Genomic DNA, 57,120 nt, shown 5'->3' with positions numbered 1-57,120 from the left:
AAGGCCCGACCGACCGAGAAGGACGACGTATGAAGGACATATGGCACCCCGCACACCATCGCAGTCGGGGCCCGGGACGCCTGGCGGCCCTGCTGCTGACGCTGGTCGTCATGCTGGGGCTGACCGGCGGCTCGGCACTGGCCTCGCCCAACGGCACGGGGGAAACGTCATCGTCGGCGGTCAGGGTCCCGGCTTCCGCCATGGACGCCGTCGCGGCGATGCAGCCCAGCTGGAACCTGGGCAACACCCTGGACGCCATTCCCGACGAGACGTCCTGGGGCAACCCGCTGACCACCAGAAAGCTGCTCGCCACCGTCCGCGCGCAGGGCTTCCGCAGCGTCCGCATCCCGGTGACCTGGACCGACCACCACTCGGCCACCGCCCCCTACGCCATCGACGCCGCGTACATGAACCGCGTCGAGCAGGTTGTCGACTGGGCGCTCGCCGAAGGCCTGTACGTCGTGATCAACATCCACCACGACTCATGGCAGTGGATCTCGAAGATGTCCACCGATCATGACGAGGTACTGGCCCGCTTCAACTCCCTGTGGACCCAGATAGCCGAGAGATTCCGGGACGCGCCGCGCGCACTGCTCTTCGAGAGCGTCAACGAACCGGTCTTCGACAACGCCACGGACGCCCAGAAGACTCAGCTCCTGAACGAGCTCAACACCTCCTTCCACTCCATCGTCCGCTCCTCCGGCGGCGGGAACACCGACCGTCTGCTCGTCCTGCCCACGGTGGGCTGCACGCCCTCCCGGACCCTCATGGACGACCTGTCCACCACGATCAGCGCACTGCACGACAGCAACCTCGTCGCCACCGTGCACTACTACAGCTGGTACCCGTTCAGCGTGAACATCGCGGGCGGTACCCATTACGACGACAACGCCCAGAAGGACCTCGACGACGCCTTCGCCCGCATGCACGACACCTTCGTCGCCAAGGACATCCCCGTCTACCTCGGCGAGTACGGCCTGCTCAGCTGGCCGGACCACAACCATCCGGACCGCGTCGAGCGCGGCGAGGCGCTGAAGTACTTCGAACACCTCGGATACGAGGCGCGTGTCGCCGGCGTCACCACGGCGCTGTGGGACCCCTTCGCCTACCTGAACCGCGACACCCTGCGATGGCGGGACCCCGCCCTGTTCGCCTGGATCAAGTCCAGCTGGACCACCCGCTCGGGAACCGCCTCCTTCGACAAGATCTTCCTGCCGAAGTCCAGCCCCATCACCGCCCAGTCGCTCACCCTGAACCGGAACGGCACCAGCTTCCGCGGTCTGTGGCACGGCCGCACCAAGCTGGTCGCGGGACGCGACTACACCGTCTCCGGAAACCGGCTCACCCTCACCGCCAAGGCCCTGACCCGGCTCGCCGGCGATCGTGCCTACGGGGTCAACGCCACGCTCCGAGCCCGGTTCTCCCGCGGGCTGCCGTGGCAGATCGACGTGGTCACCCACGATACGCCGGTCCTGACGAACGCCACCGGGACGACGAGCTCGTTCACCATCCCCACCCAGTACCGGGGTGACGTACTGGCGACCATGCACGCCACGTACGCCGACGGCAGCAACGCCGGACAGACCAGCTGGACTCCGTACCAGGAGTTCAACAAGGCCTTCTCACCGGACTACCCCAACGGCAAGATCATCCTGACCCCCGAATTCCTGAACGCACTCCGCGACACCGAGCCGGTGACACTGACCTTCCACTTCTACAGCGGAGCCACCGTCACCTACCACGTCACCAAGTCCGGACCCTCGGCCACCGGCACGGCCTCCTGACCGACCTCTCCTCGCTCCTGACCGCCCGCTCCCCCGGGCGGCCAGGGCACAGCGGTCCGTTCCCCGCGGGCTCACTCCTCCTTCGGCGGAGCCGTGCTCTCCCGGACGGTGAGGGTGGTCACGATCTCCAGCCCCACCTGGGGCACCGCCTCTCCCCGGCCGAGCGCGAGGGCCAGCTCGGTGGCGGCCGTCGCCATCTCGGCCAGCGGCTGATGAACAGTGGTCAGGGGCGGATCCATCCAGGCCACGGCCGGCACGTCGTCGAAACCCACCACGCTCAGGTCATGCGGGATACCCAGGCCCAGCTCCCGCGCGGCCTGATAGACACCGAGCGCCTGCATGTCGTTGGCGGTGAACACGGCGGTGGGACGATCGGGGCGGGACAGCAGCTCCCGCGCCGCCACGTACCCGCGTTCACGCGAGAGCTGCGTCTTCACCACCAGACCGGGGTCCGTCGGCAGGCCCGCCTCCGCGAGGGCGGAGACGTAACCGGAGAGCCGAGCGCGGCAGAAGTCGTGGTCCGGCCCGCTGATCATGGCGATGCGCCGGTGCCCCAACTCGACCAGATGCCGGGTCGCCGCCTGACCACCTCTCCAGTTCGTCGCTCCCACGAACGGCACTCCGTCGGGCAACTCGTCGATCGGGTCGAAGACAACGAAGGGGATGCCCTTGGCGGTCAGTTGCTCCCGCTCCGTCTCAAGGAGCTGGGCCACCGACAGTACGGCCTGCGGTCGCCGCCCCACCGTGTCGCCGATGGTCCTTCCGTCCGCGTCCGGAAGCCCGAACTCCGACACCAGCAACCCGACCCCGTTCCTGCGGGCCACGCGCTCGACTCCGCGGATGATCTCCACGGACCACATGTGCTCCAGCTCGCGGAACACCAGCTCCACCAGATTGCTCCGGCTCTGGGGAGGCTTGCGGTAACCGTACTCAAGGATCAGCTGCTCGACCCGGGCCCGGGTCTCGTCCGACACTCCGGAACGGCCGTTGAGCACTTTCGACACGGTGGGAACCGAGACGCCCGCGGACTCGGCGATGTACGCGATCGTCACCGATGCGGGTCCCGCGCCACGCTCCCTGTGTTCGTCCGCCGAAGGTCTTCCCGATCGGTTGTCCGGCACGGTCGCCTTTCCCCATCCCCTCGACTGCTGCAACCGCCATTCTGACACCTTCGATCAGCCCTGCGTCCTGCCTCGGCTCCCGTTGCGCCCCGGCGCCGTCTCCGGCGTCGAGTTGGCTTCCCGCGCCCGAGGCTCCGCCACTCTGCTTCCCTTCCTGCCCCTCGTCACAAGGACCACCATGGCTCTGTCTGATCAAAATCCTGACGAACTCCTCGCCTACCGGCCGGAGGTGTCCGTGCCGGAGGACTTCGACCCCTTCTGGCAGCGGACCCTGGCCGAAACCCGCGCCCGAGGCGGAGCGGTGAAGGCTGAGCGGGTCACCGACCGGCACCTGCTGAGCACGGTCGAGGTGGACGACGTACGCTTCCCCGGCTGGAACGGCGAACCCGTGGCCGCCTGGCTGCTGCGCCCGCGCGGCGCCGAGGCGCCGCTGCCGGTCGTCGTCACCTACATCGGGTACTCCGGCGGCCGCGGGCTGCCCACCGACCACCTGCTGTGGTCCGCGGCCGGTTACGCCCAGCTCGTCGTCGACAGCCGCGGACAGGGCCACGACACCCCGGACCACAGCGAGGGCGACGGTACGCAATGGGCCGAAGGCTTCATGACCCGCGGCGTCGACTCACCCGACAACTACTACTATCGCCGCCTCATGACGGACTGTGTGCGCGCCGTGGACGCGATCGTCGAACTGCCCGGACTGGATGCCGCGCGGGTCGTCGTGGCGGGCGGCAGCCAGGGGGGAGGCCTGGCTCTCGCGGTTGCCGGACTCGCCCAGGACCGGGTGGCGGCAGTGGTTCCGGACCTTCCGTTTCTGTGCCACTTCCGCCAGGCGGCGCAGATCAGCGGGGAGGGCCCGTACCTGGAACTCACCAGATACCTGCGCTGGCACAGTCCGCACCGCGTCGAGACGACCTTCGCCACACTCGACTACTTCGACGGTGTCCACTTCGCCCGTCGGGCGACGGCCCCGGCACTGTTCAGCGTCGGCCTCATGGATCCGGTCTGCCCGCCCTCCACCGTCTACGCCGCCTTCAACCACTACGCGGGGGCGGACCGGACCATGACCGTCTGGCCCTTCGCCGACCACGGCGGCGGCTTCGGCCGGAACACCGCGGTGCAGCTGAAGTGGCTGCGCCAACGCGGTCTGGCCCCTCAGCAGTAGGCGAAGGAGGCCGGCCTGGCGCAACCCAGCCGTCCCTCTGGTGGCGTGTCAGTGTGGGCCAGGAATCCGGGTCACAGGCGTCAGGCGCTGAAGCGGGTGACCAGGCGGGTGGGCAGGATCAGCGGGGTGGGGTCCTGTCCGTTGATGAGCGCGACGAGCATGCGCGCCATCTCCCGCCCCAAAGCCGCTATGGGCTGACGGACGGTGGTGAGCGGCGGATCGGCGATCTGGGCGACGGCCAGGTCGTCGAAGCCGACCACTGCGACATCGGCGGGAACCAGTCGGCCGGCCTCGCGCAACGTGCGCAGCGCTCCCGCACCCATGTTGTCGTTGGCGGCGAACACCCCGTCCAGGTCGGGGTGGTTCGCCAGCAGTGCGGCCATGGCAGCGGCCCCGCTGGGCTCGGTGAAGTCCCCCTCCTGCGGCGGGAACGGATCGAGGCCGGCGGCCAGCATGGCGTCCCGGTAGCCGCGGTACCGGGCGCGCCCGGCCTCGGTGTCCAGACGCCCGCAGATGGCGGCTACGCGCGTCCGGCCGCGCGAGACCAGGTACTCGGTCGCCTCGCGCGCTCCACCGACGTTGTCGACGTCCACGTACCACCGGGGAGCCGGACCGACCGGGCGTCCGCCGAACACGACGGGCATCACGGCCTCCTCGGCCATACGGGCCAGCGGATCGTTCTCACGCAGCGCCATCAGCATGACGCCGTCGGCGCCCTTGGAGCGAAGGAGCTCCTCCACCCGCTTGCGGCCCCGGTCGGAAGCGGCCAGGCACAGCATCAGATGCAGGTCGGCCTCCTCCAGAGCGGCCGACGCCCCCACGATCACCTGGGCGAAGAACGGATCCGCGAAGATCGACGGATCCTCTCCCGAGACGACCAGGGCGGCCGCTCCTGTCTGGCGGGTGGCCAGAGCGCGGGCGGTCGGATTGGGTACGTAACCGAGTTGCCGGACGGCCCGCTCGACCGCCTCGCGTTTGGCGCGGCTGACGTGCGGTGCGTTGTTGAGGGCGCGGGAGGCCACGGAGCGGGAAACGCCGGCGAGTTCGGTCACCTCGTCGAGCGTCGGCTGCCGACGCGGCGCATCTTCTGCCATGAGCCATGAGCCTTTCCCGCTCGACCGGACGGGAAGCGTCTCACCCCCGCCCATGCCGCCGCCACCCGCCCGGTGGGCGGCACAGGACAGGTACGGAGCCTCAGGGACCGAAGGGAACTGGGAGCGCTTCCAGTTGTGGACTGTAGAGCCTTGTCCTCGCCATGTGAAGAGCGGGTTGTACGTCGACCCTTGACAGCTTCACCAGCTCGCAACACGATACCGACCACACCCTCGAAGGTTCTCGGTGCTGTTGGGACCGCTTCCAGTGGGAGCGCTCCCAATGTTCCGCTGCCGATCTTCGGACGTGTCGTTCCTGCCGGAGAGTCGCCGGCACAAGGGACGTCGTACCACCGCACTTCCTCAGCGCGTCGCACGCTCGGGAGGAGAGCGCGCGACGCATCCCTGTCAGGAAACCGAGGTACAGTCATGCGCCGCAGACTCCGCGTCCTGGTGGCAGCGCTCTTCACGCTGCCGCTTGCACTCGCCGTCGCACCGTCCGCCCACGCGGCCGACCCGACCACCATGACCAGCGGGTTCTACGTGGACCCCGACTCCAGCGCGAAGAGGTGGGTCGCCGCCAACCCCGGCGACGGCCGGGCACCCGCGATCAACGCCTCCCTCGCCAATACCCCGATGGCCCGCTGGTTCGGCTCCTGGAGCGGCACCATCGGCACCGCCACCGGCGCGTACGCGGGCGCCGCGGACTCCAGGGACAAACTGCCCATCCTCGTCGCCTACAACATCTACAACCGCGATTACTGCGGCGGGCACTCCGCGGGCGGAGCCGCTTCCCCGTCCGCCTACGCGACCTGGATCGCCCAGTTCGCCGGCGGGATCGCCAACCGCCCGGCCGTCGTCGTCCTCGAACCGGACTCCCTCGGGGACTACGGTTGCATGACCCAGGCTCAGATCGACGAACGCGAGGGCATGCTCACCGGCGCCCTCACCCAGTTCAGCCGCCAGGCCCCCAACACCTGGGTCTACCTCGACGCCGGCAACCCGGGCTGGGCGAACGCGGCGACCATGGCCCAACGCCTCCACGAAGCCGGCCTCCGCCAGGCCCACGGCTTCTCCCTCAACGTCTCCAACTACTTCACCACGGCCGAGAACACCGCCTACGGCAACGCCGTCAACAGTGAACTCAACGCCCGCTACGGCTACACCAAGCCGTTCGTCGTGGACACCAGCCGCAACGGCAACGGCTCCAACGGCCAGTGGTGCAACCCCTCAGGCCGCCGTATCGGCACCCCCACCCAGCTGGGCGGAGGCGCCGAGATGCTCTTGTGGATCAAGGCTCCGGGCGAGTCCGACGGCAACTGCGGCGTCGGAGGCGGCTCCTCGGCCGGACAGTTCCTCCCCGAGGTCGCCTACAAGATGATCTACGGCTACTGATTCACATCCATCCAGCGACCAGGAGCAGCCATGCCACCACGCAGCCCACGGCGCCGCGCGGCCGCCGTCATCGCGGCACTCACCGCGTGCGCCGCCCTCACCGCGACGCAGGCGCAGGCGCAGGCCACACCCACGCAGGATGTGCTCACCCCGGCCACTAGGTTCTACGTGGACCCGCACAGCAAGGCCGCGAAGCAGGCGCTCGTGGACTTCGGGAACGGTGACATCGAGAACGCCACGAACATGGCCAGGCTCGCGAGTTGGCCGCAGGCCGAGTGGTTCACCGAAGGCACGCCCGACGAGGTGCGCGCCGAGGTGAACAAGCTCGTCCACCGGTCCCGGGCCGTCAACCGGACCCCCGTCCTGGTCGCTTACAACGTCCCGGGCCGGGACTGCACCCAGTACTCCAGCGGCGGAGCCGCATCCTCCGCCGCCTACCGGCAGTGGATCGACGCCTTCGCCGCCGGCATCGGCAACACCAAGGCGGTGGTCGTCGTCGAACCCGACGGCCTGGCCCTCCTTCCCAAGGACTGCGGGCCCACCGAGGACCCGACCGGCGAACTCACAGCCGCCCGCATCGCCGACCTGGAGTACGCCGTCAAGACACTCAAGGCCAGACCGCGTACCGCGGTCTATCTGGACGCGGGGAACGTCCAGTGGCGACCCGTCGGCGATATGGCGCAGCGGCTGCTGGACGCCGGGGTCCGGTACAGCGATGGCTTCGCCCTGAACGTGTCCAACACCCACCCCACCGACCACAACGCCAGGTACGGCACCTGGATATCCAAGTGCATGTGGTTCGCCGACGAGGGACCCGAGCAGGCGCGCGGCCACGCCGACTCGTGCGCCAGCCAGTACTACTCGTCCGCCGCACCCAACGACGGCGCCCCCGGCAACGCCGTCTCCTCCACCGACCCCACCACCTGGCGGTGGACCGACGCCTGGTTCGACCAGAACGTGGGCACCCCACCGGCTCACGAACTGCATCACTTCGTGATCGACACCAGCCGCAACGGTTTGGGCGCCTGGACCCCGGAGCCGGGCAAATACACCGGGGACCCGGAAATCTGGTGCAACGCGCCCGGCCGTGGCCTCGGCCCGCGCCCCACCGCCGCCACCGGCGTCCCGCTCGTCGACGCCTACCTGTGGATAAAGATCCCCGGTGAGTCCGACGGCAGTTGCACACGCAACACCGGCGGCACGATCGACCCCGAGTACGGCATCGTCGACCCGCCCGCCGGCACCTGGTGGCCCGACCAGGCCCACACACTGGCCCGCAACGCGGCACCGCGCCTGACGTTCAACCGCTGAGCTCTGCCGGGCGCCCTGGACGTGTCCAGCCACGAGCTGCCGTTCACCCGTGGCTGGACGCTTCCGGCCGGACGCTCGGGCGTGGTTGCCGTACCGGGTCAAGGGCGGGAGCTTTCCTCCAGCTTCTCGAAGAAGAACTCGTGCTTGAGAAAGGAGACGTCGTACTCGTGGCCGGACTGCGGCGGCAGCAGTTGGGAGGCCTGGAACAGGCGCCATCCGTCGTGCAGCGCGGCAAGCCCGGTGGGGTAGGGCGGCTCGTCGCTGTCACCGGTTGTCGGACGGGTTCGGCCGGTCCCGTCGTATCGGGACCAGCCCACGACATCGGAGTCGAGCGCCGACGTCGCGAGGTACAGGACCAGGATCTGCTGTCTCATGAGTGGCTCCCCAAGGTGGGCCGGTTGCTGACGCGCGTGACCCAGTAATCGATGTCGAACGAGTGGTCGCCGGTCAGGGCCCGCCACAGGAGGACCCGGTTGTAGATCTCCAGTCGGGCGGTGGCCTGCTCGTACCAGGGGAAGTACGTGTTGAGTTCCGCGGTCACGGCCGGGTCGTGCAGGTCGGAGGTGTCCCACAGGCGCACCTGCGGCACGGCCGGATTGAGACGGAGTTTGTACATGTGGCGACGGCGCGCGGTGTCGTTGCGGCGGCCACCGTGCCAGATGCCGTGGTGGACGAGGACGACCGTGCCTGCCGGGCAGGTCAGCCGCGTCTGCCCCCTGAGGTTCTGGACGCGGCCGACGTCCGTCTCGTTGACCCTTCGCAGATGGCTTCCGGGCACGCTGAGCGTGCCGCCCATCTCGGTGGTCACCTCATGCGGGTAGTACATGAGCTGAATGTCGAACGCGTCCGGCCGCACATCGATGATCGCGTCTCCGTGGAGCGGCTGCGCCTGTCCCTCGTGCGGCTCGCGCACATGCACCGCATGATGGTCCACGGTCGGATCAGGGCCGACCAGGCTCTCCACAGCGCCGGCGATGACCGGCAGAGCGAGCAGCTCGTGGACAAAGGTGTTCTGCGCGAACGCCTCGCCCAGCGGAGTGCCGTAGGGCACTTCTGGTATGCCCTCGGTCAAGGTCGCGACGGCCCGTTCATTGATCTCCCGCGGCACCACTGCGTCCAAGCGCAGAAATCCCTGCGCCACGAAGCGCGCCACCTGAACCGATGTCAGGAGTTGCTTGCTGGTTGGCATGCGACGAACGTACGTGCCCCGTCCGGCTGAGTCGTGGGCTGAAATCCTCCACTGCTGGTAAATTTCCGTCCTCGTGAAACTCGTAACACTACGGCTCGAGGAGCCGCCCACCGTGGTCGATGCCGGCGTCGGGGTGCACGGCGTCTCCACCGCGCACGACGTCTTCCGGCTGCCCGATCTGTGGCAGCTGCACCTGTACAACTACGCGGGCGAACTCTCCCTCGGGCAGTCAGTCCACGCCATCCGGCCCGGTCATGTCAGCCTGGTACCGCCGAACACGGAGGTGCACTTTCACTACCGGGGCAGATCGGAGCATTTCTACGTTCATCTACGGCTTCACGATGGCGGAACCGCGCGGGTGGTACCGGTGATGCAGGACGCCGCGGCCGAGAGCACGCGCCTGGCCGATCTGCTCCGACACGCCGTGACGGCCATGCCGACTTCTCCCTCCCGGGCCTCCGCCGAGGTCTGGGCCGCCCTGTGGCGCATTGCCGAGTTGCCGAGGAGCGATGGAGCCGGACGCCACCACCCCTTCGTCGCCGCCGCACAGGCCTACATCGAGGAACATCTGGCCGGCCCGCTGTCCGTACCGGACGTCGCGCGCGCCATCGGAATCTCCCACACGCACCTGACGCGCGTGTTCCGTGCCGAGACCGGCCTCACGGTCGTGTCGTACATCCGGCGCCGGCGCCTTCAACGCGCCCGCCACCTCCTGTTGTCGTCCACGCTGTCCATCACCGCCATCGCCGCGGCCGTGGGCATTGCCGACCTCCAGGCCTTCAACAAGGCCTGCCGCCGCGAGCTCGGAGCGAGCCCTCGTCACATACGGGCGACCGGACACGAGAGAGCCGGCGACGAAGTACTCGCGACCTCCGTCGAATGAGCCACCACCGACGGTGCGCCGGCGTCGAGGCCGCGTTCGCGGACTACTACGCGCTGCGGACCGAGGTCGACCGCGCCTGGGAAGGACGCGGACCGGCCTCGGTCCTGGTGTTCAATCACGGGTGGGGGGAATTGTGGGGGGTGCTACCACGCCCCCATGCTGAGGGCGTGGTCCTCTCCGGCGACGAGATCGATCAGCTCCGCGTCGCCGGAAGGAGTTCTGACTTCGATTCGGACGGTGCGAGTCGGCCTCAGGACCGCCGTCGCCCCGTCGGGCCCCCAGGTCAGTTCGGCCTCGGCGCCGAATCGCGTGCGCACGCCCGTGAGTCGGCCCGCCGGGAGAGCGGGCGGCAGCGCGGGCAGGAGGGCCAGTCGGTGGGGGGTCGACTGGAGCAACATCTCGATCAGTACGGCGGGCAGGGTGTGCGCGGCGTCCGCGTTGTAGACGTGGCGGTTCGGGTAGTGGGCGCTCATCAGGGAGGCGTGGAAGAAGTCGCCGTCCAGGACCTGGCCGAGGGCGTGGGCGACGCGTTCGCCGTCCCGGAGCCGGGCGGCGATGAGCGCGTGGTGGAGGTGGCCGTGCGCGGAGTCGTTCTCGGCGCCGCGCAGCTCGAGGGCGCGGTGGGCGGCGGCCGCGAGGTGGGGGGTGTCGTAGGGGGTGATCTCATCGAGCGGCCAGACGCCGTAGAGGTGGCTGAGGTGACGGTGGTCGTAGGAGTCCAGGAGGCCGGGCCAGGCCCATTCGGCGAGGGCTCCGTCCTCGTTGATCCGATGCGGCGGGAGCCGCTCGGCGAGAGCTTGCCAGCGGTCGGCTTCCGGGGTGTCCGGGTGGTAGTCGGCCGCGGTGAGCAGGGCGTGGCGGGCCGCTGAGAGGTCCATGGCGGCGTTGATCGTGCCCCAGCTCGCGTTGGCGGGGCGGTTCTCGGGTGAGTAGGAGGGAACGACGACGAGGTGGCCGTCGTCATCGGTGCGGGTGAGGAAGTCCTCGTAGAACAGGGCGACTTCGGCGAGGGCGGACGCGGTGCGCGGGTCGCGGGTTCCGTGGGTCTCGTCGTGGTCGACGAGCGGCTTGAGCAGCCAGTCGGCGCCCGCGGTCCACAGGTGCAGGGGGTACTCGCGGTTGAAGTGGTACGAGTGGCCCGACTCGCCGTCGGTGTGGGCGGGGGCGACCACGCCCCGGGCGCCGAAGACCGCGCGGGCGTTGTCGCGCCAGTCGGGGAGCTGGCGGTGAATCAGCGCGGCATGGGCCTCGGTGACCTCGGGGAGGGCGGCGGCCGCGGCGGAGGCGGTCTGGAGGTTGAGGTTGGCGTCGTTGGTGAACGCGCCCGACCAGGCGGTGTTCCAGTCGCCGGTCCACAGGCCGGTCAGACGGGGCGGGAAGAGCCCGCCGGCCGACAGCAGGTGATAGCGGCCGGCCGCGAAGAGGCGCTCCAGCAGGGCAGCGTCGCGCGGTCTCTTCAGCAACTCCGAGCCCGGGAGGGCCCGTGCGGCCGCACCGGCGGCGAGATCGAGGGTGACTCGCCGGTAGGCGGTGCGGTGGAGGGCGACGTGGCGTTCGAGGAGTTCGTCGTACACCGTCGGCAGGTCGCGCAGGGCCCGGCCCTCCGCCGTCACGTCGAGTTCGCCGGTGTGCCGCCGGACCCGGGTGAGGAGAGTTACGGACCGGGCGCCCTCGACGTGCGCGTGAGGCGGGGCGAGGGTCGTCGTGCCGCCGGTGACGACGACCAGGGTGACCCCGGTGAAGGCTCGGTCACTGTCGGGGTAGCGGGCGCGCAGGCTCAGCAGGGCGCCCTCGGGGGTGACGACGGCTCCGTGGCCGACAGCCAGGTGGGCGGGGGCGCCGGGGAGGCGGTGGTCCAGGGAGACGTCGAGGGTGAGGCCGGGCGCCGTGATGTGCTGGACGATCACGTCGTCGGCGCGGGAGACGAAGACCCGGCTTCTCCAGCCGGCGCAGGTCGCCCGTACGACGCCCGTCGTGAAGTCGACGTCGCGGCGGTAGTCGTGGCAGCCGGCGACGGGGCGGGCCAGACGGACCTGGAAGGCGGGGTGGAAGGGCTGCACCCACTGCATCGGACGGCCGTCGGTGAAGCCCTCCGCGGCGGTGCGGTCGCCTGCCAGGAGGCGGTCCCGCAGTGCGGGCAGTTCGGCGGCGAGCCGGGGAGGACGGCGGTGCTCGCCGTCGCCGCCGGGCCGTACCAGGGTGTGCTGCGTGACGACGACCCGCTCGGCGTCCGGTTCCCCGAACACAAGGGCGCCGTGGCGGCCGTTGCCGCTCAGGAAGCCGTCCTCCCAGCGGGCGGCCGGGTGCGGCTCCCAGGTGCCGTGGACGGGCCCGTTGATCGCGGTCATGGCCGGAGCACCGCCACGCCGTAGCGGCCGAGGGTCACCCGGTCGGTGACGGCCTCCCCGGCCAGCAGCTCGTGATGGGTGCCGGGCACCTCCACGGTCACCGGCTCGCGGCCGTGGTTGAGCACGAACAGCACCTCGCCCCGGCGTACGCACTCGACCTGCTCGGGGAGGCCGTCGAGCACCGGCCGGACGCCCGTGCCGGAGGCGATCCGGGCCAGCAGGTCGCGCAGCGCCTCCGGCTCCGGGAGCGTGGAGACGTACCAGGCCCGGCCCTTGCGCAGGACGGCGGGCAGTCCGTCGAGTTCACCGCCTTTGTACGGCACGGTCTCCTCGGCGGTGCCGTCGGCCTCCAGCTCCTCGGACCACAGGGACGCCCGGAAGCCCTCGCAGGTGACGCTCTCCCCGGCGCCCAGCGGCCACCACTCGTGCAGGGTCCGGATGCCGAACAGCTCTCGCAGCCGGGCGTCCATGCCGCCGGGTCGGACCCGGTCGTCCTCGTCGGCGACGCCGGTCTGGAAACCGCACACGAGGGTGCCGCCGCCGCGGACGTAGGCGAGGAGGTTGTCGATCGCCGCGTCGGTGAGCGCGTACAGCTGTGGCACGACAACCACCGGGTACGGCGTCAGGTCGTGCTCGGGGTGGGCGAAGTCGGTGGTGAGGTGGGCCTGCCAGAGGGCTCGGTGCCAGGCGCGCAGGACGTCCGGGTAGTCCGCCTGGGTGGACAGGCGGCCGTCCTGGGCGCCGGCCCACCAGGAGTTCCAGTCGTGCAGGACGGCGATGTCGGCGGTGCCGTGCAGGCCCGAAACGTCCGGGGCGATCCGCGCGAGGTCCGCGCCGAGCTGCTTGACCTCCTGATAGGTCCGGCCGTCCTCCCCGGCATGGCTGACCATGCCGGAGTGGAACTTCTCCGCGCCCTGCCGGGACTGCCGCCACTGGAAGTAGCAGACGGCGTCGGCGCCCCGGGCCACGGCCTGGAGGGACCAGAGCCGGTTGAGGCCACGTGGCTTGGGGTGGTTCACGCCCCGCCAGTTGACGGGCCCGGCCGCCTGTTCCATGAGCATCCACGGTCCGCGTGCCTGGGAGCGGGTCATGTCCTGGACGAGGGCGCCGCTCTGGGCGCCCAGCGGGTCGCGCGGGTCGGGGTAGATGTCGACGGAGACGACATCCTCTTCCTCCGACCAGCGCCAGGCGTCCTGGCCGAACCACAGCGGCATGAAGTTGCTGGTGACCGGCAGGTGCGGGGTGTGGCGGCGGACGATGTCCCGCTCGGCGACGTAGCACTCCAGGAGCATGTCGGAGGTGAAGCGCCTGAAGTCCAGCACCTGACCGGGGTTGCGCATGTAGTGGGGCATACGGGGCGGCAGGATGCCGTCCCAGGTGTCGTAGCCCTGGCTCCAGAAGGCGGTGCCCCAGGCCTCGTTGAGGGCGTCGAGCGAGCCGTACTTCTCGCGCAGCCAGCGGCGGAAGGCGGCCGCGGCCTGGTCGCCGTAGTCGAAGGTGCAGTACTCGTTGTTGATGTGCCACATGATGAGGGCGGGGTGGCCGCCGTAGCGGGCGGCGAGGTCCTCGGTGATGGCGGCGGCGTAGCGCCGGTAGGTGGCGCTGGAGTGCGAGAAGTGCTGCCGACCGCCCCACCACTCGGTGCGGCCGTCCTCGGTGACGGGCAGGGTGTCCGGGTGCAGCCGGCCCATCCAGGGCGGGGGCGAGGAGGTGGGAGTGGCGAGGACGACCCCGATGCCGTTGTCGTGCATCAGGTCCATCAGCGTGTCCAGCCAGCCGAACTCCCGGCCACCGGGCTCCGGTTCCAGCGTCGACCAGGAGAAGACGCCGAGGGTGACCGAGTTGACCCCGGCCGCCTTCATCAGCCGGACGTCCTCGTGCCAGGTCTCCTCGGGCCACTGCTCGGGGTTGTAGTCGCCGCCGAAGAGCAGGCGGCCTCGTGTCGCGTCACTCAGGTCGGGCATCAGGCGGGCTCCCCGTACTGCACGCCGCGCCCGTTGGTGGCGAGGTACACCCGGTTCGGGTGGACCGGGTCGACGGCCATGGCCTCGACGCCGAGGAGGTTCCAGTCGTCCCAGCCGAGGTGGTCGGTCAGCGGGATCCAGTGGTCGGCCCGGTCGTCCCAGCGGTAGGCGCCCCCGATGTCGGTCCGGGCGTAGGCGAGCCCGCGCATCGACGGGTGGAACAACACTCCGGTGACGAACCCGGTGCCGCCCATGACGGCGTTGCGCCACCGGTAGCCGCTCTTCGCGACGGCCGCGGAAGCAGCCGCCTGCGCCTGCCCCGAAGCCGTCGGCAGGGAGACGACCGCGGCGGCGACAGCGGAACCGGCAAGAACGGAACGTCTGCTGAGGCAAAACGTGCTCATGACATACCTCGGTCGTGACGAAGGGGGAAGTTGAGCAAGGGCCAGGGGCTCCGGGACCCTGCGCGACCAGCCACGGCAGAGCCGCGGGCGGCACACGGCGGCCGGACCTACGGAGGGACTCGGAGCCCAGGGGGCTCAGCCCTTGATGGCTCCGGTGAGCATGCCCTTCTTGAAGTGCCGCTGGACGAAGGGGGAGGCGACCGCGACGGGGATCAGCGCGAGGACCATGACGGCCATCTGCAGCCCCAGAGAGGAGAGTTCGCCGGTGCGGACCGCCTGCTGGAGGCCGGTCGGGGCCTGAGTGTTCTTCTGGACCAGCTGGATGAGCACGTTCTGGAGCGGCATCATCTGCTGGTCGGTGAGGTAGATGGAGGCGTTGAACCAGGCGCTCCAGTAGCCGACCGCGTAGAACAGGGAGATGACGGCCAGCACCGCGCGCGACAGCGGCAAGATGATGGTCAGCAGGATGCGCAGGTCACTGGCCCCGTCGATGCGGGCGGACTCGGTGAGCTCGGGGGAGATCCCCATGAAGAAGGCCCGCAGGACGAGGATGTTGAAGACACTGACCGCGCTCGGCAGAACCAGCGACAGATAGGTGTCGGTGAGGCCCAGCGACTGCACCAGAAGGTACGTCGGAATGAGCCCGGCTCCGAAGAACATGGTGGCCATCATGGTCATCAGGAAGAACCGGTGGCCCAGACTGCCCGGCCGGGACAGACCGTAGGCCGCGAACACCGACACCGTCATCGAGAACAGCGTGCCGAAGAGCGTGACGCCCACCGAGACCATGATCGCGCGGCTGACCTGGCCGCCGCCGAGCAGTTCGGTGTAGTTGACGAAGGTGATGCCCTGGGGGATCACGACGAGGCCGCCGACCCGGTCGATCACGGGTTTGGGAGAGAGGCTGGTGACGATCACGATCCACAGCGGACCGAGCACCCCCAGGCAGCAGAGCAAGAGGAAGCCGCCCTTGGCGGTGAGTCCGGCCTTGCTCGGCGGCTCCTCCCACGCGGGGCGGGCGGGAGCCTTCAGGCTGCGGATGAGCTGCGTGTTGAGGCTCACTTCTTGTACACCCCCTGCTCGCCAAGCAGGTGCGCGAACTTGTTCGCGCCCAGGACGAGGCACACTCCGATGACTCCCTTGACGAGGCCGACCGCGGCCGCATAGCTGAAGTCGCCGTTCTGGATACCCATGTTCCACACGTAGGTGTCGAGGACCTCGCTGGCCCCCGCACCGACCGCGTACCGCTGGAGCAGGAACTGCTCGAATCCCACGCTCAGCGCGTCACCCACCCGCAGGACCAGCAACAGGGCGATCACCGGGCGCAGCGCGGGCAGCGTGACATGCCACATGCGTCGCCAGCGCCCCGCGCCGTCCATGGCGGCGGCCTCGTACAGATCGGTGCTGACGGCGGACAGGGCCGCGAGGAAGACGATGATCCCCCAGCCGGCGTCCTTCCACACGGCCTGCCCGATGACCAGATACTTGAAGAGGTCCGCGTTGGTCATCAGGTCGAAGCCGCTCCACCCGTGCTTCTCCAGGGTCTGCGCGATGATGCCCGCGCCACCGAGGATCTGCTGGAACACGGTGATCACGAGGACCCACGAGAAGAAGTGCGGCAGATACATGATCGCCTGCGCCACGGCCCGCACCCGGGGCCGGACCACACTGTTGATGACCAGCGCGAGGACGATGGGGACCGGGAAGAACAGCACCAGTTGGAGCACGAACAGGACGATGGTGTTCTTCGTGGCGCTCCAGAACAGCGGGTCGTCGAACATCCGCGAGAACTGCTCCACGCCCACCCAGGGGCTGTGGAAGATCGCCGTGATGCCGTTGCTGGAGACGTACGGGTCGTAGTCCTGGAAGGCGACGACGTTGCCGAGCAGGGGGATGTAGTTGAAGAGCAGGAGCAGGACGATGACGGGCAAGGTCAGCAGGATGAGCGTGCGGTCGCGGCGCAGCCGGATCCGCCAGGGGATCTTGCCCGCCTTGCTCCTCCTGCGTGGCACCCGCGCCTTCGCCGCCGTGGTGGCGACCGCGGCTGTCGGCTCCTCAACGGCCGCGGGGGGACGAGTCCCGTCGGGCCGGCTCCCGGCCGTGAGCGACATCAGTTGCCGCTGCCGTTCTTGTCGAGAAGCTGCTTGTACCAGTCGCGCAGCTTGTCGCCACCGGAGGACTTCCAGGTGGAGATGGCCTGCTGTACATCGGACAGCTTCTTGTGGCCGCGCACGAAGTCGATCTCCAACTGCTCGAACTGGCTGGAGAGGTTCGCGTAGCGGGTCGGTTCGACGATGTTCATGCCGTAGGTGGACGTCTTCTTCATGAAGGCACCCATCCGCTGCTGCCACTCGACCTGCTTGCGGGCGACATCGGGAAAGTCGGGGTGGGCGAAGTAGGGAGCCGGGGCGGCCAGCATCACCCAGGCGTTGATCACCTCGGAGTTGCCCCGGTCGTTCTTGGCCGGGACACCGTCCTTGACCGTGTAGTGGGTGCCCTCGACGCCGTAGTCGACGAGCATCCGCTCCTTGGTGCCGTAGGGCGCTGCCGCGAAGTTGGCGGCGGCCAGCGCGTTCTCCACGGTCTCCTTCGAGGCGCCCTTGCGGATCAGCGACCAGATGGTGGCGGGCTGGGACGCCCACAGCTTCGGGTTGCCGCCGTCGGCGCCGAAGTAGTCCATTGCCTCCATCTTGAAGTCCGGGTTGGACTGCGCCTGTTCGGCGGTCTTGACGTACCAGGCCGAGGCGTCGCTGTTGAAGACCAGGATCTGTCCGGCGGTGAACCGCTGGCCCGCGTCGCCCGTGCGCGCCTTGTCGTCGGGATGGACCACACCGGCGTCGAACAGCTTGCGGGTCCACTCCAGGGCCTCGAGGTACTCGGGCTGCTCGATGCGGTAGGTCAGCTTGCCGTCGTCCCCGATGTTCCAGCCGAGCGTCCCGGAGGGGCGGACGCCGAAGATGCCCGCCGATATCCAGGACATGTTGTCCCCGCAGGCGTACACCTTGGCCTTGGGGCTGGTGACGTCCTTGGCCCAGCTGAGGAACTCCTCGGGTGACTTGGGTACGGTGTAGCCCTTCTTGTCGAAGATGTCCTTGCGGTAGTAGGGCACGATGAACGTCGCGGCGGCGGAGGGCATCGGGATGCCGCGCAGCGCGCCGCCGAAGATGCTCATCCGCCAGGAGTCGGAGGGGATCGCGGCCAGGTTCGGGTACTTCTTGACCTTGTCGCCCGCCAGATAGGGGCCGAGGTCCATGAACTTCGCGGCCACCGCGTTCGAGATCTTGCCCACCAGCTCCCAGATGGGCACGACCACCATGTCGGGTATGGAGCTGGAGGCGAGGACGGCGCCGAGCTTCTCACCGTAGGTGGTGCCGTCCTGGTTCTGCCAGGTGACCTTGGTGCCCGCCGCCGCGTCGACCGCCTTGTAGTACGCACACCCGGGCTTCGGAGGGGTGCCCCAGAACGGGGACATGATCTTGATGGGAGCGCCGGTGCCGAGCTTGTCCGGGACCGAGGTGGCAAGCGCCGCGATGTCGACCTTGCCGGTGTATCCGGCCGACGCACCGTTCTTTGACGGCAGGTCCGGCTTGGAGACCGTGCTGGCGACGTAGGCGGGGAGCAGCTTGTCCGCTGCCTTGCCCGACGTGGTCCCCTCCCGCGACTTACCGTCCGACCCGCCGCAGGCGGCGAGCAGCGGCATCCCACCGGCCACCGCTGCGGTGGCGACCGCCGTGGACGCGAGAAAGCTTCTCCGGCTGGGTCCCGAGGAGATGGAGGCGGCATTCGACGTCATTGCGTCAACCCTTCATGGCGCACCTGGACACCCGGCGGTGGGCCGTCGGTTGTAGTGTCCCTGGTGGAACTGGCTGAGCTGAAGCAGTCCTCCGACCACTACCGAAAAGCGCCCACCCCACACGTGGGCGGCCCCTTAGTCGAAGCGCTTCGATGTTGCAGCGAGGTTAAGTGAAGGCATGGGGGTACACAAGGGTCGATTCCAAGATTCCTCCGAGGTGTGGAGGATCCGACCGCACTCTTGCGATACCTGAAATCACGGTCAGAACTCGGAGGCCAGCGCGTCTTGACACCCGCCCCCGGGTCGGCTGAGCATCGAAGCGCTTCGAAAGCGCCTCACCGCTCCACCGCAAGGGGACCCCCAAGTGACCGCACACACGCCGCCAACTCCGCCTTTCCGCGATCGGCAACTGCCGTTCGCGAAGCGCATCGACGACCTTTTGTCGCGGCTCACCCTCGACGAGAAGATCGGATGCCTGCACCAGTTCGCGCCCGCCGTGGAGCGGCTCGGCGTCGCCGCGTTCCGCACCGGCCAGGAGGCCCTGCACGGCGTGGCCTGGATGGGTCCGGCCACCGTCTTCCCGCAGGCGGTGGGTCTGGGCGCGACCTGGAACACGGATCTCGTACGACGGGTCGGCGAGGCGGTGTCCAAGGAGGTCCGGGCGATGCGCGCCCGCGACGACCGCGTGGGGTTGAACGTCTGGTCCCCGACCGTGAACCTGCTGCGCCACCCTCTGTGGGGCCGGAACGAGGAGGGCTACTCGGAGGACCCGAAGCTCACCTCGGCCATCGCCACCGCCTACACGCACGGCCTGCGCGGGGAGCACCCGACGTACTGGCGCACCGCGCCCGTCCTCAAGCACTGGCTGGCCCACAACAACGAGACGGGCCGCGACGTCACGTCCTCCTCGGTCCGCCCGCGCGTCCTGCACGAATACGACCTGCGCGCCTTCCGCGAGACGGTCGAGGCGGGCGCCGTGGCCGGTGTGATGCCGGCGTACAACCTGGTCAACGGCCGCCCGAACCATGTCTCGCCATATCTGCGCGAGCATCTGCGCACCTGGACCGACGAGGACCTGCTGGTCTGCTCGGACGCGGGCGCGCCCTCCAATCTGGTCGACTCCGAGCACTACTTCGACACCCACGAGGAGGCGACGGCCGCCGCTCTGCGGGCCGGCGTCGACAGCTTCACCGACCACGGCACCGACAGTTCGCAGATCACCGGACGGGTCCGCGGCGCCCTGGAGCGGGGCCTGCTGACCGAGTCGGACATCGACGCGGCGGTCCGCCGCCAGCTCTCGGTCCGCTTCCGCCTCGGCGAGTTCGACCCGGAGTACGACCCGCACGCGCTCACCACGGACTTCGACACCCCAGCCCACCGCGCCCTCGCCCAGGAGGCCGCCGAGCAGGCGGTCGTGCTGCTCAAGAACGACGGCGGCCTGCTGCCGCTCGCCCCGGACACCCGGCTCGCCGTGGTCGGTCTGCTCGCCGACGAGTGCAAGCTCGACTGGTACAGCGGCACGCTCCTGCACCGCTGCACACCGTTGGCGGGCCTGCGCGAGCGGTTCGGCTCGGAGCGCGTGCGGTTCGCGGAGGGCGTGGACCGGATTCTGCTGAAGACCTCGGCCGGGACCTTCCTGCACGTGCCCGAGGCGGACGCCGAGGACGAGGTTCGCGGCGCCGAAGGCGCCCTCGACCCGGCCCTGCTCGCGGGCCGGACGGACCTGCCCCCGCTCACCACCGACGCGACCGGCACCGAGCTGTCCCTCATCGACTGGGGCGAGGGCGTGCTGACCCTGCGCGCCCCCGACGGCCGCTATCTCTCCGTCGCCGAGGACGGTCATGTCCGAGCCTCCGCGGACCAGCCCGGAGGCTGGGTCGTCCAGGAGACGTTCCGCCTGGAACCGCACGAGAACGGGCACCTTCTTCGGCACATCGGTACGGGTCGCCCCGTCTCCGTCGCCGCCGACGGCCTCAAGGTCGCCGACGGGAACGGGGAGATCTTCGAGGTCGTCGTCGTCGAAAGCGGCGAGGACGCGGTGAGCAGGGTCGCCTCGCAGGCGGACGTGGTCCTGGTGGTCGCAGGTAACGATCCGCACATCAACGGACGCGAGACCGAGGACCGTACGACCCTGGCCCTCCCCGGCCACCAGGAGCGCCTTCTGCGCGCGGCCCGCACGGCCAACCCGAACACGGTGCTGGCACTGGTGTCGGCGTACCCGTACACGGTCGACCATGCGGAGGTGCCGACGCTGCTGTGGACGGCCCACGGCGGCCAGGCGGCCGGCAGCGCCCTGGCCCGGATCCTGGCCGGCGACGTCTCCCCCGCCGGCCGCCTCCCGCAGACCTGGTACGCCGACGACTCCGACCTGCCCGACCTCCTCGACTACGACGTGATCGGCGGCCGCCAGACGTACCTCTACTTCGAGGGCACGCCTCTCTTCCCGTTCGGCCACGGCCTGTCGTACGCGTCCTTCTCCTACGAAGGCCTCACGATTCGCGTCGAGGACGGGACACTGCACGTGTCCTTCAGGGTCGGCAACACCGGTGACGTCACCGCGGACGAGGTCGCCCAGCTCTACACCCGGGCCATGGAGCCGTCGGTGCCGCGGCCCCGCAGGGAACTGGCCGCGCACCAGCGTGTGACGCTCGCGCCCGGCGAGGTCACGGAGATTGCCTTCCGGGTGCCGATGTCGGCGTTCGCGTTCTGGGACGTGGCGCAGGGACGTCAACGGGTGGCACCGGGCCTCCACGAGATCCTCGTCGGAGCGTCCAGCGAGGACATCCGCCTGGTCCAGACCGTCGACCTCGACGGCGAGCCGTCCGTCCCCCGGCCGGTCATGGTGGGCGGCCTGGACGCGGTGGACTTTGACGACCAGAGCGACACGGAGATCGTGGACCGCGCGAAGACGTCCGGTGACTCCGTCGCCCCTGTGGCCGGCGTGGGGGGCGAGCTGGTGTTCCGTGACTGTGATTTCGGAGAGGGGGCTGCCGGAATCGCGGTGGAGGCTGCGGGTGAGGGCACGGTCGAACTCTCGCTGGGTGATGGTCCGGTACTGGCAGTGCTCACGCTGTCCCCGGGTACGGCCGGGCCCTACGACTACTCCACGGTGAGCGTCCCCGTCGTCGTGGCGGCCGGTGTGCACGACGTCCGCCTCGGACTGCGTGGCCCGGTGCGGCTCGCGCGCGTCACCTTCTCCGTCTGAGGTCCGCATCGACCCCATGTGCACAGGAGTCGCTGCACAGGAGTCCGGCACCGGAAGGCTCGGTGCCGGACTCGGCTTCTCCAGAGCTGCGTTCGACCTGGACTTCGTCGCCCAGACCGTTCGGGCGCAGGGACCACCGGCTCTCCGGCGCACACCATCGCGACGATCGACTACGACACCCTGAACCGCGCCCCCAAGGACCGCTACCACTGGTACCGGGGCCTGATCACCGCGCACCGCGCGCGGACGGAGGAACCTGCCCGATGAAGTTCACAGACGGCTACTGGCTGATGCGTCCGGGCTGCACCGCCCGCTATGCCACCGAGGTCGCCGACATCCGCGCCGATGACCACCGGATGACGCTGTACGCCCCCGTTAAACACGTGAGCCGACGCGGGCAGACCCTCAACAGCCCGCTGCTGACGGTGGAGTGCTGGTCCCCGGCCGAGGGAATCATCGGCGTGCGGACCACCCACCATGCCGGATCGGTGCGCCGGGGACCGGAGTTCGCGTTGCCCGGCGCCGGTGCGGACGCAGGCAAGGTACGCCGGGACGGAGCGGTGCTGGAGCTGTCCTCCGGCGAACTGACGCTGCGCGTTGATACGGAACAGCCGTGGCTGCTGGAGTTCACCGCCGGCGGACGTGTGCTGACCTCCGTCGGCGAGCGCGGCACCGGTTTCGTCACCGACGCCGAGGGCCGCCACTACATGCTCGGCCAGCTCTCCTTGGACGTCGGAGAGCTGGTCTACGGCCTGGGGGAGCGTTTCACCCCGTTCGTCAAGAACGGGCAGAGCGTGAACATCTGGCAGGCCGACGGCGGCACCAGCAGCGAACAGGCCTACAAAAACATCCCGTTCCATCTGACCAACCGTGGATACGGCGTCTTCGTGAACCATCCCGGCAAGGTCAGCTACGAGGTCGGCTCCGAGTCGGTCGGCCAGGTCCAGTTCAGCGTCGAGGATCAGTCGCTGGAGTACTTCGTCGTCCACGGCCCGACCCCGAAGCAGGTCCTGGACCGATACACCGCGCTCACCGGCCGCCCGGCCCTGCCGCCTGCCTGGGCACTGGGCCTGTGGCTGACCACGTCCTTCACCACCGACTACGACGAGGCCACGGTCGGCCGCTTCATCGACGGCATGGCCGAGCGCGGCATCCCGCTGAGCGTCTTCCACTTCGACTGCTTCTGGATGCGCGCCTACCAGTGGTGCGACTTCGTATGGGACGCAGAGACCTTCCCCGACCCCGTCGGCATGCTGAGCAGGCTCAAGCAGCAGGGGCTGCGGATCTCCGCCTGGATCAACCCGTACATCGCGCAGAAGTCGGCGATGTTCGAGGAGGGCATGCGCGAGGGCCACCTGGTGCGGCGCCCGGACGGCAGCGTGTGGCAGTGGGACCTGTGGCAGCCCGGCATGGCCCTGGTGGACTTCACCAACCCGGCCGCGCGCGACTGGTACACCGGCAAACTGAAGACGCTGCTCGACCAGGGCGTGGACTGCTTCAAGACCGACTTCGGCGAGCGCATCCCCACCGACGTGGTCTGGCACGACGGCTCCGACCCCGAGCGGATGCACAACTACTACACCCACCTCTACAACCAGGCCGTCTTCGAACTGCTGCGCACCGAGCGAGGCGAGGGCGAGGCGCTGCTGTTCGCCCGATCCGCCACGGCGGGCGGCCAGCAGTACCCCGTCCACTGGGGCGGCGACTGCGAGTCCCACTTCAACGCCATGGCCGAGTCGCTGCGCGGCGGGCTCTCCCTCGGCCTGTCCGGCTTCGGTTTCTGGAGCCATGACATCGGCGGCTTCGAGGGCACCCCGACCCCGGCCGTGTTCAAGCGCTGGGTGCAGTTCGGGCTGCTCTCCTCGCACAGCCGCCTGCACGGCAGCAAGTCGTACCGCGTGCCGTGGGACTACGGCGAGGAGGCCGTCGACGTCACCCGCGAGTTCACCCTGCTCAAGCACCGCCTCGCCCCGTACCTCCAGCGCGCCGCGCAGCAGGCGCACACCACCGGTGTCCCGGTGATGCGCGCCATGGTGCTGGAGTTCCCCGACGACCCGGCCGCCGCCACCCTCGACCGGCAGTACATGCTCGGCGACGACCTGCTCGTCGCCCCGGTCTTCACCGACGACGGCACAGTCGAGTACTACGTGCCGGAAGGCACCTGGACCAATGTGCTGACGGGCGCTCAGGTCACCGGTCCGCGCTGGGCTCGTGAGCAGCACGGCTTCCACACCCTGCCGCTGCTGGCCCGCCCGGACTCGGTCATCGCGCTGGCCGCCGACGACCAGCACCCGGTCTCCGCCTGGGCGGACGGCGTCGAACTGCGGGTGCACGCCTTCGCCGACGGCGCCGAGCGCACCGTGGTGATCGCCAGCACCGACGGCCCCGGTGAGACGGCCCGCTTCCACCTGCGCCGCCGGGGCGGCCACCTGCATGTGACCACCGACAGCCCGCACCCGTGGCAGCTGCGGATCGGCGGCCCGAACGCAACCGTGCACACCCGGCCCGCCGGCACCTCGGAGGCCCACCTGCCGTACCCGGCCTGAACCCGACAGCCAGGCGGGGTCCCTGCAGCTGGGACTGTTCTGATGGCCGAGGCCGTGGTGTCCCGGGTCGCGCCGATGTGCTATCCGCGGGGCGAGTTCCGTATGGGTGTGGGGGGGACCGCAAGGGAGGCTTCGCGGCAGCTACTCGCCGTCGGCGGCGCACTGTCCGGCCGTCGTCACCAGCCGTACCTCGGCGAAGATGTCGCGTCCCGCGGACGGAACCGTGGCGACTCTGATGTTCACGGCCGCTGTGGTCAAGCCGTCCGTGGCGAGCTTCACCGACGGCGAGCCGTCGACGGTGACCGATCCGAGCATGGCGGAGAGGTAGGTGTCGCGGTAGTCGTACGCGGTCGAGCCCGATGGCACCGCGACCGCGCAATCCTCTCCGGCCTGCCCCACCGTCCCTCGGCCAAGCCGCTCCGCTGCGGCCACTCCCCCACCCGATCAACGAACCGGGGAGGACAAGACACTTGGAGGTCCGCCGCCGATACGACTCGGCGGAACCCTCCGCGAGTACCAACATGCAGCGCGACCAGCGCGGACAAGATTCTTGGCAGCCACACCGTGCAGACGGTGAACCCGTTCCGAAACGCTACGGGAGGCCGGGGCCAGGGATTGCGCCAACGACAAGGCAGCGCAAAAATGAGCAGGATATTGCATGACCATGCCAGCACCACGGACGTATCCGCTTTCCTTGATCATGGAAAGGGTGCACATTGTCCTCCTCCGTCAGCCGACGGCGGCTGCTGCAGGCGGCCGGGGCCACGGCCGTGGCCTCCGCCGCTGAATCCGTCGTCGGATCCTCGCCCGCCCGAGCGGCAAGCGCCCCTGTCCGGGCCGGGATCGGGGTGTCCGCCTATCCTTTTGAACTCGGTCAGGTCCGGTTGACCGCGAGCCGATGGCTGGACAACGAGAACCGCACGCGGAACTACCTGCGGTTCGTCGATGCCGACCGGTTGCTGTACAACTTCCGGGCCAACCACCGGTTGCCCACCAATGGTGCCGCCTCCAACGGCGGCTGGGACGGGCCGACGTTCCCCTTCCGCACCCACGTGCAGGGGCACTTCCTCACCGCGTGGGCGCAGGTGTATGCCGCGACGGGGGACACCACCTGCCGGGACAAGGCCGCCTACATGGTGACAGAGTTGGCCAAGTGCCAGGCCAACAATGGCGCCGCGGGGTTCAACGGCGGGTACCTGTCCGGCTTCCCCGAGTCCGACTTCAGCGCTCTCGAGGCCGGAACCCTGTCCAACGGCAATGTGCCGTACTACGTCATCCACAAGATCCTGGCCGGTCTGCTGGATGTGTGGCGCCACATGGGCAGCACGCAAGCCCGTGACGTGCTGTTGAGTCTGGCCGGATGGGTCGACTGGCGGACCGGACGGCTGAGCGGCCAGCAGATGCAGTCCACGCTGGGAACCGAGTTCGGTGGCATGAACGCCGTGCTGTCCGACATCTACCTCCAGACCGGCGACTCGCGATGGCTCACCACCGCGCAACGGTTCGACCACGGCGCGGTGTTCGACCCGCTGGCATCCAATCAGGACCGGCTGAACGGGCTGCACGCCAACACCCAGGTGCCCAAGTGGATCGGCGCCGCCCGGGAATACAAGGCCACCGGCACCACCCGCTACCGGGACATCGCCACCAACGCCTGGAACATCTGCGTCAACGCGCACACCTATGTCATCGGCGGCAACAGCCAGGCGGAACACTTCCGCCCCCCGAACGCCATCGCCGCTTACCTGAACCAGGACACGTGCGAAAGCTGCAACACGTACAACATGCTCACGCTCACCCGGGAGCTGTTCACGCTGGACCCGGACCGGGTCGCGTTGTTCGACTACTACGAACGGGCGTGGCTGAACCAGATGATCGGCCAGCAGAACCCGGCCGACAACCACGGCCACGTCACCTACTTCACCCCGCTCAACCCGGGGGGCCGACGTGGGGTGGGTCCGGCGTGGGGCGGTGGCACCTGGAGCACCGACTACGACAGCTTCTGGTGCTGCCAGGGCACGGGCCTGGAGATGCACACCAAGCTGATGGACTCCGTCTACTTCTACAGCGACACCGCGCTGATCGTGAACCTGTTCGTGCCCTCGGTGCTCAACTGGTCACAGCGGGGGATCACGGTCACCCAGACCACGTCGTACCCCGTCAACGACACCACGACCCTCCAGGTCACCGGCAACGTCAGCGGCACCTGGGCCATGCGCATCCGCATCCCGAGCTGGACCACCGGGGCCACCATCAGCGTCAACGGCACGACGCAGAACATCACCACAACGCCCGGCAGCTACGCCACCTTGACCCGTTCCTGGACCTCCGGCGACACGGTCACCGTCCGCCTCCCCATGCGGATCGTCATGCGGGCGGCCAACGACAACGCGAACGTCGCCGCGGTCACCTACGGCCCGGTGGTGCTGTCCGGCAACTACGGCAACACCTCGCTCAACTCCCTGCCGTCGCTGAACACGTCCTCGATCACACGGACCAGCAGCACCTCGCTCGCCTTCACCGCCACCGCCAACGGCTCCACCGTCAACCTGGGCCCGTTCCACGACGCGCACGGCCACAACTACACCGTCTACTGGAACGCCAACGGCCAGGGCGGAGGCAACAATGCCACCGTCCGCCTTGTCAACGTAAGCAGCGACTTCGTGCTGGGCATCCAGGACATGTCCACGGCCGATGGTGGCCGCGCCCTGCAGTGGCACGATTCGGGTACCGCGGATCACAACTGGGAAATGATCGACGAAGGAAACGCGGTCAGGTTCCGCAATGCCAACAGCGGCAAGGTGCTCGGCGTTCAGGACATGTCCACAGCCGACAACGCTCTTGTTCTGCAGTGGTCGGACAACGGCACCGCCGACCACAGGTGGACACTGCTCGATCAGGGAGACGGGACGTACAAAATCCGTAACGTGCACAGCGGCAAGGTGCTCGGCATTCAGAACAACTCCACCGCCGCCGGCGCGTTCGCGGTCCAGGATTCGGATAACGGTACTGCCGACAACCGGTGGCGAATCGTGAGCAACAGCTACTGAACTTTTCAGCTCGGAGACGTCATCAGGTGTGCCCACCCGTTCTCGGTCAGGTTGATGTCGGGCGCGTAGGCGGGAAGCGGAAGACGAACCTGTGGGCACCGGGAATGACCGGCACCCAGGCCCCGCCACCGCTTCCGGTGCCCAGAGCGCGCGCCCCGTTGCGGCGGTGAAGATCAGGACCGCCATCGCAAGGGCCTGTGCGATGACGAAGGTGGCCATCGACCGCATGCGCCCGAAACGCCGTGCGGCCGCGGGGCCGACCACCGCGCCGACGAGGGCCAAGCCACGGTTCGCCGTGCCCGCGAAGTCGCCGGAGACGTCGGCCGCGCCATGCTCCAGCAGTGATGTGGTGCCGGCAGGGGGGCAACGGTCGGGGCGAACCCGTGCTCGTCGCCGTCCGCCGCCAGATCGCGGGGGATGCCCGCGCAGGTGCCCAGATTGGAGCCACGCAGGAGGGTGAGCGCGGTGCCGGTGGCCCGCTGGATGGCGGGCCGCTCCTCGCTGACCGGAGCGCTGTTCCCGACGGCGATGGGCAAGTGCCGCTCGGCACTGATCCGGCCGTCGGGTGCCCTGCCAGACTGCGACTGGTCGTAACAGAAAGCCGTGTGGGTGCCGGGAATCATGTCACCCGGGCTGACCTTGTCGGGCTCGAGCCGATTACCGGACAGATCCATTAACACCGCACATACCCGTCCCGGATCGCTTGCCGGTCACCTGACGATGCAGGTCATGGCCGCCCACAACAGGGGCGAGTGCTCGATCCGGTTGCCGGTGCGCCAGCGGTCCAGCTGCTCCCGCTGCCAGACGCCGAGCCGGTGGACGGGGTCGCGGTGCTCGTGGGCGGCGTCGACGGCGATGATCGCCTCCGACAGCGGGCGTACGGACTCGGCCAGGCCGGCCAGCCGATGGAACGCGAAGCTGGTCGGCAGCGCCCAGCGGGTAGCGGTGACCAGCTCCGCACCGTTATGGATCATCGCCGTCGCCAGGCCGAACGACTCGGCGAACCGCAGATCGCCGCCGCTCTCGCAGGCGATCAGTGCAACGCGCGGCGGCGCGGGCCAGATCCGCACCCCCGGCGCCCCGTCCGCCCGCAGGGGGAGAGTGCCCAGAAGGAGGTCCTTGGCCGACAGCGGCCGATGGGTGCGGACCACCTCGGCCAGGCCGACGGTCCGTGGACCGCAGCACAGATGGAGAGTTATGTCCTCGCTCTGCCCGCCCTCGACCGGCGCACCGCTCACGTGCCCGACGTACATCAGCCTGCGCGGCCCCTTGCGCAGCACGTCACTCAGCCAGTCCCGGTCCAGGTCGGTGCGGCGGAATGCCTCCGTCGGGGTGGCGAGGCGCGGCTCGACGGCGCCTGCGTCGAGACGGCTCTGGACGAGCGACAGCAGCTCCGGGTCCGAGCCGGGCGGTCCCAGAACCGAACCGAGCGGGGAGTCGGCCCGGAATCCGGGCACCCGGGGGTCGAGGATGAGAACGACGGCGTCCGCGTCGGCATCCGGCGCCGAACGCGCGGCGGGACCTGGCGGACGCAACGACACCGGCGTGGTGGTCACGACGTCCGCGAGTTCGATGAGCCGGACGTCGTCGTCGACGGCGAGCAGTTCCCAGGGGACCTGAGCGACCCGGGGCGACGGCTGGATCCGGATCAGCGGGCGGGCGCCGTCCGCCGACACGTGGCGTATCTGCGCCGTCAGCCCCACCGGCCACAGCGCCTCGGCCAGCACGCGCGCGAGGCGGTGCTCGGTCCGGTGATCGGCCATCGCTCCCGAGCGGAACGCGCGCCGCATCCCCTCGCCCGCGCCCGGCAGCGCGGCGGCCAGCGCACGGACCGCCTGGTCGACCTCGTCACTGGGCGCGTGCCCGGTGCCGAACCCCCGGGCCCCGCTCGTCCACGTCCACGTCATGAACAGGTCGCCGGCGTCAGCCAGCCGGACCTGGACCACCGGGCGGATTGTCAGGTCCTCGGCGACCAGAACGGCACCTCTTCCTCGCTCACGATCCGTCGGTGATAGCGGAATTCGGCCGCCGCGATGTACTCCTGCAGCGCGGTGCGGCCGGATTCCGGCGGCATCCGCACCTTGGGCGGCGGCGCGACGCGCAGGCCGACGGAGGCGGCGGCCTCCGCCGCCACACTCCCGAGCATCATCGGGCCGCCGATGTGCCCGTACGCCTTCATGGCCGCGCTCGGGAAGACCGTCGCCGTGTCCTCGGAAGACCCGGAGGCCACCGGGGACAGGGCACGCGGCGCCGACGGCGGCGTACGGTTCAGCGCCAGCGAGGCGCCTGCGCAGCGATGTTCCACCAGTTCGAAGAGCAGTCCCTGATCCTGACGGCGTACGGCGAGGCGGAAGACCAGCCGCATGGCGTCATCCGCCAGTTCCAGCCACTGGCTGCGCGCGTGGGCGGTGACGAAATCGTAGCGTGCCGCTTCCAGGGCCAGTGCGGCGGGCAGAGCGAGGGAGATCGCGGTACTGATGGACGCCTTCTCGTGGTCTCCGTGGTTCATCCGGTTCAGGTTGTCCTCAAGGGTCTCCGCGAGCATCAGGTCCACCTGTGCGCACCGCTCGTACACCCCCCGCGCCTGGTACACATCGCGCGCTCCCTGGGCCAGGCGCTGCATCTCGGTGATGTCGCCACGGTGGTAGGCCTGTTGGGCGGCGAGCAGCACGGTGTCGGCGGCGGCGATCTCGGCACCGAGCCGCTCGAAGCGGGCCAGGCTCGATGTCATCAGGTCGTCCGCGCCGGTGGCCTCGCCACGCAGGCCGGCGAGAAAGGCACGGGCCTGTTCGCAGACCGCCAGGTCGCCGAACTGCCGCTGTCGTTCGAAGATCGCGGACGCCTCGTCGTACAGCCGCTCCGCGCGGTCGAGGTCACCCCGGCGCATCGCGGCGTATGCCCGGTGTGCGATCAACTGCTGCTGTTCACCGACATCGCCCGTAGCCCGGAAGCTGTCCTCCGCGCGGGCGAAGTAGTCCTCGGCGAGGTCGAACCGTCCGGTCGAGGCGCAGATGAGCCCGAGGCTGGTCAGCAGCCGCGGCGCGGTCGCCACAACGGTCGCGGGCGTGGTGGGCAGCATCGCCGAGGCCTGTTCTTCGGCCGCGCCCCACTCTCCCCGTTCCATCAGCAGATGCACCCGGCTCAGGCCGAGTTCGGCGGTGCGCATGCCCTCGGGATCGTCGAACTCAGGCAGCCGGGCCGCCGCCTCGTCGAGACATGCCAGCGACTCGTCCAGACGCCCGGTCCTGCGCAGCAGGTCGGCCTTGCCGAGCAGCGTCTTCAGCAGGACTTCCAGCCACAGTTGCCGACCGAGCGGTCCCATCGGCACGGACTCGATGCCGCGCAGCAGGCCGAGGGCCCGCTCGATGACGGCTGCCGCCCCGGCCAGGTCCGTGGCGGTGAGCTGGACCGTCCCGATGTTGGACAGCAGGTGCGCCCGCAGGAATCGCACGTCGGGAGAGTCCTCGATGGACTCGGCCGCGGTGAGCAACTCCTCGTAGACGGTGCGCGCGGCGGCAAGATCCGGGGTCAGCTGATGGCGCTCGGCCAGGGCGAGGCCGCTGTCGAACGGCTCTCCGTACAGCGGAACCACTGCCTCCTCGTCCGGCATCCGCTAGAAATCCTCACCGGTGGAAGCGGCGGCGATCTCGGCAAGGAACGGCCCCGCGAACGCATCATGCGGCAGAGGCTGTGCCACGGCCGCCAGCCGCCGCCGGACCAGGTCACGGATCGCGTCGCGGTCGGCGCGGCCTTCGACTTCATCAAAGGCGCCGGGGCCCGGGTCGAAGCCGGGCAGCAGGACGCCGACCTCGATACGCGGCGGCATCGCCGCAGCCGGTAGGTCCAGGTCCGCCCGGCCGGTCCACATGTCGTCCCGTCGGGCGAGGGGCACCCGGTTCGCCTGGCCACCGTCCACGCGGACCTCCGCGACGAGGGGCACACCGGCGGCGGGTGCCGCGACGTCCGCGACGACCTCGACCTCGATCTGCCGTCGCGCGCCGAGCGCGCGAGCGGTCCAGGACACCGCGTTCTCGGCCGCGTCGACGAAGCCGGGCGGGTAGCGGCGCCAGTCGTTGGTCCCCGAGCCCCGCGCAATCACCCGGCCGCCCGCGACGATCGGATCGCCCGCCGCGAGGGCGTAGTCGCCGTGCCGTGTGAACAGCGCGCCGAGGTCGACCGGCGTGCCGACCGGACGGCGCTCGTCCAGGGACGACCGGAGGCGACGCAGAGCCTGCCCGTCCAGCCCGGCGCTGTCCGCCGCTTCGTCGATCAGCCGCAGCACGCTCTCCAGGTGGCGCGCCGTATCCGCCGGCTGCGGTGCCGCGCGCCACCACTGGATCAGCGGGTCGAGCGCCGCCTGATGCTCCTGGATCAGTTCGGCCACGCAGTCATCGGGTTGATCGCCGAAGTCGTCGAACAGCTGCTGGCACCGGTGGGTGAGCGCGGCCAGCTCCAGGCCGAGCACGTCCGGTTGGAGCGCCGGGATCCCGTCCATGTGCGACGCCGGCCACCACCGGAACGCCCAGTGCCCGAAGCCGAGCCGGGCGACGCTGCTCGCGAGAGCGGTCATGTCCGCCCTCACCCGTACGCCGACCGGCTCCCCCGCCGCGCAGGCATGCACGGCGGCAGCGGTGCGCTCGCCGTAGACCGCCCACAGCCACTGCTGCGCCCGCCCCGCGTCATGGACCTCCGCCACCGGCAAGCTCGGATCCCCGAGGACGGGCCAGGCCAGAACCGCGCCCGCGACGTCGAGAACGGCCCGGGTGAAAGCGGGGCCGACGGGGTCGGCGGCAACCCGGATCATGCCGTCCTGGGCCCGCGTGACATGGACGTCCATATCGGCCTCCGCCATCACGCGTTCCTCGGCTCGGCCGCTTCCGCGGCGGCCGTCGACAGTGTGCGAAGTGCCGACCGGACCCTGGCGCGGTGGTCCATCATCACTGAGCGGGCGACCCCGTCGAGCACTGCCCAGGCCGACGCGATGTCGTCCAACGGTGCCTCGCGGACATCCCGCCCGTGCAGCCGCACCCAGAGCCGCCGCATGTAGGCGGTCCATGGCGTGCGGAGGTCTTGGGCGAGTGCGTCCAGCACTCCGCCGTCAGGGTCGGGACGGGGAGAAACGGTCATTCTGCGGGCGCGAAGTACCGAAGCCTCCCGTTGCCAGCGGCTGTTGACGGCGTGGTGCGCCGCTGTCCGCCCCAGCATGGATACACCGCTGCCCAGCGGGTCGAGCCCGACCGCGAGCCGGCCGCCGAGGACCACGGCGACGCGCAGGCTCTCGTCGTACAGGCCGAGCGGAGCGCAACTACGGCCGATCTCCCGCCGGACGAGCTCTGGCACCGTCGGCAGTTCCTCGCGCCGGGCCGACGACTGCAGCACGGCGAAGAGCCGCTCGAAGAGCGTGCGGTCGAGCGGCGCAGGAAGCGTGGCGGTCGAGGCGCCCCGGCCGACCTCCGGACGCGGCGGCACCTGCCGCGCGGTCAGCCCCAGATGCGTCGGCAGATCGTCGCGTCCCCAGACACCGCTCGCGTGCGCCCACAGGGCCTGGCCGAGCAGGCTTCCGTATCCCTCCTTGACCATGGACGTGTATTCCGGGGAATTCCTCGCCGGACCCGGCGCGCCACAGGCTTCCAGGACCTCGGCCGCTGACGCGGCTGCCGCAGCCGCGTCAGCGGCCGGGTCCTGCCGGCGGTTCTCCCACGCGGTGGCCAACTCCCCGTCGAGCCGGGAGCGCCGGTCGGCGTCCGCCAGGTGATCCTTCAGCGCTTCCACCGTGCGTCCGCCGGCCGCGCCCGCGACGTCCGCAAGTACGGCCCTGGCCACCGCGTCCGCACCGGCCGAGGGCGCTCCGTGTTCGGTGGCCAGCTCGAAGCAGCGCTGGAAGTAAAGATCCTGGGGGTTGCCCGCCACGATGCCCAGAGCCCGGCGGGTCTTCTTGAGCAGCGTGAACCACTGTGCCGTCGCCTCAAGGCGCGCACCCGACTCCCGGATCAGCGCGTCGAGACGCGCGGCCTCCCGCGATGTGAGGAAATCGGCCGCGAGTTCCGGACGCAGCCCCGGCCTGACGATCAGCGGCAGCACGATCAGCTTGACCGTCCGGGTCAACGGCGCGCCACCGGGGCCGCTCAGCGATTCCAGCCCCGGCCCAAGGGCGCGCCAGGCACTGTCGATGACCATGGCGCGCGGACGGCGCTCGCCGGTCGGCTGGCTCGGGGACGGCATGACACGAGATTACGTCGTCCGGGAACGGGCGGGAAAACCTGGGATCGGTAGGCGCCACCCGGCCGCCTACCGTCCACACCGTCAGGCAGGGCCGACGGCGAGGAGGGGATCCATGGCCAAGACGATCAACCGGGCGATACTGCCCGCGGGACTGTCCGGCGCACTCGGCTGGTACGCCTCGGCTTCACCCAACCGCTGCCGGGCACGCCAGTCCGTGGCTGGACAACATCGGTCCGCACTGTGGACGGTGAGACCTTCGACTCGGTCGCCAAGCAACTGGTCCGCCTTACCGAACTGGCCGCCGCCGTACCCGGTGCCGTTCTGCCGGTGCGGTACCGGACCGGGCGCACCGGACAGGTCGAACTCGACCTCGGCACCGACCGGGACGTGTTTGTCGGCCGTGCACGACGAGGTCCGGGCCCGGCGGGGGCTCAGCAACCGTCGCGATCTCGACATCGCCGCCCCCGGCCTGCGGGCCGCAGCCGCAATCGCCTCCGTCCGCCCGACCGGACGGATCGCCGACGGCAACCCCGAACTGCCGGTCTCGCTCCTCATCAGCCGCACCCGCGGATCGTTGTACGAGGCGTACGAGGTAGCCGTCCAACGGCTCTTCCCCGCCCGCCTGATCGGCTGCCTCCAGGCCAGCCGCGTCGTCGCCGTCTCGTACCTGCCGGACGCCGGGAACAAGGTCGTCCTCCGGCTGCCCGCCAACCCCTGCACCTGAATCACGCCGGACATCAACAGAAGGGAAAACCGTCATGGGAATCTTCAGGAAGCGTCGCAAGAGCCGCGAAGAGCGGGCCGCCGAGATCGTCGGCAAGGTGGCCGACGGCAAAGGTTTCTACGGCCGCACCACGCGCGCGTTCCTCGGCGGCGAGGACTTCGCCAGGGTCCAGCAGTCGATCGGCGCGTACAGCTCGGGCCTCACCGTCCAGCAGTTGCTCGCCATGGGGGCACCGACCATATCCGCCGTCGTGGTATCGATCAGCGACACCGGCAAACTGGTCAACTTCGACCCGATCGTCGACCTGGTCCTCCAGCCGTCCGGAACCACCGACCGGATCGCCCTCCAAAGCATCGTCTCCAAACTGCGGATCCCCCGCACTGGCGACGAGGTGCTGCTGCTCTCCGACCCCGCCCGGCCCGGCGACTACCTCTACGCCGGGGACGGCGTGACACCGTGACGACACCATTACACGAAGCGCCGGCCACCGATTCCGTGCTGCTCACCTTCGACGGCCGGGTGCTGGAGGTGTTCGGCCTCACCGGCACCCACCGCTACCACATCTGGCAGGAACCTCATCTGGAGTTCAGCCACGGCCGACACCCCTGGCTGACGATCGTCCTGGGGCAGGGCGGATGCCACTCCTTTGGCTACGACCCGCACCGGCTCGACGGCCTGCGGGCCCTCGCGGACCGGCTGGCGCGAAGCCGGCCTGAAAGATAGGGATTCGGATGGACGGTCATGAGGTCCTGGGTCTGTGGTGGGTGGTGCCCGCAGGGCTGGCGTTGCTCGGGTACGGGCTCTCGCTCGCCGGGCTGACCCGGGCCCAGCGGGCGGTATGGGTGACGGCGCGGATCGTGCGGGTGGAGCGGCCGGCCCACGGCGACTCCAAGAGGCCCGGGATACCGGTGACGGTCGCTTTCCAGGACCCAGCCACCGGGCAGGAGTTCACCCTGCCGAACGCGGGCAAGCACGGTGACGCGGTCCGCGAAGCCTGGGTGGGCCGGGAGCTTGAGGTGCGCTACCCGCCCGGGCAGCCGCACCGGTTCCGCATCGTGATGGACACCGTGGGCGAGAAGAGCGGACGGAGCGGCCCGAACTGCGCGGTCTTCCTGCTGCTCGTCGGGCTGGTGATCCATGCGACCGTTGCCTGGGGCTACCCGTGGGCGCTGCTCGGCTTCGGCAGCCTGCTGACCGCCCTCGCGGCGGTCAGCCCCGACATCCGCCTGGCTCGCGCCCGCGACGCCCTGCTGGCCTCGGCCCTCGCCGTCCCGGCGCGTGTCGTGGCCGTCACCAAGGACGTCTACACCGACGGGGAGGGCGACGACATCGTCAACCACGCTCCCGTCGTCGCCTTCACCACCCACGAGGGCACCTACGTCACCGCCCTGTGCCTCGACGGCATCGCCGACCCGGGTCTGTCCCTCGACCGCGACCTCACCATCCACTATGCCCCCGCCGACCCGGCTGTCTTCACGCCCGACCTCGCAGCCGACCGCCGCTCCGGCGAGAAGAGCATCGCCTTTATCATCATCCTGCTGCTCACCGGAATAGCGGCGGTCGTGACCGGCGCGGTTACGCTGTGACACCCGGGGGGATGCCGGGGAGACGGTGAGGTTGATCCCCGGGGGTGGACACCGCGTTTCATGCGGTGAGTTGCGGCTTACGTGATGTGATCAGTTGCTGCTCGAAGTCGATTGGTAGAGGTAGCCGAGGGAGGTAGTGACGGCCACGCCCTGCACCAGCGCCGCGCGGGCCCCTGAGCGACTCTGTCGCCCGATTCATGGTGAGGCCCGATTCGATCAGCGCCTGTGGAACTCTGTTGGTCGATGTGATGGTTCGCCTGGAATGACCTTCGGGTGCGGTGGACACTGCTCGTTGTCGGGTCTGTTTCCTGGGGGCGAGGGGGGGGATCATGTCGATGCGTCCGTTGCCTGCGCCTGCGGTGCCTGAGTCCACGGCGAGGGTCGCCCGTGCTGCGTTCCCGCGCGGCTGTCTGGCCATGCGGATCAGGGACGAGTTCGGGGCGGTGTTTGAAAGCGATCGGTTCGTGGCGGCGTTCGCACACCGGGGCGGTCCGTCCGTGTCTCCGGGGATGCTGGCGCTGGTCAGCGTGTTGCAGTACGCAGAGCGGCTGACCGACCGGCAGGCCGCTGATGCGGTACGCGGCCGGATCGACTGGAAATACGCCCTCGGCCTCCAACTGACCGATCCTGGCTTCGATTTCTCGGTGCTCAGCGAGTTCCGCGACCGGCTGATCGCCCACGGCCTGGAACAGCAGATCCTGGACGCCATCCTCGCGCAGTGCAACGAGCGGGGCCTGCTGCGGGCAGGCGGCCGGGCCCATCGTTTGCGTCACTTTAAGGCTCTCCCTGCCCTGAAGCGCCGCCCAGCGCGCTACAGCGCCGTAGCCGTAGCCGTCAAGTGCCATGCCGGAGCGCATCATGCGATCCCAGCTGATGGTCGTTGCGCCCATACAGTGTGGCAAGGCCGATCAAGTGAACGTCATCACGGCGAGCGGCCATCTCGCGGAGCGGCGGGGTGAAGCCGTGCTGGGAGAACAAGGCCAGGGCGGCATCGGCACTGTCATGGCCTTGAGAATCCAGAACGGTGCGGATGCGCTCCAGGCGTTCCAGGTCTTCCACACCACGGCGTCGGACGGTCGCCTTGGCCTCGCCGAGCAGGGAGATGCGCGCCTTTGGGGTGCGCGGCTTGTCGCCAGGGGTGAGGGCGACGACATCGAGTTCATGCTTGGCGCGTCCCTGGGTGTCGTGGATGTCGGTGGTGCCGACCGCTCCGGCGGTGATGCCGGCTTCGTCGGCGGCGTAGAGCCGCACCCAGTCCCGGGCGAGTTCTTCGAAGTGGGGGCCGAGGATTTGGGAGGCGAAGGTGGGGGCAGCCGCTTGCCACACCTGCTGGCCTTCGCGGCGCTCGAGCAGGTCGGGGTAGGGGACGGTGATCAGCTGGTTGAAGCGGATGATCGGGTCGGCCACGGTGATGGTGGGCTTGCGCTGGCGCAGCAGGTCGTCCTCGCGGCGCAGGTAACCGGATGAGAGGAGGACGTCGAGGATGTGGGCGAGGGCGGTGCGTTCACGTCCGATGAGTCCGCCGATCTTGCTGGGAGTGGTGGCTCCGGCCGCGACGGCGGAGAGGACCTCGTAGTAGACGACGCGGTTGGTGATCCGCGGGTCCTCGCGGAGCAGGTACTCCGTCTCGTTGCGGGTGAACAGGCCGAGGTCGATGTCGAACAGGTTGTCCACGACCCAGTCGCCGAAACCGTCGACACCGGTCGGCGGATCGTCTTGAACCAACTGCCGGTAGCCCGGGGCCCCGCCGAGGACCGCGTGCAGTTGGAAGGCCAGCTGCGGGTCGTCAATGCCCCACAGCGCGGCGGCCTGCCGGTAGCTGAAGGGGCCCAGCCGCATGTCCAGTACGGCACGGCCGCGCAGCGGTTTGGTGCCCGAGAGCAGCTCGTGCATCACCGACATCGCCGACCCGCACAGAATGAGGCGTCCACCGGGGGCCCTGTCGGACTGCGAGCTGTCGTACAGGTGCTGGAGCAGCGAGGGCAGCTGCGGGCTGTGGGTGAGCAGGTACGGGAATTCATCGATCACGAGCAGCGGGGCGCCGCCGGCTTCGGCGCGCCGGGCCACCACCTGAAGCGCTGTGGTGAGGATCTGCTCCCAGTCATCGAGTCGGACGGCGCCCTCGGGCAGGCCGGCGTGCCGCGCGATGGCGGCGCAGAAGCGGTGCTGCGCCGCGCGCGTTCCCTCTTCCTGGACCGCCGTGATGTACAGGCCACCCGCCACATCACACAGGGCACGCAGCAGGAAGGACTTGCCGTGACGGCGGCGCCCGGAGACCAGCCCGATGCGCAGCGGCTGCCCTCCCCTCTCAAGGAAACGCACCAGCGCCGCCCACTGCGCGTCGCGGTCGAGCACATGCCCTGGTTTCTCCATGCTCGACTCCAGATAGGCCTACACGAACCCTACGGAATCAGTATAGCCCGACTTATACAAAACTCGATGAGGCGTGGCTATACCCGCCCGGACGCCGCTGCACCTGCACTTTGCCCTTGCCGGAAACCTCATCCGTGCAGGTCACGCCGTATTCCGGTACTCGTGGAGGATGCCGCCGCGAGTCGGCCTGCGTGGTCACCGTGAGCTCCGTGCCAGGGCGTGGCGCGCGATGCTCGCGGCGAACAGCGGTGTTTCCCGCCGGTTGTGATCACCGGAGGCGGCCTGCCGTGCGGCCGCGGCCTCCTCGAAGGTGCCACCGTTCTTCTCGTTGAACTCTATGAACTCCTGGGTGGGGTGGCTGGTGACCTGGTTGGTGTAGGTGACGGTGCCGTCGCCGTTGTCCTTGGCCGACAGATCCCAGATCACCTGGACCGTCGTCCAGCCATGCGGGGTGAGCACATCGGAGAGCGACACCATGTGGCAGTGATGCTTCTCGGCGATCTCGGCGACGTAGTGCTGGATCACCAGCCCGGTGCCGATCATCTCCACGTTGATCGACATCGGCCGGCCGTCGTCGGTGGTGGTGTATCCGGCCGCCTTGTGGTCGGGCGGAGCGCAGCGCTGGTATTCCTTGTCCGGAAGGTTCAGCAGCCAGTCGGCGATGTCGATCGCGTCCCAGGGCGCGTCGAGCGGCGCGTGTTCCGTAGAGGTGGAAAGGACCAGATCGGACAGGACCTTCTTTGAATCACTCATTGCTTGCTTCCTTCAGCGAGGGCCACGGCTGGAGCCGGGCCGGCTTGTACAGGGGAAGGCCCACCGGACACTGCCGGTTCGACCGCCCTCGGTAATCCGTCGACCGCCTTGTGGCCTTCGACGGGGTCAGGGCGAGGAGGTGGTGCGGGCCAGCCGTCGCCGCGGGTTCCAGCACCGGGATCACCGGCGCCACGGCGTCGGATACAGCATCTGCTCGCCTTCTCCGGATGCCATCACCCTAGACCGGTGGACCGGAGGCGCATGCCCGCCAGTGCACCGCCGATGTGCACACAGTGCATTGAGCACCGCGCATCCGAAGTTGCAGGTCACGAGTCTGCTGTGCAGGGCGGACGGGGTACTCGCGCCGGTCGTCGGCGGGCGTCCACGGTGAAGACCGTGGCGACGCTCACTCCGGCCGCGATCGACATCCATGTCACGTGCCTGCTGCTGAGTCCGGCCCGGTCAGAGGTGTCCGCAGTCTTCGGACCAACCCCGTCAAGGCGCTTCGACGCCTGTTGCACATCTGTCATGCCTCTACAGTGGAGATAAGTGGCATCGAGGTCAAAGACCAATTTTTGATGCCAGCAATAAATGAGGTTAATGATCGTGGAATTGAGGACCTTGCGGTTCTTCGTTGCCGTGGCTGAGGAGCAGAGCTTCACCCGCGCCGCCGAGCGGCTGTCGGTCGCACAGCCCGCCGTCAGTCACCAGATCCGCTCCCTGGAGAAGGAACTCGGCGAAGCGCTCTTCGAACGCAACGCACGCAGCGTGCGCCTGACCGAGGCGGGCCGGGTACTGCTTCCGATGGCCAGCCAGACTCTCGCCGACGCCGACAGGGTGACCGCCGAGTTCGCCTCCCGCACCGCGCTGGTCACCGGCACGCTGGTCCTGGGCACCGTGGACGGGGTCGAGCACACCCGCCTGCCCGCGCTCCTGGGCGCCTTCCACCGCCAGTACCCAGGCGTCGCCGTACAGCTCGTCGACGGGCGCAGCGCCGAGCTCATCTCGCGCGTCGAGAACGGCGAGCTGGATGCCGCCGTGGTGGCCCTTCCAGAGCGGTCTCTGCCCGAAGGCTTGCGCAGCGTGGTCATGCTCGAAGACGAGATCGTGGCCGTCGTCTCGGCGGACTCCCCGCTGGCAGGTCGGAAAAGCATCCCCATCGAGCTGCTGTCCGGGAAGACCTTGATCAGTTACGGCCAGGACAGCGGACTGCGGCCATGGCTGCAGTCCGCGTTCGATGCCGCCGGCATCGACTTCACCACCCGGTACGCGACCAACGACGGGGCCCTCCACGTCGCCCTGGTGGAGGCGGGTGTCGGCGTCTCGCTGTCGGTGGGTACTGACCGGGCCCTCGCCGGTAATCCCCGAGTCAGTGCCGTCCCGGTCAGTCCCTCCCTCACTTACCGCAAGGCGCTGATCTGGCGGGGCACACCGCAGGCCACCCGGCCGCTGCGGGCCCTCCTCGCCCTTGGTCCCGCAGCGTCCTGACGCTGATGCCCCATCGACGCAGGACGCGACGCAGATGGTGCCAGCCCAGCAGAGCACATAGGTGAAGTCCGCCACCCACGGCCGGTCCGGACCCGCCGCATGGAAGTCGCGGTTACCAGGTCGCCCGCGCGTCGGCCGTCCTTGCCGGGCACGGTGGTGCGGACCTCGGCTCAGCGTCGCGCACCGACCGGGCCGCAGGCGGACGGCGCTTGGCCGCGTAATAGGCCGAAGGGGCGATGGCCAGGGTGCGGCAAATCGGTCCGACACCGAACCGGTCGCGGTGGGCGTCGATGAAGCGGATCAGCGCGGCGGTCGGGGGTCGAGTTCCGCTGCGAAAAAAGCAGCCGCAGCCTTGATGATCTCGTTCACCCGCCGCAACTCGGCGTTCCGCTCCTCCAGTTGCCGGATTCGCTCGGACTCATCACGGCGGCGTCGGGGACGTCGTCTTCGATGAGCCAGGTTTTGTGGGAGTGCCGCAGGCCGTGGAAGGTCAGCCCTTGTTTGATCGGCGTCCATCCCGCTGCGCCGTGCACCGTCGCAGTCACACGGAGTCCCGCCAACTCACACGCTCAGCCTCACGAGGTCACCTTGGTGTCGATCTCGGCGATGAGGGCCTCGATGCGGGTCTTGATCTCGTCGCGGATCGGGCGCACGGCTTCGACGCCCTTGCCGGCCGGGTCTTCGAGCGCCCAGTCGAGGTACTTCTTGCCGGGGAAGATCGGGCAGGCGTCGCCGCAGCCCATGGTGATGACGTAGTCGGACGCCTGCACGGCCTCGGTGGTCAGGATCTTCGGCTTCTGGTCGGTGATGTCGATGCCGACCTCCTTCATCGCCTCGACGGCGGCTGGGTTGACCTGGTCGGCCGGGACGGAGCCGGCGGAGCGGACCTCGACCCGGTCGCCCGCGAGGTGGGAGAGGAATCCGGCGGCCATCTGCGAACGGCCGGCGTTGTGGACGCAGACGAACAGCACGGAGGCGAGCGGAGCGGAGGACATGCGTTCTTCCTTCACGAGGTGGGGTCGTGCGGGGGTCAGGTGCTCGGCAGGCCGGCGAGCAGGTCGGTGATGCGGGTGTTGATCTCGTTGCGGATGGCTCGTACGACCTCGAGCGGAGCACCGTCGGGGTCCGGGACGGGCCAGTCCAGGTACTGGCGGCCGGGCATGACGGGGCAGGCGTCGCCGCAGCCCATGGTGATGACGATGTCGGCGGCCTGGACGAGCTCGTCGGTCAGCGGCTTGGGGAATGCGGCGGCCACATCGGCGCCCGCCTCGGTCAGGGCCTGCGCGATGTACGGCTCGATCTCGGGCCCTGGGTGGGTGCCAGCGGAGGAGACCGTGACCCGGCCGCCCGCCCGGTGCTCCAGCAGTGCGGCGGCGATCTGGGAGCGGCCGGCGTTGTGGCTGCACACGAACAGCACCCTCGGCAGCCCAGAGCCCGGCGCGCTCTGGATGTGGGTGAGGGCGTCGAGGCGCTCGGCGGTCAGACGCTCGGCCAGCACGACCAGGTGTGTGGTGACGGAGGCGGCCTCGGCCAGGCGCCAGTAGGAGTCGGCGAGCAGGCCCTGCACGGTCTCGGCCGAGAATCGACCGGCATGCCGGGTGGCGAGCCGGGCGGCGCCGGCGGCCAGGCGCTCGTCGGGTAGGACGGGTGGTGAAGACGGGGCGGACATGGGAAGACCCTTCCGACGGGCCTACAGGTCAGCCCAGACTGGTATCAGTCCGAGGTGATGTGACAATATCAGCCCATGCTGACGTCAGTCGACACTGAACTGATCCGGGTGCTGGCCGACCCGCTCAGGCTCCAGATCGTGACCCTGCTGGCCCGCGAGACGCTGTGCACCACGCACCTGGTGGAGGAGACGGGCGCGAAGCAGACGAACCTGTCCAACCATCTGAAGGTGCTGCGGCAGGCCGGTGTGGTGGAGACCGAGCCGTGCGGCCGGTTCACCTATTACCGGCTCAAGCCCGAGGTCATCGAGACGCTCGCCGGGCAGTTCACCGACCTCGCCGAAACCGCCCGCGCCAACGCCGACACCAAGAGGGCCTGCCCGTGACCCGCACCGAAGCCCCTGCGCCCACCACCGAGGAAGCCTCGGTCGTCGCCAGGCTCTCCACCCTCGACCGCTACCTGGCTGTGTGGATCCTGGCCGCCATGGCCGTCGGCCTCGGGCTTGGCCGGCTGATCCCCGGCCTGAACGACGCCCTGGCGAAGGTCGAGATCGGCGGCGTCTCCCTGCCGATCTCCCTCGGCCTGCTGATCATGATGTACCCGGTGCTGGCCAAGGTCCGCTACGACAAGCTCGACGCCGTCACCGGCGACAAGAGGCTGATGGTCTCCTCGCTGGCCATCAACTGGATCGTCGGCCCGGCCATCATGTTCGCCCTGGCGTGGAGCTTCCTGCCGGACCTGCCCGAGTACCGCACTGGACTGATCATCGTCGGCCTGGCCCGCTGCATCGCCATGGTCATCATCTGGAACGACCTCGCCTGCGGTGACCGCGAGGCCGCCGCCGTCCTCGTGGCGCTGAACTCGGTGTTCCAGGTCCTCGCGTTCGGCCTGCTCGGCTGGTTCTACCTCGACCTGCTGCCCGGCTGGCTCGGCCTCGGTGACGGCGAGAGGCTCGACATCTCCATGTGGAAAATCGCCCTGAACGTCGTCATCTTCCTCGGCATCCCACTGCTCGCCGGGTTCCTCACCCGCCGCGTAGGCGAGCAGAAACTGGGCCGCGAGGCGTACGAGCAGCGCTTCCTGCCGAAGATCGGGCCGTGGGCGCTGTACGGGCTGCTGTTCACGATCGTCATCCTCTTCGCGCTGCAGGGGAAGACGATTACCTCCCAGCCGCTGGACGTGGCCCGGATTGCGCTGCCGCTGCTCGTCTACTTCGCCCTCATGTGGTTCGGCACCTTCGCCCTCGGTAAGGCGATCGGCCTGGCCTACGACCGCACCGCGACCCTCGCGTTCACCGCGGCCGGCAACAACTTCGAGCTCGCGATCGCGGTCGCGATCGCCACCTTCGGCGTCACCTCCGGCCAGGCCCTGTCCGGCGTCGTCGGCCCGCTCATCGAGGTCCCCGTCCTTGTCGCGCTGGTCTACGTCTCTCTGGCCTGGCGGCGGAAGTTCGCCGCCGCGCAGCCGGGTTCATGACCCAGAGCGTGGATGTGGTGGTGGTCGGCGGCGGCCAAGCGGGGCTCGCCGCCGGCTACCACCTGCGCCGCCAGGGCCTCGACTTCACCGTCCTCGACGCCGGGACGGCGCCGGGTGGGGCCTGGCAGCACATGTGGGAGTCACTGCACCTGTTCTCCCCGGCCGCCTACTCCTCTCTCCCCGGGCGGCTCATGCCCGCCCAGCCCGGCCAGACCTATCCCGATGCCAGGCATGTGGTGGACTACCTCGCCGACTACGAGAAGCGCTACGGCCTGCCCGTTCAGCACGGCATCCGTGTCGACGCCGTACGCCGCGACGGTGACCGGCTCCGGGTCGAGGCTGACTGCGGCGCCTGGCGGGCACGGGCGGTGGTCAGTGCGACCGGCACTTGGTCGCGGCCCTTCATCCCCGCCGTCCCCGGCCGTGGCATCTTCGCCGGGCGGCAGATACACACCGTGAACTACCGCCATCCGGCCGACTTCCCCGGGCAGCGCGTCATCGTGGTCGGCGGCGGGAACTCCGGCGCGCAGATCGCCGCCGACCTCGCCCTGGACGGCGACGTCGAGGTGGCGTGGGTGACGCGGCGCCCGCCGCGCTTCCTGGCCGACGACATCGACGGCCGCGTCCTGTTCGACGTCGCCACCGCCCGCCGCCGCGCCCTCGACGCAGGCCGCAGCGACACCGGCGGGGTCGCCTCACTCGGCGACATCGTCGCCGTGCCGCCCGTACGCGCCGCCCGCGACGCCGGGCTCCTGACGGCGAAGCCGATGTTCTCCCGGCTCACCGCTGACGGCGCCCGGTGGGCCGACGGCAGCCGCGTCGGGGCGGACACGATCCTCTGGTGCACCGGCTTCCGTCCGGCCCTGGCCCACCTCGCCCCGCTGAACCTGCGCGGCCCGCGCGGGCACATCGCCACCGACGGCACGCGCACCCTCGACGAGCCACGCCTGCACCTGCTCGGCTACGGCGACTGGACCGGCCCCGCCTCCGCCACCCTCATCGGCGTCGGCCGTCCGGCCCGAGACGCGGCCCGGGAGATCGCGGGCCTGCTGTGACGCCACACCATCGGTGAGGGAAGCGGTGGAGCAGCGCGGACTACGTGATGGCGGGGCTACGGCGCTCGACGAGGACGACGTCGCGCCAGACGCCGTGGTGGCAACCGATCCTCTCCCGGGTCCCGATGACGCGGAATCCCACGCGCTGGTGAACGGCGAGGCTGGCGGTGTTCTCCGGGAAGATCCCGGACTGGATGGTCCAGATCCCGGCCTGCTCGGTGGAGTCGATCAGCGCCTTGAGCAGGGCGGAGGCGATGCCGCGGCCCCGGGCTGAGGGGTGGACGTAGACGGAGTGCTCCACCACGCCCGCATACGCGCACCGGTCGGAGACCTTGGTCGCGGCGACCCAGCCGAGCACCACTCCGGCCTCGTCCAGCGCGGCGAAGCGGTGCTCGGCCAGCTTCGCGGTGTCGAACGCCTCCCAGGTCGGCGCGCTGGTCTCGAAGGTGGCGTTGCCCTCGTCGATGCCCGCCTGGTAGATCGCGATGACCTGCTCGGAGTGCTCCGCTGCCAGCGGCACGATCACCGCGCTCAACGCTTCGCTCCTCAACTGCGGCCCCTTTTTCTACGTTCTCCGTCAGGCTGCGGCCGGCAGTGCCAGCAGCTTGCCCATCGCCGCGAGCACGGACGGCTCGACCCGGTAGTAGACCCAGGTGCCGCGCCGCTCGGAGGTGAGCAGCCCGGCCTCCTTGAGCTTCTTCAGGTGGTGGGAGACGGTGGGCTGGGAGACGCCGACATCGGAGATGTCGCACACGCACGCCTCGCCGCCCTCGTGCGAGGCCACGGCGGAGAACAGCCGCAGCCGGACCGGGTCGCCGAGCGCCTTGAACATGCGCGCGGCCGTCTCGGCCTCGGCTGCGGTCATCGGGCGCTCGGTCAGCGGCGGGCAGCACGGCGCCACGGCCTTGCCGTCGGCGGGCTCGAGCAGCGGCAGCACCTTCGCATTCGACATGCGTCTATGTTGACATACATCTAACCAGCCGGCAGAGGGCTGTCACGGGTGCGCGAGGTAGGCGGCCAGGCGCCGGGCGACGCGGGCCGCGTCCCGGCCAACCCCCCGCAGCGAGTTCGACGACAGGCTGCGCTGCCACTCCAGCCCGACGAACGCCAGACCCGGCACACCCGTGGCGATGCCCTCGCGGTGGCACGGATGCCCCGCGGCGTCGAAGGCGCCGTCGAGGCCGGCGAGGTAGGGCAGGTCCGGACGGTAGCCGGTGGCCAGCAAGATCGTGTCCACTCCTTCCCGCGTCCCGTCCGGCCACAGGAGCTTCGCGCCGTCGACGGCCGTGAACAGCGGCCGCCGGTCAGGTGTTCCGGCGCTGAGCGCGGCGCGGTAGCGGCCATCGTCGATAACCAGCTGTGTCGGTGGCGTGCGCACCAGCCGGCCCAGCGGCGCGGTGTCCACTGCGGTGTGCTTCAGCCAGAAGTGCAGGTCGCTGCCAAGGATGCGCTGGCGGGCGAACTTGACCGGGTTCCGGCTCGCGAGCGTGACCGTTGCGGAGCGGGCGAGTTCGGCAGCGATCTGCACCGCGGAATTGCCCGCCCCGACGACCACGATGCGCTGCCCGGCGAACGGCTTGGGATTGCGGTAGTCCGCCGTGTGCAGCAGCGTGCCGGAAAAGCCGTCCAGACCGGGCATTGCCGGGCGGTGCGGCCGCCCGAAGGTGCCGGATGCCGCGACCACGGCGCGCGCCGAGAGCCGGCCGCCCCCGTGAAGCTCCACCTCGTACTCCGCCCCGGCCCCGCCCTGGCGTACGGCTGTGACCCGCTGCCCGGTACGGATCCCGGCACCCAGCCAGTCGGCGTAGGCGGTGAGGTAGGCGACGACCTCGTCGCGGTGCGGATAGCGGTCCGGGTCGGCGCCAGGGAACGGCATACCGGGCAGGGAGCTGTACCGGGCGGGCGAGAAGAGGGCGAGGCTGTCGTAGTAGCGCGGCCATGATCCGGCCGCCTTCTCGGATGCCTCCAGGACGACCGGCCGCAGACCCTGCTCCAGCAACGCATGGGCTGTGGCCAGCCCGGACTGCCCCGCCCCGATGACGACCACGTCGGCGTGCTCCATGAACGGACCCCCGCTGAATTCGATAAATGTCTATGTTGACGCTTATCAATACAGGTGCCATGCTGGCGGCGCAAGCCATCGACGGATGTCGAAACACGCAAGGAGTCGCCGTGAACGCCACCGAGCTGCCCGTCGTCGTAGTCGGAGCCGGACCCACCGGTCTGGCCGCCGCCGCCCACCTCATCGGCCGGGGCATTGAGCCCCTGGTGCTCGAGACCGGGCCGACCGCCGGTGCCGCGGTGCGCGCTTGGTCGCACGTGCGTCTGTTCTCCACCTGGGGTGAAGTCGTCGACCCGGCCGCCGAAAAGCTCCTCGCCCCGGCCGGCTGGACGCGGCCCGACCCGGCCACCTACCCCTCCGGCGCGGACTGGGCCGAGCTCTACCTCCAACCACTGGCCGACGTCCTCGGCGACCGCGTACACCTCGGTGCCCGGGTGACCGGCGTCTCGCGCACCGGCCGGGACCGGATCGTGGACGCCGACCGGGACAAGCAGCCGTTCGTCGTCCACGTCACCCACGCCGACGGGCGCGAGGAGCGGATCTCCGCCCTCGCGGTCATCGACGCTTCCGGCACCTGGAGCACGCCCAGCCCGGCCGGCGGCAGCGGCCTGCCCGCCCTCGGCGAGAAGGCGGCCGCCGACCGGATCACCTATCGCGTCCCGGACCTTAAGGACTCTGCCGTCCGGGCCCGGTACGCGGGCAAGCGCACGGCCGTGATCGGGTCCGGCGCCTCCGCCTTCACCGCGCTCGCCTACCTGGCCGACCTCGCCAAGAGCGGCGACGGCGCCGGGACGAAGGCGGTGTGGATCCTGCGCCGGGGCATCTCCGGCTCCACCTTCGGCGGCGGCACCGCCGACCAACTGCCCGCCCGCGGCGCCCTCGGCCTGGCCGCGAAGGCCGCCGTCGACGACGGCTACGCGGACGCGGTCACCGGGTTCCGCACCGAGGCGATCGAGCGTGACGCCGACGGCCGCCTGGTCCTGGTCGCCGAGGACGGCCGCCGCCTCGACGCGGTCGACGAGATGATCGTGCTGACCGGCTTCCGCCCAGACCTGTCTTTCCTCGACGAGCTCCGCCTCGGCCTCGACGAACGCCTCCAGTCCCCGGTCGCCCTGGCCCCGCTTATCGACCCCAACCAGCACTCCTGCGGCACCGTCTACCCGCACGGCCACCGCGAGCTCGCCCACCCCGAACAGGGCATCTACCTGGTCGGCATGAAGTCCTACGGCCGGGCCCCGACCTTCCTGGCCATGACCGGATACGAGCAGGTCCGCTCCGTCACCGCCGCGATCGCCGGCGACCTCGAGGCCGCCGACCGCGTCGAACTCACCCTGGCCGAGACCGGCGTGTGCGGAGGCGCAGGTCTGTTCGACGACCCCGACGCCGCCCAGGGCAGCGAGGACGGCGGCTGCTGCAGTGCCCCGGCCACCCTCCAGATCGGCATCGGTGCCCCGGCTGCCTCCGGCGGCTGCTGAACGCCAACCCCGCACACAAGGAGGTCCGTCATGTCCCGCGTACAACTCGCGCTCCGCGTCCCCGACCTGGACGCATCCATCGCCTTCTACAGCAAACTGTTCGGCACCGAGCCGGCGAAGCTCCGCGACGGCTACGCCAACTTCGCCATCGCAGAGCCCCCTCTCAAGCTCGTCCTGGTCGAGGGCGCGGCAGATGAGGCAACGCGCATGGACCACCTCGGCGTCGAGGTCGACAGCACCGAGGACGTCCACGCCGCCACCACCCGCCTGAGCCAGGCCGGACTGACCACCGACGTGGAAAACAACACCACCTGCTGCTATGCCCTTCAGGACAAGGTCTGGGTCCATGGCCCCGGCCAAGAGCCCTGGGAGGTCTATGTCGTCAAGGCCGACGCCGAGACTCTGGCCAAGCAGCGGAACAGCACCTGCTGTGCCGGCCCGGCCGAAGCGGCCAAGAAGGAACCGGCCGTCTCGGGCGGCTGCTGCGTGTGGGGCTCGGAAAGTCGTCGCCGCAGGTGACGTCAGGTATTCGGTCTCGGCTGGCAGCATGTCCGCGTGACCGTCTCACTGGTGTACAAGATCGCCCGCAAGCTGCTGTCCATACCCTCGGGTACTGCTGCGCAGCCAGGCCACGAAGGACGCGGAGTTGCTCGTGTTGCGGCACGAGAACGCGGTGTTGCGTCGTCAGATCAGCGGCCGGGTGCGGTATGAGCCCGTTGATCGGTTCTGGCTGGCTGCGCTGTCGGGCCTGATACCCCGCTACCGGTGGCGTGAGGTCTTCCCGGTCACGCCCGGCACCCTGCTGGCCTGGCATCGCAGGTTCATCGCGGCGAAATGGGACTACAGCGCGCAGCGCGCCCGGACCGGGCGACCACCGACCAGGGCGGCGCTCAGGGAACTGATTCTGCGGCTCGCCCGGGAAACGCGGGGTGGGGCCACGGGCGGATCCAGGGCGAGTTGATTGGCCTCGGGCATCCGATCGCCGCATCCACCGTATGGGAGATTCTGAACGCTGCGGGCATCGATCCGGCCCCACGCCGCGCCGGCCCGACCTGGCGCGAGTTCCTCACGAACCAGGCCGAGGGCATCATCGCGGCAGACTTCTTCCATCTCGACACCGTGCTCGGACGCCGACTGTACGCGCCGGCCTTCCTCGAACACGGCACCCGGCGCGTCCACTTCTCAGGCGTCACGGCCCATCCCACCCAGGAATGGGCCGTACAGCAGGCCCGGAACACAGCCGCCGACCTCGGCATGCGGACGGACTCCCTGCGGTTCCTGCTACGTGACCGCGACGGCAAGTACGGACAGTCCTTCGACGCCGTCTTCGAGGCCGATGGCATGGAGGTGATCAAGAGCGCGCCACGAACACCGAGAATGATCGCCCACTGTGAACGGGTGATCGGCAGCATCCGGCGCGAAACCCTCGACCACATCCTTCCTGACCGCCTGCCAACGGCACTACAACGCACACCGCCCTCATCGAAGCGGAGGCCAGCCAGCTCCTGACGCTCACCAGCAGCCCACCACCGTGCACAACCCCGACGCGCACAAACTCCTACGTACACTCGGCCATGAGCCTTCTCCGATGACCGTGTGTCCAGGAGGCCGACAGGCGCACACGCCCCGCGACCGTCGGCTCCCGACACAGTGACGCCGCCGGTGCCAGGACGCTCAGCGGACATGGACCGGCAGTCGCTTGATGCCGTGGACGAACTGGTGCGGGAGCCATTCGGGCTCTCCCACCTCCATGTCGGGTACGCGGGTGAGCAGTTCGCGAAAGAGGGCCCTCAGCTGAGTCTTGGCGACCGTGTGTCCCAGGCAGTAGTGGACACCGCCGCCGCCGAATCCGACATGCGGGTTCGGCGACCGGGAGAGATCGAGAACCCCGGGCCTGTCGAAGACGGACTCGTCGCGGTTGCCCGAGCAGTAGAAGAGCCCCACCTTCTCGCCGGCCTGGATGGCGGTACCGCGGATCTCGGTGTCGGCCTTGGCCACGCGCGCGAAGTTCATGACCGGCGAGGCGTAGCGCACGAACTCCTCGACTGCGGTGCCGATGCGCGCGGGCCAGTCCGCCATGAGCCACCGCTTCTGCCCGGGGTTCCTGGAGAGGGCCAGCAGGGTGTGCGAAGTAGTCTGCTTCGTGGTGTCGTTGCCCGCGGTGGACAGCAGGACCATGAAGGCGCCGATCTGCTCGTCGGTCAGCCGTCGGCCGTCGACCTCGGCCTGGACGAGCTTGGTCATCAGATCGTCCCTGGGCCGGCGCCGTCGGTCCTGGGCGATCTCGATCGCCGCCTCGCGCAGCACCTGGACCTGACGCCGCACCAGGGCCGCGCCGTCCACGCCGGCGGCCAGATCCTCCTCGGTGGGACCCGCGAACAACACCTCGGCCGCCCGGGTGACCGCCTCGCGGTCCTGCGGGGCGATGCCGATCATGTCGGAGACGGTGCGCATGGGCAGCACGGCCGAGCAGGACGAGACGAAGTCGATCTCGCCCGCGCCAACCAGCCCGTCCACGATGTCCCGCGCATCCGCCTCGATCTGCGCCTGAATGCGCGCGATCTGCTTAGGCGTGAAGGCCGCACTGATCAGACGCCGGAACGCCATGTGGTCGGGCGGGTCCATGACGAGGAAGAAGGAGGTCTCCTGCTGGACCTCCTTGGGCAGGGGGGTGACACTGACCCCCTCGGCCGAGGAGAAGCCCTCGTGGTTCCGGCTGACGGCCACGATGTCCTCGTGGCGGGTCACGGCCCAGAAGCCCTTCTCGGCACCGGGTATCCCGCCGCCCATCGGTTCGTGCCAGGTGACTCCGCCCTCGGCCCGCAACCGCGCGAAGGTCAGCTCGCGCTCGTCGAAGGTCTTGCCCCAGAACTCCGGGCTGGAGATGTCGAGCTCGTGATGGGGCCGTGCGGGCTTGGGCCGGCTTTCAACTTGCGTCACGTCTTTCTCCACAATGTCAGGACGCGGTGGGGGGAACAGGCTGCGGCTCGTAGCTGAAGCGGGTGAGGAACGCGTCCGTACCGAGTGCCTCGACGCCGATCACACGCCCGGTGAAGCCTCCGGCGACCTCGGTCGAGACATAGCGTCCGTCGACCGTGGCGAGGGTGTGGAACCCGGTGTCGGTCAGGTAGCCCAGGTGGATCTCGTCAGGTCCCTTGGCGAAGCTGTACTGCTCGGTGTGGGCGGCCACGCGGAGGGCGAGCGGGCGGTCCGCCGCGATGCCGTCGGCGGTGGCCAGGACCTGGTCGAGCGGTCCGATGACCGCGCGGGCACAGAGGGTGCCGCCTTGGCGCTCCACTGCGACCCAGTGTGCGTCGTCGATGCGTACGACGAGGGCCACGTCCCCCTCCGGCAGGATCGCGGACGCGGTCCAGGAGGCGTCGCGGGCCCGGACGGCCAGGAGCCGTTCGGCGTCACGCGCGGCAGGCCGGCGGCCGGCCGACAGGCACAGGCCCCCGCCCGGGCGGGGAGTCGCGAAGGAACGGGGGTCGACGCCGGGTGCGATCCAGCGCGGGTGCAGCCGCGGTGAGCCGAAGTCGTCGGTGAAAGCGGTCGGCGCCTCCGGGACGGCGTACCGGTCCTCGACGATCACAGGCCAGCCGTCCACCCAGTCCACGCCGGTCAGGAATGTCTCGCGACCGTTGACGTGGGACTCGGGGAAGGATCCGCGCGGCCGCACGCCCAGGTGCACCATCGCCCAGGATCCGTCGGGCAGCTCGACCAGGTCGCCGTGCCCGGTGTTCTGCACTGGGTGGGCGATGCTGCGATGCGAGAGGACCGGGTTCGCCGGATGCGGCTCCCAGGGACCGGATGGTGCGGTGGACCGTGCGACACACACACCGTGCCCCGGGCCCGTGCCACCCTCGGCGACCAGGAGGTACCAGTAAGCGCCACGCCGGATCAGATGGGGACCCTCCGTGTGCGCCATGCCGGTGCCGCGCCAGATGACACGCGGTCCGGACAGCACCTTACCCGTGGCCGGATCGACGGTGGCCTGGGCGACGCCCTGCGGGCCCGACCAGGTCAAGTAGCACGCACCGTCCTCGTCCCAGGCCAGGTCCGGGTCGATGCCGATCGCGCCGGAGGTGTGGACGGGGTCGCTCCACTCGCCCCCGGGGTCGTTCGCGCGAACGATGAGATGTCCCTTCATCACCTCGTCCCGGTTCGTGGTCACCACCCAGAACTGGCCGTCGTGGTGCCGGAGGGTGGGCGCGTAGATGCCCGCACTGGCTCCCTCCCGACCCAGGCGCAGGCTCAACTGGCTCGGCCTGTCGAGGACGTTGCCGATCTGCTCCCACCGCACGAGGTCCCGGCTGTGGAAGATCGGAACTCCCGGGAAGTACTCGAAGGAGGAGGTCACCAGGTAGTAGTCCTCGCCGACCCGACAGATGGACGGGTCCGGGTGGAACCCGGGGATGATCGGGTTGAGGTTGCCGGTCATGTCGATCTTTCGTTCCTCACGCGTGTGGGCGGGGACCTGTGCGAAGATCCGGGATCACCCTAGCCGCCAATTTCTGTAGATCAAAGATTTTCAACAAAAGACAGGCGCTCGATCATCCTGAGCCAGGCCGCAGCGGGTCGGTCCGGCCGCCGACAGCGCCCCCTCGACACGACCCGGTGCGCGGAGCCCGGACTCACACCCGGTTGGCCGCCTCATCGACGGATGTCGCCACGACACAGGAGAGTGCGTCGCTCGCGAGCCCGGCCCGGCCGGTGACCTCGCCCGGCTCGATGCCACGGCCGCCGTCGGCCAGGGCGTAGTACAGCCGCTCGACCGGCGCTTCCAGCACGAGGCTCTCGGCCTCCCCTGCGGCGAGATCGACGCACCGGAACGCGATCAGCTGCCGAACGGGGCGGACCACGGAGGCGAACTCGCCGTGGACGTAGAGCCGCACCACCGTCTCACCGCCCGTACGACAGTCCGTGGCCGAAGACGTAGAGCGGACCCTGGACGTCGAGGCCGCGGTAGCCATGACGGGTGCCACCTGGGTATTCGTGGCCGCTGCCGTGGTGGCGGCCGCGGCAGAGCGGGATCCGGCCCAGGTGGCGCGGGAAGGCGCCGGGCAGCTTGCCGCCGGGGTTGATCAGGCCGAACAGGGTCTGCGCGATGGCGCAGCCCGCCCCCTCGGCTCACACTCGGGCGCCGAAGCGGGTAGCCGAACCTTTCGGGGGCATGCTCGAACCGTCACGCACAAAGCCTCGCTGTCGCGCTTCCGGCCGCGTCGCTCCACATGGAGGCGGCATGCCGATGACACAAATCTATCACTCCAAAAAATTAGCGGCTAGAGTGCTGCCGTGTGAGCCGACGACCCAGGCACCAGCACACGAATCGGCAGTTCAGGAACACCACATGAAGCACCGTTCCGCTTCCCGCCCCTCCTGCTGCGCACCACCAGGCAGACGGCAGGGTCACACGGCGCCCCTGCCCGCCACAAGCCCTCTCGGCGCCCTGGACGGTATGGTCCTCATCCCCGCAGGCGAGTTCCTCATGGGCACCGAGGACAGGGAGAGCATCCCGTCCGATGGCGAGGGACCGGTCCGCAGGGTGCGTCTGAGCGCCTTCCACATCGATGCGCACGCTGTCAGCAACGACAGGTTCGGCGAGTTCGTCGACGCCACGGGCTACATCACCGAAGCCCAGCACATCGGCTGGTCCTACGTGTTCGCGGGATTCCTGCCCGGCGCTCTGCGGCGCGGGGCCCCGCGACCGCCCCGTACGCCCTGGTGGTGCGGCGTCACCGGCGCCCGCTGGGACCAGCCCGAGGGCCCCGGCAGCACGATCGACGGGCGCGGCGACCACCCGGTGGTGCACGTCTCGTGGAATGACGCCATCGCGTACGCGGCGTGGGCGGGCAAGCGCCTGCCCACCGAGGCCGAGTGGGAGTACGCCGCGCGTGGCGGCCTGGAGCAGAAGCGGTATCCCTGGGGGGATGCGCTCGATCCCGCCGGCGAGTACCGCTGCAACATCTGGCGCGGCACCTTCCCCGGCAAGAACACCGCAGCCGACGGCTACCGGGGCACCGCTCCCGTCGACGCGTTCAAGCCCAACGGTTACGGCCTCTTCAACACCTCCGGCAACGTGTGGGAGTGGTGCGCGGACTGGTGGACCGCCGAACACGAGCCGCCCGGCCCTCCGCTGGTCGATCCCCGCGGCCCAGCGCGCGGCACGGACAAAGTCATCCGCGGTGGCTCGTACATGTGCCACGTCTCCTACTGCAACCGCTATCGCGTGGCCTCCCGCACCGCCAACACACCCGACGCGGCGAGCGGCCACGCCGGGTTCCGCTGCGCCCGGGACCTCGATCCCGACGGCGCGGCGCGCATCAGCCGATAGAGGGGATCCGGCCGCGGAGCGCGATCTGAGAGTGTCCGTGCGCGATGGCAAAGCACTCGCAGCGTAGAAGAAGAGGGCGCCCGTCTTCTTCAGCACGGAGGAGATCGAAGGGAATCCTTTCGCCCGACAGGCGGCGCCCACCCGTCAGCCGGTGTGCCTCAGCAACTTCCGACCGCGCCGACGCCAGGAATGTAAGATGTTCATCGAACACTCATCTGGCCACAGGGCACCTTCCGGGTGCCCAGTGCGTACGGACAGCGAGGAGCGGGGTATGCCGAACCAGGCCGCAGGTGGAAGTCACCGGTCGGCACCGGTCCACACACACCCCGACGAGGTCTCCCTCCTCACCGCACTCTCCGCAGTCGCCGATCCCGTACGGATCGCGTTGATACGGGAGTTGGCCGACTCGCCGGAATGGACGCGCAGTTGCGGCAGCTTCGACGTACCGGTCGGCAAGGCCGCGAAGAGCCACCACTTCGCGGTCCTGCGCGGCGCCGGACTGGTCGAGCAACGGGACGAGGGGCCCAAGCGGGTCAACCGGCTGCGGCGCGAGGAGTTCGACGCCCGTTTCCCCGGCCTGCTGGACCTGGTCCTGCGTGGCGGCACCGTCGAGGACGAGGACGACCGCGAGGGCGCCGACTGAGGGATCCCCTCAACAGACCGGCCTGCCGTCCGAACGACGAGACTACGGCGCCGATCTCGAACACTTCCTGCTGCACTTGGTGTGCGACCTCAATCGTCGGGTCCAGTCGCCCCTGCTTCCGCGAGTAGCCGACGATGACCGACTCCGCCGTGATGACGTCCCCTGGCTTCACGCTGACGGCGGCGTACGTCACCGAGACTCCGCCGTTGGGTGCTCTCTTCAGGTCGGGGCACTCCGCCCTCGCCCCGCCCCAGAGCAGGTCCTGGACAGCGAGGACGGGCCGACGTGGAGTCGTGTCATGTCCCGAGGTGGCGGTGATGATGGTGAACAGGGCGAACAGAGGCGCGCAGGTCGGTGAGACTCGGGAGGCTTTGCTGGTCACGGCGGAGCGACTGTTCGCCGAACGGGGTGTGCACGTGGTCTCCAACCGGCAGATCAGCGCGGCCGCCGGGCAGGGCAACAATGCCGCGGTCACCTGCGACTCCCTCATCCCGATGCTGATCGGGCGCGTCCTGCAGGGCCTGTCGGCCGGTGTCATCCCGCTCGGCATCAGCATCATGCGTGACGAGATGCCCGCCGAAAAGCTCGGCTCCGCCACCGCCATGATGAGCGCCTCGCTCGGCATCGGCTCCGCACTGGGCCTCCCGATCGCCGCGGTCATCGCCGACAACTTCGACTGGCACATCCTGTTCTGGGGCTCCGGCATCATCGGTGCCGCCGCCACCGCGCTCATCCTCAAGCTGATCCCCGAGTCGAAGGTGCGCACCGGCGGCCGCTTCGACCTGGTCGGCGCCCTCGGCCTGTCCGCCGCCCTCGTCTGCCTGCTGCTCGGCCTGTCCAAGGGCGCGGACTGGGCTGGAGCAGCGCGACCACGCTCGGCCTCTTCGCGGCCGGCATCGCGGGCCTCGCCGCCTGGGGCTTCTTCGAGGTGCGCGCCAAGGAGCCGCTGATCAAGCTGCAGACCATCGCCCGCCCGCAGGTGCTGTTCACCAACCTCGCCGGGATGATGTTCGGCTTCTCTCTCTTCTCGCTGCAGATGCTCGTGCCGCAGATCGTCCAGCTGCCCGACCAGACCGGTTACGGCCTGGGCGGCTCGCTGCTGACCGTCGGCTTCGTGCTCGCGCCGCAGGGCCTGGTCGTCATGTTCGCCGCACCGGTGTCCGCGAAGATCTCCAAGGCCCGGGGCCCGAAGACCACACTGATGATCGGCGCCGTCGTCGTCGCCGCCGGCTACGCGCTGAACCTGCTGCTGATGAGCGAGGTCTGGCACCTGATCCTGGTCTCCTGCGTCATCGGCGCCGGCGTCGGACTCGCCTACGGCGCCCTGCCGATGCTCATCATGGGCGCGGTGGCACCCGCCGAGACCGCGGCCACCAACAGCGTCAACACCCTGATGCGCGCCGTCGGTACGTCCGTCGCCAGCGCGCTGGCCGGTGTGATCGTCGCGCAGATGACCACCGACTTCGGCGGCCACGCCCTGCCCTCGGAGAACGCCTTCGAGGTGATCGTGGCCATCGGCTGCGGAGCTGCTCTGGCCTCGCTCGCTCTGGCCTCCTTCCTGCCGGGCCAACGGCCATCCTCCGCGACCGCCGGGCAGCCGACGGCCGGCGAGGCCACTGCTCCCGCGGAGGCCTCCGGCACCCGGGCGTAGCCTCACATTCCCCCTCGGCGCATCTCACCGGACTCCGAGATGCCCCGAGGGGGCTCCTCGCACGCCCACCCGCCACAGGCACCCCGGGCCCACCCCGCCCCCGACAGGGTGGGCCCGCACGAACTCGCGCGAAAATCGCACGTTCAAAGATTTTCGCTGCGCAGACCCTTGTCGGGCAGATGCCCACCCGCCTAGGCTCAGGGTCGAAACCTGGCTGAAACGTTTCATTAACATGTGTGAGCGATGCACTTCCCCATGGAGTCCCGATGAGCTCTCTCTCCCGCAGACAGTTCTGTGCAGGCACCACGGCGGTGGCTCTGGCGCCCAGCGTGGTGTCCACGGCCGGAACCGCTGTCGCCGCTCC

Annotated in this window: 49 protein-coding genes, 4 pseudogenes and 1 other annotated feature (1 of these 54 only partly in view); of the genes and pseudogenes, 26 read left to right on the top strand and 27 right to left on the bottom strand. The window is 69.6% G+C overall.

Translation table 11 applies throughout. The features are described 5' to 3' along the window. Positions 1-29 precede the first annotated feature (29 nt). Complete coding sequence (locus tag ACH4U7_RS35530) at positions 30-1,784, top strand: cellulase family glycosylhydrolase (protein ID WP_398531896.1); 1,755 nt, start codon at positions 30-32, stop codon at positions 1,782-1,784. A 71-nt stretch (positions 1,785-1,855) separates the two neighbouring features. Here the strand turns inward: ACH4U7_RS35530 and ACH4U7_RS35525 are convergent, their stop codons facing one another. Then, positions 1,856-2,836 (bottom strand): LacI family DNA-binding transcriptional regulator, encoded by a 981-nt coding sequence (locus ACH4U7_RS35525; RefSeq protein WP_398531895.1) that lies wholly within the window; start codon positions 2,834-2,836, stop codon positions 1,856-1,858. A 247-nt stretch (positions 2,837-3,083) separates the two neighbouring features. Between ACH4U7_RS35525 and ACH4U7_RS35520 the strand changes: the two genes are divergently transcribed. Further along, positions 3,084-4,067, top strand: a complete 984-nt coding sequence (locus ACH4U7_RS35520; RefSeq protein ID WP_398531894.1) for an acetylxylan esterase — start codon at positions 3,084-3,086, stop codon at positions 4,065-4,067. An 80-nt stretch (positions 4,068-4,147) separates the two neighbouring features. On the opposite strand, the gene ACH4U7_RS35515 is transcribed toward ACH4U7_RS35520, so the two are convergent. After that, positions 4,148-5,161: a LacI family DNA-binding transcriptional regulator gene (locus ACH4U7_RS35515; protein WP_398531893.1), complete on the bottom strand. Its 1,014-nt coding sequence runs from the start codon at positions 5,159-5,161 to the stop codon at positions 4,148-4,150. Between the two features lie 426 nt (positions 5,162-5,587). Between ACH4U7_RS35515 and ACH4U7_RS35510 the strand changes: the two genes are divergently transcribed. Both ACH4U7_RS35510 and ACH4U7_RS35505 read left to right on the top strand, forming a co-directional pair. Beyond that, a complete protein-coding gene (locus ACH4U7_RS35510) occupies positions 5,588-6,553 on the top strand; it encodes a glycoside hydrolase family 6 protein (protein ID WP_398531892.1) in 966 nt (321 codons plus the stop codon). A 30-nt stretch (positions 6,554-6,583) separates the two neighbouring features. Continuing rightward, entirely contained in the window at positions 6,584-7,864 is a 1,281-nt protein-coding gene (locus ACH4U7_RS35505; RefSeq protein WP_398531891.1) for a glycoside hydrolase family 6 protein, read from the top strand. Positions 7,865-7,962: 98 nt separating this feature from the next. Here the strand turns inward: ACH4U7_RS35505 and ACH4U7_RS35500 are convergent, their stop codons facing one another. Both ACH4U7_RS35500 and ACH4U7_RS35495 read right to left on the bottom strand, forming a co-directional pair. Continuing rightward, complete coding sequence (locus tag ACH4U7_RS35500) at positions 7,963-8,238, bottom strand: hypothetical protein (RefSeq protein ID WP_398531890.1); 276 nt, start codon at positions 8,236-8,238, stop codon at positions 7,963-7,965. Then, on the bottom strand, positions 8,235-9,053 hold the full coding sequence (locus ACH4U7_RS35495) for a phytanoyl-CoA dioxygenase family protein (RefSeq protein WP_398531889.1): 819 nt from the start codon (positions 9,051-9,053) through the stop codon (positions 8,235-8,237). Before ACH4U7_RS35495 ends, ACH4U7_RS35500 begins: the two co-directional genes overlap by 4 nt. A 112-nt stretch (positions 9,054-9,165) precedes the next feature. On the opposite strand from ACH4U7_RS35495, the gene ACH4U7_RS35490 reads away from it, so the two are divergent. After that, a complete protein-coding gene (locus tag ACH4U7_RS35490) occupies positions 9,166-9,936 on the top strand; it encodes a helix-turn-helix domain-containing protein (protein WP_398531888.1) in 771 nt (256 codons plus the stop codon). A gap of 143 nt (positions 9,937-10,079) precedes the next feature. Here ACH4U7_RS35490 and ACH4U7_RS35485 read toward each other — a convergent pair whose 3' ends face one another. The 6 genes and pseudogenes from ACH4U7_RS35485 to ACH4U7_RS35460 form a co-directional block, all read right to left on the bottom strand. Next, positions 10,080-12,284 carry a glycosyl hydrolase family 95 catalytic domain-containing protein gene (locus tag ACH4U7_RS35485; RefSeq protein ID WP_398531887.1) on the bottom strand — a complete coding sequence of 735 codons (2,205 nt, stop codon included), beginning with the start codon at positions 12,282-12,284 and terminating at the stop codon, positions 10,080-10,082. Continuing rightward, positions 12,281-14,248, bottom strand: a complete 1,968-nt coding sequence (locus ACH4U7_RS35480) for a beta-galactosidase (RefSeq protein ID WP_398531886.1) — start codon at positions 14,246-14,248, stop codon at positions 12,281-12,283. Before ACH4U7_RS35480 ends, ACH4U7_RS35485 begins: the two co-directional genes overlap by 4 nt. A 38-nt stretch (positions 14,249-14,286) precedes the next feature. Beyond that, positions 14,287-14,652: pseudogene (locus ACH4U7_RS35475) on the bottom strand (twin-arginine translocation signal domain-containing protein); the annotation flags it as partial. Positions 14,653-14,787: 135 nt separating this feature from the next. Continuing rightward, positions 14,788-15,714 carry a carbohydrate ABC transporter permease gene (locus ACH4U7_RS35470; protein WP_398531885.1) on the bottom strand — a complete coding sequence of 309 codons (927 nt, stop codon included), beginning with the start codon at positions 15,712-15,714 and terminating at the stop codon, positions 14,788-14,790. Next, complete coding sequence (locus tag ACH4U7_RS35465) at positions 15,711-16,763, bottom strand: ABC transporter permease (protein ID WP_398531884.1); 1,053 nt, start codon at positions 16,761-16,763, stop codon at positions 15,711-15,713. Before ACH4U7_RS35465 ends, ACH4U7_RS35470 begins: the two co-directional genes overlap by 4 nt. Next, positions 16,763-18,445, bottom strand: a complete 1,683-nt coding sequence (locus ACH4U7_RS35460) for an extracellular solute-binding protein (protein WP_398531883.1) — start codon at positions 18,443-18,445, stop codon at positions 16,763-16,765. The genes ACH4U7_RS35465 and ACH4U7_RS35460 overlap by 1 nt, the downstream gene beginning before the upstream one ends. 364 nt (positions 18,446-18,809) lie before the next feature. Here ACH4U7_RS35460 and ACH4U7_RS35455 point away from each other — a divergent pair, with 364 nt between their 5' ends. Continuing rightward, entirely contained in the window at positions 18,810-21,650 is a 2,841-nt protein-coding gene (locus ACH4U7_RS35455; RefSeq protein ID WP_398531882.1) for a glycoside hydrolase family 3 C-terminal domain-containing protein, read from the top strand. Positions 21,651-21,913: 263 nt separating this feature from the next. After that, positions 21,914-24,196, top strand: a complete 2,283-nt coding sequence (gene yicI, locus ACH4U7_RS35450; RefSeq protein ID WP_398531881.1) for an alpha-xylosidase — start codon at positions 21,914-21,916, stop codon at positions 24,194-24,196. Positions 24,197-24,337: 141 nt separating this feature from the next. Here yicI and ACH4U7_RS35445 read toward each other — a convergent pair whose 3' ends face one another. Next, positions 24,338-24,562, bottom strand: coding sequence for a hypothetical protein (locus ACH4U7_RS35445; protein WP_398531880.1), 225 nt, complete (start codon positions 24,560-24,562; stop codon positions 24,338-24,340). A 350-nt stretch (positions 24,563-24,912) separates the two neighbouring features. Here ACH4U7_RS35445 and ACH4U7_RS35440 point away from each other — a divergent pair, with 350 nt between their 5' ends. Together ACH4U7_RS35440 and ACH4U7_RS35435 are read left to right on the top strand one after the other, a co-directional pair. Beyond that, on the top strand, positions 24,913-27,246 hold the full coding sequence (locus ACH4U7_RS35440; RefSeq protein WP_398531879.1) for a beta-L-arabinofuranosidase domain-containing protein: 2,334 nt from the start codon (positions 24,913-24,915) through the stop codon (positions 27,244-27,246). 438 nt (positions 27,247-27,684) lie between these two features. Continuing rightward, positions 27,685-27,840, top strand: coding sequence for a hypothetical protein (locus tag ACH4U7_RS35435; protein ID WP_398531878.1), 156 nt, complete (start codon positions 27,685-27,687; stop codon positions 27,838-27,840). Positions 27,841-27,956: 116 nt separating this feature from the next. Here ACH4U7_RS35435 and ACH4U7_RS35430 read toward each other — a convergent pair whose 3' ends face one another. Genes ACH4U7_RS35430 through ACH4U7_RS35415 form a run of 4 tightly spaced genes read right to left on the bottom strand, consistent with a single transcriptional unit; the run spans position 27,957 to position 33,468 of the window. Continuing rightward, positions 27,957-29,192 carry a CHAT domain-containing protein gene (locus ACH4U7_RS35430; RefSeq protein ID WP_398531877.1) on the bottom strand — a complete coding sequence of 412 codons (1,236 nt, stop codon included), beginning with the start codon at positions 29,190-29,192 and terminating at the stop codon, positions 27,957-27,959. 11 nt (positions 29,193-29,203) lie between these two features. Further along, the gene (locus tag ACH4U7_RS35425) at positions 29,204-30,856 is read right to left on the bottom strand and encodes a hypothetical protein (protein WP_398531876.1); all 1,653 of its coding nucleotides are present in this window, start codon (positions 30,854-30,856) and stop codon (positions 29,204-29,206) included. Between the two features lie 3 nt (positions 30,857-30,859). Beyond that, complete coding sequence (locus ACH4U7_RS35420) at positions 30,860-32,098, bottom strand: hypothetical protein (protein ID WP_398531875.1); 1,239 nt, start codon at positions 32,096-32,098, stop codon at positions 30,860-30,862. After that, on the bottom strand, positions 32,098-33,468 hold the full coding sequence (locus ACH4U7_RS35415) for a hypothetical protein (RefSeq protein ID WP_398531874.1): 1,371 nt from the start codon (positions 33,466-33,468) through the stop codon (positions 32,098-32,100). Before ACH4U7_RS35415 ends, ACH4U7_RS35420 begins: the two co-directional genes overlap by 1 nt. A 400-nt stretch (positions 33,469-33,868) precedes the next feature. On the opposite strand from ACH4U7_RS35415, the gene ACH4U7_RS35410 reads away from it, so the two are divergent. The 5 genes and pseudogenes from ACH4U7_RS35410 to ACH4U7_RS35390 form a co-directional block, all read left to right on the top strand. Further along, the gene (locus ACH4U7_RS35410; protein WP_398531873.1) at positions 33,869-34,192 is read left to right on the top strand and encodes a hypothetical protein; all 324 of its coding nucleotides are present in this window, start codon (positions 33,869-33,871) and stop codon (positions 34,190-34,192) included. A 34-nt stretch (positions 34,193-34,226) separates the two neighbouring features. After that, the gene (locus ACH4U7_RS35405; RefSeq protein WP_398531872.1) at positions 34,227-34,652 is read left to right on the top strand and encodes a hypothetical protein; all 426 of its coding nucleotides are present in this window, start codon (positions 34,227-34,229) and stop codon (positions 34,650-34,652) included. After that, positions 34,649-34,915 (top strand): hypothetical protein, encoded by a 267-nt coding sequence (locus ACH4U7_RS35400; RefSeq protein WP_398531871.1) that lies wholly within the window; start codon positions 34,649-34,651, stop codon positions 34,913-34,915. Before ACH4U7_RS35405 ends, ACH4U7_RS35400 begins: the two co-directional genes overlap by 4 nt. Positions 34,916-34,923: 8 nt before the next feature. Continuing rightward, positions 34,924-35,778: a DUF3592 domain-containing protein gene (locus tag ACH4U7_RS35395; protein ID WP_398531870.1), complete on the top strand. Its 855-nt coding sequence runs from the start codon at positions 34,924-34,926 to the stop codon at positions 35,776-35,778. A 329-nt stretch (positions 35,779-36,107) separates the two neighbouring features. Then, positions 36,108-36,473: pseudogene (locus tag ACH4U7_RS35390) on the top strand (transposase); the annotation flags it as partial. A 139-nt stretch (positions 36,474-36,612) separates the two neighbouring features. On the opposite strand, the gene ACH4U7_RS35385 reads toward ACH4U7_RS35390, so the two are convergent. Together ACH4U7_RS35385 and ACH4U7_RS35380 are read right to left on the bottom strand one after the other, a co-directional pair. Continuing rightward, entirely contained in the window at positions 36,613-38,151 is a 1,539-nt protein-coding gene (locus ACH4U7_RS35385) for an ATP-binding protein (RefSeq protein ID WP_398531869.1), read from the bottom strand. 195 nt (positions 38,152-38,346) lie between these two features. Next, the gene (locus ACH4U7_RS35380; RefSeq protein ID WP_398531868.1) at positions 38,347-38,904 is read right to left on the bottom strand and encodes a hypothetical protein; all 558 of its coding nucleotides are present in this window, start codon (positions 38,902-38,904) and stop codon (positions 38,347-38,349) included. A 606-nt stretch (positions 38,905-39,510) separates the two neighbouring features. Here ACH4U7_RS35380 and ACH4U7_RS35375 point away from each other — a divergent pair. Next, positions 39,511-40,392, top strand: a complete 882-nt coding sequence (locus ACH4U7_RS35375) for a LysR family transcriptional regulator (protein ID WP_398531867.1) — start codon at positions 39,511-39,513, stop codon at positions 40,390-40,392. A gap of 190 nt (positions 40,393-40,582) precedes the next feature. Here ACH4U7_RS35375 and ACH4U7_RS35370 read toward each other — a convergent pair. The 3 genes and pseudogenes from ACH4U7_RS35370 to ACH4U7_RS35360 form a co-directional block, all read right to left on the bottom strand. Continuing rightward, positions 40,583-40,785 (bottom strand): annotated as a pseudogene (locus tag ACH4U7_RS35370) (IS3 family transposase); the annotation flags it as partial. Beyond that, positions 40,622-40,735: a sequence feature (AL1L pseudoknot), on the bottom strand. Its footprint overlaps the pseudogene before it by 114 nt. A 182-nt stretch (positions 40,786-40,967) precedes the next feature. Then, positions 40,968-41,387 (bottom strand): arsenate reductase ArsC, encoded by a 420-nt coding sequence (locus tag ACH4U7_RS35365; protein WP_398531866.1) that lies wholly within the window; start codon positions 41,385-41,387, stop codon positions 40,968-40,970. Between the two features lie 35 nt (positions 41,388-41,422). After that, positions 41,423-42,061: an arsenate reductase ArsC gene (locus ACH4U7_RS35360; protein WP_398531865.1), complete on the bottom strand. Its 639-nt coding sequence runs from the start codon at positions 42,059-42,061 to the stop codon at positions 41,423-41,425. 75 nt (positions 42,062-42,136) lie between these two features. Between ACH4U7_RS35360 and ACH4U7_RS35355 the strand changes: the two genes are divergently transcribed. The 3 genes from ACH4U7_RS35355 to ACH4U7_RS35345 are packed head-to-tail and all read left to right on the top strand — an operon-like array spanning position 42,137 to position 44,591. Next, on the top strand, positions 42,137-42,445 hold the full coding sequence (locus tag ACH4U7_RS35355; RefSeq protein ID WP_398531864.1) for an ArsR/SmtB family transcription factor: 309 nt from the start codon (positions 42,137-42,139) through the stop codon (positions 42,443-42,445). After that, the gene (arsB, locus tag ACH4U7_RS35350) at positions 42,442-43,536 is read left to right on the top strand and encodes an ACR3 family arsenite efflux transporter (RefSeq protein WP_398531863.1); all 1,095 of its coding nucleotides are present in this window, start codon (positions 42,442-42,444) and stop codon (positions 43,534-43,536) included. The genes ACH4U7_RS35355 and arsB overlap by 4 nt, the downstream gene beginning before the upstream one ends. Beyond that, positions 43,533-44,591 carry an ArsO family NAD(P)H-dependent flavin-containing monooxygenase gene (locus tag ACH4U7_RS35345; protein ID WP_398531862.1) on the top strand — a complete coding sequence of 353 codons (1,059 nt, stop codon included), beginning with the start codon at positions 43,533-43,535 and terminating at the stop codon, positions 44,589-44,591. Before arsB ends, ACH4U7_RS35345 begins: the two co-directional genes overlap by 4 nt. 40 nt (positions 44,592-44,631) lie before the next feature. Here the strand turns inward: ACH4U7_RS35345 and ACH4U7_RS35340 are convergent, their stop codons facing one another. Genes ACH4U7_RS35340 through ACH4U7_RS35330 form a run of 3 tightly spaced genes read right to left on the bottom strand, consistent with a single transcriptional unit; the run spans position 44,632 to position 46,653 of the window. After that, positions 44,632-45,117, bottom strand: a complete 486-nt coding sequence (locus tag ACH4U7_RS35340) for a GNAT family N-acetyltransferase (RefSeq protein WP_398531920.1) — start codon at positions 45,115-45,117, stop codon at positions 44,632-44,634. A 51-nt stretch (positions 45,118-45,168) separates the two neighbouring features. Next, positions 45,169-45,543: an ArsR/SmtB family transcription factor gene (locus ACH4U7_RS35335; RefSeq protein WP_398531861.1), complete on the bottom strand. Its 375-nt coding sequence runs from the start codon at positions 45,541-45,543 to the stop codon at positions 45,169-45,171. A 42-nt stretch (positions 45,544-45,585) separates the two neighbouring features. Then, positions 45,586-46,653 carry a flavin-containing monooxygenase gene (locus ACH4U7_RS35330; RefSeq protein ID WP_398531860.1) on the bottom strand — a complete coding sequence of 356 codons (1,068 nt, stop codon included), beginning with the start codon at positions 46,651-46,653 and terminating at the stop codon, positions 45,586-45,588. 59 nt (positions 46,654-46,712) lie between these two features. Between ACH4U7_RS35330 and ACH4U7_RS35325 the strand changes: the two genes are divergently transcribed. The 4 genes from ACH4U7_RS35325 (at position 46,713) to ACH4U7_RS35310 (ending at position 49,637) form a co-directional block, all read left to right on the top strand. Then, a complete protein-coding gene (locus ACH4U7_RS35325) occupies positions 46,713-48,128 on the top strand; it encodes an NAD(P)-binding domain-containing protein (protein ID WP_398531859.1) in 1,416 nt (471 codons plus the stop codon). 30 nt (positions 48,129-48,158) lie between these two features. Next, complete coding sequence (locus ACH4U7_RS35320; RefSeq protein ID WP_398531858.1) at positions 48,159-48,647, top strand: ArsI/CadI family heavy metal resistance metalloenzyme; 489 nt, start codon at positions 48,159-48,161, stop codon at positions 48,645-48,647. Positions 48,648-48,780: 133 nt separating this feature from the next. Next, entirely contained in the window at positions 48,781-49,089 is a 309-nt protein-coding gene (locus ACH4U7_RS35315) for a hypothetical protein (protein ID WP_398531857.1), read from the top strand. Continuing rightward, the gene (locus tag ACH4U7_RS35310) at positions 49,086-49,637 is read left to right on the top strand and encodes a hypothetical protein (protein ID WP_398531856.1); all 552 of its coding nucleotides are present in this window, start codon (positions 49,086-49,088) and stop codon (positions 49,635-49,637) included. The genes ACH4U7_RS35315 and ACH4U7_RS35310 overlap by 4 nt, the downstream gene beginning before the upstream one ends. A gap of 165 nt (positions 49,638-49,802) precedes the next feature. On the opposite strand, the gene ACH4U7_RS35305 is transcribed toward ACH4U7_RS35310, so the two are convergent. From ACH4U7_RS35305 to ACH4U7_RS35290, 4 genes are all read right to left on the bottom strand, one after another. Then, positions 49,803-51,068 (bottom strand): cytochrome P450, encoded by a 1,266-nt coding sequence (locus ACH4U7_RS35305; protein ID WP_398531855.1) that lies wholly within the window; start codon positions 51,066-51,068, stop codon positions 49,803-49,805. A gap of 16 nt (positions 51,069-51,084) precedes the next feature. Next, a complete protein-coding gene (locus ACH4U7_RS35300; RefSeq protein ID WP_398531854.1) occupies positions 51,085-52,569 on the bottom strand; it encodes a family 43 glycosylhydrolase in 1,485 nt (494 codons plus the stop codon). Positions 52,570-52,762: 193 nt separating this feature from the next. Further along, complete coding sequence (locus ACH4U7_RS35295; RefSeq protein WP_398531853.1) at positions 52,763-53,101, bottom strand: fibronectin type III-like domain-contianing protein; 339 nt, start codon at positions 53,099-53,101, stop codon at positions 52,763-52,765. Beyond that, on the bottom strand, positions 53,031-53,195 hold the full coding sequence (locus ACH4U7_RS35290) for a hypothetical protein (RefSeq protein ID WP_398531919.1): 165 nt from the start codon (positions 53,193-53,195) through the stop codon (positions 53,031-53,033). Before ACH4U7_RS35290 ends, ACH4U7_RS35295 begins: the two co-directional genes overlap by 71 nt. Before the next feature lie 283 nt (positions 53,196-53,478). Between ACH4U7_RS35290 and ACH4U7_RS35285 the strand changes: the two genes are divergently transcribed. The 4 genes and pseudogenes from ACH4U7_RS35285 to ACH4U7_RS35270 all read left to right on the top strand — a co-directional run. After that, the gene (locus tag ACH4U7_RS35285; protein WP_398531852.1) at positions 53,479-54,462 is read left to right on the top strand and encodes a formylglycine-generating enzyme family protein; all 984 of its coding nucleotides are present in this window, start codon (positions 53,479-53,481) and stop codon (positions 54,460-54,462) included. Positions 54,463-54,733: 271 nt separating this feature from the next. Beyond that, positions 54,734-55,105 (top strand): ArsR/SmtB family transcription factor, encoded by a 372-nt coding sequence (locus tag ACH4U7_RS35280; RefSeq protein ID WP_398531851.1) that lies wholly within the window; start codon positions 54,734-54,736, stop codon positions 55,103-55,105. 152 nt (positions 55,106-55,257) lie between these two features. Next, positions 55,258-56,756 (top strand): annotated as a pseudogene (locus ACH4U7_RS35275) (MFS transporter). A gap of 266 nt (positions 56,757-57,022) precedes the next feature. After that, positions 57,023-57,120 carry the start of a glycosyl hydrolase gene (locus ACH4U7_RS35270; protein WP_398531850.1) on the top strand. It continues 2,806 nt past the right edge of the window, so 98 of the gene's 2,904 nt are visible here — the first part of the coding sequence; it begins with the start codon at positions 57,023-57,025; the stop codon falls past the right edge of the window.

The sequence above is a fragment of the Streptomyces sp. NPDC020845 genome (assembly GCF_044334165.1).
In the GTDB taxonomy this organism is placed as follows: Bacteria; Actinomycetota; Actinomycetes; order Streptomycetales; family Streptomycetaceae; genus Streptomyces.
This window is presented reverse-complemented; position numbering and strand designations above follow the sequence as displayed.

Bases quoted from the DNA above. Each gene is read 5' to 3' on its own strand.
- ACH4U7_RS35530 (WP_398531896.1), top strand. From the start codon at position 30: ATGAAGGACATATGGCACCCCGCACACCATCGCAGTCGGGGCCCGGGA.
- ACH4U7_RS35520 (WP_398531894.1), top strand. From the start codon at position 3,084: ATGGCTCTGTCTGATCAAAATCCTGACGAACTCCTCGCCTACCGGCCG.
- ACH4U7_RS35515 (WP_398531893.1), bottom strand. From the start codon at position 5,161: ATGGCAGAAGATGCGCCGCGTCGGCAGCCGACGCTCGACGAGGTGACC.
- ACH4U7_RS35510 (WP_398531892.1), top strand. From the start codon at position 5,588: ATGCGCCGCAGACTCCGCGTCCTGGTGGCAGCGCTCTTCACGCTGCCG.
- ACH4U7_RS35505 (WP_398531891.1), top strand. From the start codon at position 6,584: ATGCCACCACGCAGCCCACGGCGCCGCGCGGCCGCCGTCATCGCGGCA.
- ACH4U7_RS35500 (WP_398531890.1), bottom strand. From the start codon at position 8,238: ATGAGACAGCAGATCCTGGTCCTGTACCTCGCGACGTCGGCGCTCGAC.
- ACH4U7_RS35495 (WP_398531889.1), bottom strand. From the start codon at position 9,053: ATGCCAACCAGCAAGCAACTCCTGACATCGGTTCAGGTGGCGCGCTTC.
- ACH4U7_RS35485 (WP_398531887.1), bottom strand. From the start codon at position 12,284: ATGACCGCGATCAACGGGCCCGTCCACGGCACCTGGGAGCCGCACCCG.
- ACH4U7_RS35480 (WP_398531886.1), bottom strand. From the start codon at position 14,248: ATGCCCGACCTGAGTGACGCGACACGAGGCCGCCTGCTCTTCGGCGGC.
- ACH4U7_RS35465 (WP_398531884.1), bottom strand. From the start codon at position 16,763: ATGTCGCTCACGGCCGGGAGCCGGCCCGACGGGACTCGTCCCCCCGCG.
- ACH4U7_RS35460 (WP_398531883.1), bottom strand. From the start codon at position 18,445: ATGACGTCGAATGCCGCCTCCATCTCCTCGGGACCCAGCCGGAGAAGC.
- yicI (WP_398531881.1), top strand. From the start codon at position 21,914: ATGAAGTTCACAGACGGCTACTGGCTGATGCGTCCGGGCTGCACCGCC.
- ACH4U7_RS35425 (WP_398531876.1), bottom strand. From the start codon at position 30,856: ATGCCGGACGAGGAGGCAGTGGTTCCGCTGTACGGAGAGCCGTTCGAC.
- ACH4U7_RS35420 (WP_398531875.1), bottom strand. From the start codon at position 32,098: ATGGCGGAGGCCGATATGGACGTCCATGTCACGCGGGCCCAGGACGGC.
- ACH4U7_RS35415 (WP_398531874.1), bottom strand. From the start codon at position 33,468: ATGCCGTCCCCGAGCCAGCCGACCGGCGAGCGCCGTCCGCGCGCCATG.
- ACH4U7_RS35405 (WP_398531872.1), top strand. From the start codon at position 34,227: ATGGGAATCTTCAGGAAGCGTCGCAAGAGCCGCGAAGAGCGGGCCGCC.
- ACH4U7_RS35395 (WP_398531870.1), top strand. From the start codon at position 34,924: ATGGACGGTCATGAGGTCCTGGGTCTGTGGTGGGTGGTGCCCGCAGGG.
- ACH4U7_RS35385 (WP_398531869.1), bottom strand. From the start codon at position 38,151: ATGGAGAAACCAGGGCATGTGCTCGACCGCGACGCGCAGTGGGCGGCG.
- ACH4U7_RS35380 (WP_398531868.1), bottom strand. From the start codon at position 38,904: ATGAGTGATTCAAAGAAGGTCCTGTCCGATCTGGTCCTTTCCACCTCT.
- ACH4U7_RS35365 (WP_398531866.1), bottom strand. From the start codon at position 41,387: ATGTCCTCCGCTCCGCTCGCCTCCGTGCTGTTCGTCTGCGTCCACAAC.
- ACH4U7_RS35360 (WP_398531865.1), bottom strand. From the start codon at position 42,061: ATGTCCGCCCCGTCTTCACCACCCGTCCTACCCGACGAGCGCCTGGCC.
- ACH4U7_RS35355 (WP_398531864.1), top strand. From the start codon at position 42,137: ATGCTGACGTCAGTCGACACTGAACTGATCCGGGTGCTGGCCGACCCG.
- ACH4U7_RS35345 (WP_398531862.1), top strand. From the start codon at position 43,533: ATGACCCAGAGCGTGGATGTGGTGGTGGTCGGCGGCGGCCAAGCGGGG.
- ACH4U7_RS35335 (WP_398531861.1), bottom strand. From the start codon at position 45,543: ATGTCGAATGCGAAGGTGCTGCCGCTGCTCGAGCCCGCCGACGGCAAG.
- ACH4U7_RS35330 (WP_398531860.1), bottom strand. From the start codon at position 46,653: ATGGAGCACGCCGACGTGGTCGTCATCGGGGCGGGGCAGTCCGGGCTG.
- ACH4U7_RS35325 (WP_398531859.1), top strand. From the start codon at position 46,713: ATGCTGGCGGCGCAAGCCATCGACGGATGTCGAAACACGCAAGGAGTC.
- ACH4U7_RS35320 (WP_398531858.1), top strand. From the start codon at position 48,159: ATGTCCCGCGTACAACTCGCGCTCCGCGTCCCCGACCTGGACGCATCC.
- ACH4U7_RS35300 (WP_398531854.1), bottom strand. From the start codon at position 52,569: ATGACCGGCAACCTCAACCCGATCATCCCCGGGTTCCACCCGGACCCG.
- ACH4U7_RS35295 (WP_398531853.1), bottom strand. From the start codon at position 53,101: ATGGCTACCGCGGCCTCGACGTCCAGGGTCCGCTCTACGTCTTCGGCC.
- ACH4U7_RS35285 (WP_398531852.1), top strand. From the start codon at position 53,479: ATGAAGCACCGTTCCGCTTCCCGCCCCTCCTGCTGCGCACCACCAGGC.
- ACH4U7_RS35280 (WP_398531851.1), top strand. From the start codon at position 54,734: ATGCCGAACCAGGCCGCAGGTGGAAGTCACCGGTCGGCACCGGTCCAC.